Origin of the sequence: Kocuria coralli (genome assembly GCF_008831305.1) — a bacterium.
In the GTDB taxonomy this organism is placed as follows: domain Bacteria; phylum Actinomycetota; class Actinomycetes; order Actinomycetales; family Micrococcaceae; genus Kocuria; species Kocuria coralli.
The window spans coordinates 113,663-171,333 of the sequence record NZ_ML708611.1 but is presented as its reverse complement, the minus strand read 5'-3'; the positions used below and the strand labels follow the sequence as shown (position 1 = coordinate 171,333).

General features: G+C 70.1%; 50 protein-coding genes (2 of these 50 running past the window's edge). 31 read left to right on the top strand and 19 right to left on the bottom strand.

Features of this window, described 5'->3' with window-relative positions; all coding sequences use genetic code 11:
* The 4 genes in view from topA to proC are tightly spaced (at most 41 nt apart) and all read left to right on the top strand, a layout consistent with a single transcriptional unit that may run on beyond the window.
* On the top strand, positions 1 to 1,295 hold the final stretch of the coding sequence (gene topA, locus FCK90_RS02540) for a type I DNA topoisomerase (RefSeq protein ID WP_158032728.1). The gene continues 1,495 nt to the left of window position 1, outside the view; 1,295 of the gene's 2,790 nt are visible here — the last part of the coding sequence; its start codon lies off the left edge, out of view; the stop codon is at positions 1,293 to 1,295.
* 11 nt (positions 1,296 to 1,306) lie between these two features.
* Positions 1,307 to 2,287 (top strand): Ppx/GppA family phosphatase, encoded by a 981-nt coding sequence (locus FCK90_RS02535; RefSeq protein WP_158032727.1) that lies wholly within the window; start codon positions 1,307 to 1,309, stop codon positions 2,285 to 2,287.
* A gap of 1 nt (position 2,288) precedes the next feature.
* Positions 2,289 to 3,128, top strand: a complete 840-nt coding sequence (locus FCK90_RS02530) for a sugar phosphate isomerase/epimerase family protein (RefSeq protein ID WP_158032726.1) — start codon at positions 2,289 to 2,291, stop codon at positions 3,126 to 3,128.
* 41 nt (positions 3,129 to 3,169) lie between these two features.
* Complete coding sequence (gene proC / locus FCK90_RS02525; protein ID WP_158032725.1) at positions 3,170 to 4,015, top strand: pyrroline-5-carboxylate reductase; 846 nt, start codon at positions 3,170 to 3,172, stop codon at positions 4,013 to 4,015.
* Between the two features lie 12 nt (positions 4,016 to 4,027).
* Here the strand turns inward: proC and FCK90_RS02520 are convergent, their stop codons facing one another.
* Complete coding sequence (locus FCK90_RS02520) at positions 4,028 to 4,702, bottom strand: potassium channel family protein (RefSeq protein WP_281347436.1); 675 nt, start codon at positions 4,700 to 4,702, stop codon at positions 4,028 to 4,030.
* Positions 4,695 to 6,122, bottom strand: coding sequence for a TrkH family potassium uptake protein (locus FCK90_RS02515; protein ID WP_158032724.1), 1,428 nt, complete (start codon positions 6,120 to 6,122; stop codon positions 4,695 to 4,697). Before FCK90_RS02515 ends, FCK90_RS02520 begins: the two co-directional genes overlap by 8 nt.
* Before the next feature lie 255 nt (positions 6,123 to 6,377).
* Between FCK90_RS02515 and FCK90_RS02510 the strand changes: the two genes are divergently transcribed.
* The 11 genes from FCK90_RS02510 (at position 6,378) to ccsB (ending at position 16,415) form a co-directional block, all read left to right on the top strand.
* A complete protein-coding gene (locus tag FCK90_RS02510; protein WP_246179941.1) occupies positions 6,378 to 7,493 on the top strand; it encodes an acetoin utilization protein AcuC in 1,116 nt (371 codons plus the stop codon).
* 69 nt (positions 7,494 to 7,562) lie between these two features.
* The gene (locus tag FCK90_RS02505) at positions 7,563 to 8,039 is read left to right on the top strand and encodes an ArsR/SmtB family transcription factor (protein WP_158032722.1); all 477 of its coding nucleotides are present in this window, start codon (positions 7,563 to 7,565) and stop codon (positions 8,037 to 8,039) included.
* A gap of 102 nt (positions 8,040 to 8,141) precedes the next feature.
* Complete coding sequence (gdhA, locus tag FCK90_RS02500; protein WP_158032721.1) at positions 8,142 to 9,488, top strand: NADP-specific glutamate dehydrogenase; 1,347 nt, start codon at positions 8,142 to 8,144, stop codon at positions 9,486 to 9,488.
* A gap of 28 nt (positions 9,489 to 9,516) precedes the next feature.
* Entirely contained in the window at positions 9,517 to 10,470 is a 954-nt protein-coding gene (locus tag FCK90_RS02495; protein ID WP_220433254.1) for a FadR/GntR family transcriptional regulator, read from the top strand.
* A 193-nt stretch (positions 10,471 to 10,663) separates the two neighbouring features.
* Positions 10,664 to 10,762: a 30S ribosomal protein bS22 gene (locus FCK90_RS02490; RefSeq protein ID WP_005504750.1), complete on the top strand. Its 99-nt coding sequence runs from the start codon at positions 10,664 to 10,666 to the stop codon at positions 10,760 to 10,762.
* Between the two features lie 122 nt (positions 10,763 to 10,884).
* Entirely contained in the window at positions 10,885 to 11,196 is a 312-nt protein-coding gene (locus tag FCK90_RS02485) for a glutaredoxin family protein (RefSeq protein ID WP_158032720.1), read from the top strand.
* 79 nt (positions 11,197 to 11,275) lie between these two features.
* On the top strand, positions 11,276 to 11,965 hold the full coding sequence (locus FCK90_RS02480; RefSeq protein ID WP_158032719.1) for a histidine phosphatase family protein: 690 nt from the start codon (positions 11,276 to 11,278) through the stop codon (positions 11,963 to 11,965).
* A gap of 40 nt (positions 11,966 to 12,005) precedes the next feature.
* Positions 12,006 to 12,632 carry a TlpA family protein disulfide reductase gene (locus FCK90_RS02475; protein WP_158032718.1) on the top strand — a complete coding sequence of 209 codons (627 nt, stop codon included), beginning with the start codon at positions 12,006 to 12,008 and terminating at the stop codon, positions 12,630 to 12,632.
* The gene (locus FCK90_RS02470) at positions 12,629 to 13,390 is read left to right on the top strand and encodes a cytochrome c biogenesis CcdA family protein (protein WP_158032717.1); all 762 of its coding nucleotides are present in this window, start codon (positions 12,629 to 12,631) and stop codon (positions 13,388 to 13,390) included. The genes FCK90_RS02475 and FCK90_RS02470 overlap by 4 nt, the downstream gene beginning before the upstream one ends.
* An 88-nt stretch (positions 13,391 to 13,478) precedes the next feature.
* Positions 13,479 to 15,263: a cytochrome c biogenesis protein ResB gene (gene resB, locus FCK90_RS02465; protein ID WP_158032716.1), complete on the top strand. Its 1,785-nt coding sequence runs from the start codon at positions 13,479 to 13,481 to the stop codon at positions 15,261 to 15,263.
* Between the two features lie 48 nt (positions 15,264 to 15,311).
* Complete coding sequence (gene ccsB, locus FCK90_RS02460; protein ID WP_246179918.1) at positions 15,312 to 16,415, top strand: c-type cytochrome biogenesis protein CcsB; 1,104 nt, start codon at positions 15,312 to 15,314, stop codon at positions 16,413 to 16,415.
* 74 nt (positions 16,416 to 16,489) lie between these two features.
* Here the strand turns inward: ccsB and FCK90_RS02455 are convergent, their stop codons facing one another.
* Both FCK90_RS02455 and FCK90_RS02450 read right to left on the bottom strand, forming a co-directional pair.
* On the bottom strand, positions 16,490 to 16,963 hold the full coding sequence (locus FCK90_RS02455; protein WP_158032715.1) for a PLD nuclease N-terminal domain-containing protein: 474 nt from the start codon (positions 16,961 to 16,963) through the stop codon (positions 16,490 to 16,492).
* A gap of 16 nt (positions 16,964 to 16,979) precedes the next feature.
* Positions 16,980 to 17,942 carry a sulfite exporter TauE/SafE family protein gene (locus FCK90_RS02450; protein WP_158032714.1) on the bottom strand — a complete coding sequence of 321 codons (963 nt, stop codon included), beginning with the start codon at positions 17,940 to 17,942 and terminating at the stop codon, positions 16,980 to 16,982.
* Positions 17,943 to 18,166: 224 nt separating this feature from the next.
* Between FCK90_RS02450 and FCK90_RS02445 the strand changes: the two genes are divergently transcribed.
* Positions 18,167 to 18,658 carry an RrF2 family transcriptional regulator gene (locus tag FCK90_RS02445; RefSeq protein ID WP_158032713.1) on the top strand — a complete coding sequence of 164 codons (492 nt, stop codon included), beginning with the start codon at positions 18,167 to 18,169 and terminating at the stop codon, positions 18,656 to 18,658.
* Between the two features lie 62 nt (positions 18,659 to 18,720).
* Complete coding sequence (locus FCK90_RS02440) at positions 18,721 to 19,080, top strand: DUF4229 domain-containing protein (protein WP_181954164.1); 360 nt, start codon at positions 18,721 to 18,723, stop codon at positions 19,078 to 19,080.
* Positions 19,081 to 19,102: 22 nt separating this feature from the next.
* Here the strand turns inward: FCK90_RS02440 and FCK90_RS02435 are convergent, their stop codons facing one another.
* The 3 genes from FCK90_RS02435 to FCK90_RS02425 form a co-directional block, all read right to left on the bottom strand.
* The gene (locus tag FCK90_RS02435; RefSeq protein WP_158032712.1) at positions 19,103 to 19,984 is read right to left on the bottom strand and encodes a 1,4-dihydroxy-2-naphthoate polyprenyltransferase; all 882 of its coding nucleotides are present in this window, start codon (positions 19,982 to 19,984) and stop codon (positions 19,103 to 19,105) included.
* A gap of 131 nt (positions 19,985 to 20,115) precedes the next feature.
* Positions 20,116 to 21,345 (bottom strand): AMP-binding protein, encoded by a 1,230-nt coding sequence (locus tag FCK90_RS02430; RefSeq protein ID WP_246179916.1) that lies wholly within the window; start codon positions 21,343 to 21,345, stop codon positions 20,116 to 20,118.
* Between the two features lie 14 nt (positions 21,346 to 21,359).
* Entirely contained in the window at positions 21,360 to 22,358 is a 999-nt protein-coding gene (locus FCK90_RS02425) for a 1,4-dihydroxy-2-naphthoyl-CoA synthase (protein ID WP_158032711.1), read from the bottom strand.
* 93 nt (positions 22,359 to 22,451) lie between these two features.
* On the opposite strand from FCK90_RS02425, the gene hrpB reads away from it, so the two are divergent.
* From hrpB to FCK90_RS02410, 3 genes are all read left to right on the top strand, one after another.
* Positions 22,452 to 25,061 (top strand): ATP-dependent helicase HrpB, encoded by a 2,610-nt coding sequence (gene hrpB, locus FCK90_RS02420; protein WP_158032710.1) that lies wholly within the window; start codon positions 22,452 to 22,454, stop codon positions 25,059 to 25,061.
* Positions 25,062 to 25,448: 387 nt separating this feature from the next.
* Positions 25,449 to 26,429 carry an HpcH/HpaI aldolase/citrate lyase family protein gene (locus FCK90_RS02415; protein WP_158032709.1) on the top strand — a complete coding sequence of 327 codons (981 nt, stop codon included), beginning with the start codon at positions 25,449 to 25,451 and terminating at the stop codon, positions 26,427 to 26,429.
* Between the two features lie 175 nt (positions 26,430 to 26,604).
* A complete protein-coding gene (locus tag FCK90_RS02410) occupies positions 26,605 to 27,612 on the top strand; it encodes an L-lactate dehydrogenase (protein ID WP_158032708.1) in 1,008 nt (335 codons plus the stop codon).
* 116 nt (positions 27,613 to 27,728) lie between these two features.
* On the opposite strand, the gene putP is transcribed toward FCK90_RS02410, so the two are convergent.
* Both putP and gluQRS read right to left on the bottom strand, forming a co-directional pair.
* Positions 27,729 to 29,321, bottom strand: a complete 1,593-nt coding sequence (putP, locus tag FCK90_RS02405; RefSeq protein WP_158032707.1) for a sodium/proline symporter PutP — start codon at positions 29,319 to 29,321, stop codon at positions 27,729 to 27,731.
* Positions 29,322 to 29,475: 154 nt separating this feature from the next.
* On the bottom strand, positions 29,476 to 30,432 hold the full coding sequence (gene gluQRS / locus FCK90_RS02400; protein ID WP_158032706.1) for a tRNA glutamyl-Q(34) synthetase GluQRS: 957 nt from the start codon (positions 30,430 to 30,432) through the stop codon (positions 29,476 to 29,478).
* Positions 30,433 to 30,579: 147 nt separating this feature from the next.
* Between gluQRS and FCK90_RS02395 the strand changes: the two genes are divergently transcribed.
* On the top strand, positions 30,580 to 31,458 hold the full coding sequence (locus FCK90_RS02395; RefSeq protein ID WP_158032705.1) for an MBL fold metallo-hydrolase: 879 nt from the start codon (positions 30,580 to 30,582) through the stop codon (positions 31,456 to 31,458).
* On the opposite strand, the gene FCK90_RS02390 is transcribed toward FCK90_RS02395, so the two are convergent.
* On the bottom strand, positions 31,397 to 32,794 hold the full coding sequence (locus tag FCK90_RS02390; RefSeq protein WP_158032704.1) for a phosphatase PAP2 family protein: 1,398 nt from the start codon (positions 32,792 to 32,794) through the stop codon (positions 31,397 to 31,399). The two genes, FCK90_RS02395 and FCK90_RS02390, sit on opposite strands and share 62 nt — an antisense overlap.
* Before the next feature lie 266 nt (positions 32,795 to 33,060).
* Here FCK90_RS02390 and FCK90_RS02385 point away from each other — a divergent pair, with 266 nt between their 5' ends.
* The 3 genes from FCK90_RS02385 (at position 33,061) to menD (ending at position 38,531) form a co-directional block, all read left to right on the top strand.
* Positions 33,061 to 34,194 (top strand): o-succinylbenzoate synthase, encoded by a 1,134-nt coding sequence (locus FCK90_RS02385; RefSeq protein ID WP_158032703.1) that lies wholly within the window; start codon positions 33,061 to 33,063, stop codon positions 34,192 to 34,194.
* Between the two features lie 145 nt (positions 34,195 to 34,339).
* Positions 34,340 to 36,580: a PhoX family protein gene (locus tag FCK90_RS02380; RefSeq protein WP_158032702.1), complete on the top strand. Its 2,241-nt coding sequence runs from the start codon at positions 34,340 to 34,342 to the stop codon at positions 36,578 to 36,580.
* A gap of 94 nt (positions 36,581 to 36,674) precedes the next feature.
* Positions 36,675 to 38,531 (top strand): 2-succinyl-5-enolpyruvyl-6-hydroxy-3-cyclohexene-1-carboxylic-acid synthase, encoded by a 1,857-nt coding sequence (gene menD / locus FCK90_RS02375; protein WP_158032701.1) that lies wholly within the window; start codon positions 36,675 to 36,677, stop codon positions 38,529 to 38,531.
* A 168-nt stretch (positions 38,532 to 38,699) separates the two neighbouring features.
* On the opposite strand, the gene FCK90_RS02370 is transcribed toward menD, so the two are convergent.
* The 5 genes from FCK90_RS02370 to FCK90_RS02350 form a co-directional block, all read right to left on the bottom strand.
* On the bottom strand, positions 38,700 to 39,500 hold the full coding sequence (locus FCK90_RS02370; RefSeq protein WP_158032700.1) for an amino acid ABC transporter ATP-binding protein: 801 nt from the start codon (positions 39,498 to 39,500) through the stop codon (positions 38,700 to 38,702).
* A gap of 8 nt (positions 39,501 to 39,508) precedes the next feature.
* Positions 39,509 to 40,306, bottom strand: a complete 798-nt coding sequence (locus FCK90_RS02365) for an amino acid ABC transporter permease (RefSeq protein ID WP_158032699.1) — start codon at positions 40,304 to 40,306, stop codon at positions 39,509 to 39,511.
* A gap of 39 nt (positions 40,307 to 40,345) precedes the next feature.
* Entirely contained in the window at positions 40,346 to 41,140 is a 795-nt protein-coding gene (locus tag FCK90_RS02360; RefSeq protein WP_181954163.1) for an ABC transporter substrate-binding protein, read from the bottom strand.
* A complete protein-coding gene (locus FCK90_RS02355; protein ID WP_158032697.1) occupies positions 41,137 to 41,916 on the bottom strand; it encodes an ABC transporter substrate-binding protein in 780 nt (259 codons plus the stop codon). The genes FCK90_RS02360 and FCK90_RS02355 overlap by 4 nt, the downstream gene beginning before the upstream one ends.
* A gap of 201 nt (positions 41,917 to 42,117) precedes the next feature.
* Complete coding sequence (locus FCK90_RS02350; protein ID WP_158032696.1) at positions 42,118 to 43,587, bottom strand: isochorismate synthase; 1,470 nt, start codon at positions 43,585 to 43,587, stop codon at positions 42,118 to 42,120.
* A 54-nt stretch (positions 43,588 to 43,641) separates the two neighbouring features.
* Here FCK90_RS02350 and FCK90_RS02345 point away from each other — a divergent pair, with 54 nt between their 5' ends.
* From FCK90_RS02345 to FCK90_RS02325, 5 genes are all read left to right on the top strand, one after another.
* Complete coding sequence (locus FCK90_RS02345) at positions 43,642 to 44,373, top strand: demethylmenaquinone methyltransferase (RefSeq protein ID WP_158032695.1); 732 nt, start codon at positions 43,642 to 43,644, stop codon at positions 44,371 to 44,373.
* Positions 44,370 to 45,743, top strand: a complete 1,374-nt coding sequence (locus FCK90_RS02340; RefSeq protein WP_158032694.1) for a geranylgeranyl reductase family protein — start codon at positions 44,370 to 44,372, stop codon at positions 45,741 to 45,743. Before FCK90_RS02345 ends, FCK90_RS02340 begins: the two co-directional genes overlap by 4 nt.
* A gap of 91 nt (positions 45,744 to 45,834) precedes the next feature.
* The gene (locus FCK90_RS02335; protein WP_158032861.1) at positions 45,835 to 46,824 is read left to right on the top strand and encodes a polyprenyl synthetase family protein; all 990 of its coding nucleotides are present in this window, start codon (positions 45,835 to 45,837) and stop codon (positions 46,822 to 46,824) included.
* A gap of 197 nt (positions 46,825 to 47,021) precedes the next feature.
* Positions 47,022 to 48,686, top strand: a complete 1,665-nt coding sequence (locus FCK90_RS02330) for a sodium-dependent transporter (protein ID WP_158032693.1) — start codon at positions 47,022 to 47,024, stop codon at positions 48,684 to 48,686.
* Complete coding sequence (locus tag FCK90_RS02325; protein WP_158032692.1) at positions 48,683 to 48,796, top strand: methionine/alanine import family NSS transporter small subunit; 114 nt, start codon at positions 48,683 to 48,685, stop codon at positions 48,794 to 48,796. The genes FCK90_RS02330 and FCK90_RS02325 overlap by 4 nt, the downstream gene beginning before the upstream one ends.
* A 90-nt stretch (positions 48,797 to 48,886) precedes the next feature.
* Here FCK90_RS02325 and rarD read toward each other — a convergent pair whose 3' ends face one another.
* Both rarD and FCK90_RS02315 read right to left on the bottom strand, forming a co-directional pair.
* Entirely contained in the window at positions 48,887 to 49,813 is a 927-nt protein-coding gene (gene rarD / locus FCK90_RS02320) for an EamA family transporter RarD (RefSeq protein WP_158032691.1), read from the bottom strand.
* A 14-nt stretch (positions 49,814 to 49,827) separates the two neighbouring features.
* Positions 49,828 to 51,222, bottom strand: coding sequence for a DUF6882 domain-containing protein (locus tag FCK90_RS02315; RefSeq protein WP_158032690.1), 1,395 nt, complete (start codon positions 51,220 to 51,222; stop codon positions 49,828 to 49,830).
* 128 nt (positions 51,223 to 51,350) lie between these two features.
* Between FCK90_RS02315 and FCK90_RS02310 the strand changes: the two genes are divergently transcribed.
* Complete coding sequence (locus FCK90_RS02310) at positions 51,351 to 52,889, top strand: SseB family protein (RefSeq protein WP_158032689.1); 1,539 nt, start codon at positions 51,351 to 51,353, stop codon at positions 52,887 to 52,889.
* A 149-nt stretch (positions 52,890 to 53,038) separates the two neighbouring features.
* Here FCK90_RS02310 and FCK90_RS02305 read toward each other — a convergent pair whose 3' ends face one another.
* Together FCK90_RS02305 and FCK90_RS02300 are read right to left on the bottom strand one after the other, a co-directional pair.
* Positions 53,039 to 54,559, bottom strand: coding sequence for a catalase (locus tag FCK90_RS02305; RefSeq protein WP_158032688.1), 1,521 nt, complete (start codon positions 54,557 to 54,559; stop codon positions 53,039 to 53,041).
* A 33-nt stretch (positions 54,560 to 54,592) separates the two neighbouring features.
* Positions 54,593 to 55,072 (bottom strand): Fur family transcriptional regulator, encoded by a 480-nt coding sequence (locus FCK90_RS02300; RefSeq protein WP_158032687.1) that lies wholly within the window; start codon positions 55,070 to 55,072, stop codon positions 54,593 to 54,595.
* Positions 55,073 to 55,210: 138 nt separating this feature from the next.
* On the opposite strand from FCK90_RS02300, the gene FCK90_RS02295 reads away from it, so the two are divergent.
* Positions 55,211 to 57,671, top strand: partial view of a sigma-70 family RNA polymerase sigma factor gene (locus FCK90_RS02295; RefSeq protein WP_181954162.1) — the 5' portion only. 194 nt of this gene lie beyond the right edge of the window; 2,461 of the gene's 2,655 nt are visible here — the first part of the coding sequence; its start codon is at positions 55,211 to 55,213; the stop codon falls past the right edge of the window.

Sequence of the window (57,671 nt, the reverse complement as noted above, 5' to 3'; positions counted from 1 at the left end):
CCCCGGCCAGGTACACCGAGGCCTCCCTGGTGGCGGCGATGGACGAGATGGGCATCGGGCGCCCGTCCACCTACGCGGCGGTGATCTCCACGATCGTGGACCGCGGCTACGTCAAGGTCCGGGGCACCGCCCTGATCCCGTCCTGGACGGCCTTCTCCGTGGTGCGGCTCCTGGAGGAGCACTTCTCCGACTACGTCGACTACGACTTCACCGCGGAGATGGAGGAGGGCCTGGACCGGATCTCCCGTGGCGAGGAGGACCGGCAGCAGTGGCTGCGCCAGTTCTACTTCGGCGAGGACGGCGTGGACAACGGCCTCAAGCCGATCGTGGACGACCTGGGCGACATCGACGCCCGGGCGCTGAACTCGATCCGGCTCACCGACGAGGTCACGCTGCGCGTGGGCAAATACGGCCCGTACCTCGAAGCGGGCGGTTCGGTGGACCCGGAGACCGGTGAGGTCACCGACCCGGTGCGCGCCAACGTGCCGGAGGCGCTCGCCCCGGACGAGCTGACCCCCGAGAAGGTCGCGGAGCTCATGGAGATCGGCCGCGCCGACGGCCGGGAACTGGGCACGGACCCGGAGACCGGGCGCACCCTCGTGGTCAAGGACGGCCGCTACGGGCCGTACGTCTCGGAGGTGATCCCCGAGCCCACCCAGGAGGAGCTCGACGCCATCCCCACGGAGTACTACAAGAACGGCAATCCCAAGCCCAAGAAGATCGAACGGCCCAAGCCGCGCACGGCCTCCCTGCTCCAGTCCATGGACATGCAGGAGGTCTCCCTGGACGACGCCCTGAAGCTGCTGTCGCTCCCCCGAGAGGTCGGAGCCGACAAGGACGGCGAGATGATCACCGCCCAGAACGGGCGCTACGGTCCCTACCTGAAGAAGGGCTCCGACTCGCGTTCGCTGCAGTCGGAGGAGCAGATCTTCGGCATCACGCTCGAGGAGGCGCAGCGGATCTACGCCCTGCCCAAGCAGCGGGGCAGGGGAGCGGCCAAGCCGCCGTTGAAGGACCTCGGCACGGACCCGATCACCGAGCGCCCCATGATCATCAAGGAGGGCCGTTTCGGGGAGTACATCACCGACGGCGAGACCAACGTGACGGTCCCGCGCTCCGAGACGGTCGAGCAGATGACCCGGGAGCGGGCCAGCCAGCTGCTCTCGGAGAAACGGGCCAAGGGTCCGGCGCCGAAGAAGAGCGGGTCGCGGGCCTCCTCCTCGCGCACCGGCAGCGGCAAGCGCCAGAAGGCATCGACCCCCCGTAAACGCAGCACCGCGGGATCCAAGGCGTAGAGGACCGCGGTGTGAGGCTTGGAGTCCTGGACGTCGGGTCCAACACGGTGCACCTGCTGCTCCTGGATGTGTATCCGGGGTCGCAGCCGGTGCCGTACGCCTCGCACAAGACCGGTCTGCGCCTCGTGCGCTACCTGGACGCCCTGGGCAATATCACGGACGAGGGGCGCGACGCCCTGACCGCGTTCGTTCTCGAGGCCCGCGACTTCGCGGCGGACAACGACGCCGATGACCTGCTCGCCTTCGCCACTTCGGCGATCCGCGAGGCAGGCAACGGCGCCGCGGTCCTCGAGCACGTGCAGTCCCGGTCCGGGGTGACCCTGACCGAGATCTCCGGCGACCAGGAGGCGGCGGTGACCTTCCTCGCCGTGCGGCGCTGGTTCGGCTGGAGCGCCGGGCGCATCCTCGACCTGGACATCGGCGGCGGGTCCTTCGAGATGGCCGCCGGGGACAACGGGCTACCGGATGCCGCGGTCTCCGTTCCGCTGGGAGCGGCTCGGCTGACCAGGAGGTTCATCCACGGCGATGCCGCCCTGCCGTCGGAGACCAAACGGCTGCGCCAGCACGTCACCCGGTTGCTGGGCCCGGCGGTGGAGACCGTCAGGAGCGCCGGCGAGCCAGATCTGACGGTCGGGACCTCCAAGTCCTTCCGCTCCCTGGCCCGCATCTGCGGGGCCGCGCCCCGACAGGACGGCCCGTACGTCCCCCGCCCCATGCACCTGGAGGACCTGCGGCTGTGGACCCGCCGTATGGAGGCCATGACCGCCGCCGAACGCCGGGAACTGCCCGGAGTCAGCGAGAGCAGGGCCGCCCAGATGCTGGCGGCCGGCATCGTGGCCGAGACGGCGATGTCCATGCTGGCGGTGCAGACGCTGCAGATCTGCCCCTGGGCGTTGCGCGAAGGCGTGATCCTCCGCAAGCTGGACCGGCTGAACGTGGACCCGGAGGCGGTCCTGAACCGCCCCGCCGAGATCGTGGGAAGGGTGAGCTGAGATGCCCCAGGAAGACCTAGACCGGCCGTCCCCGCACGTGGCGCTGTCCACGAGCTGCCTGTTCCTGGCCGAGCCGCCGGATTCCTTCCGGGTGGCCTCGGAACTGGGCTTCGACTCGGTCGAGGTGCTGGTCACCCACCAGCGTATGACCCAGCTGACCCATCAGCTGCAGGACGCCTCGCAGAAGTACCAGGTTCCCATCTCCGCGATCCATGCGCCCACGCTGTTCTTCACCCAGCAGGTGTGGGGCCGGCCGTGGACCAAGATCCAGATGGCGGCGAAGATGGTGGAACAGGTGGGCGCCGAGGTCGTGGTCGCGCATCCGCCGTTCGCCTGGCAGTCGAAGTACGGCCGCTCGTTCGTGGAGGGCGTGCACACGCTCTCGGAGATGACGGGCGTGAAGATCGCCGTGGAGAACATGTACCCGTGGCGCGTGGGCGGCCGCGAGATGCAGATGTACCGGCCGCACTGGGACCCCCGCAGGTTCGACTACGACTGGGTCACCTGGGACTTCTCCCACGCCTCGATCGCGCAGGTCGACTCCCTGGAGGCGATCCGGGAGCTGCTGCCGCGGCTGGGCCACGTCCACCTCACGGACGGGCACGACGGCGGCACCTCGGACGAGCACCTGATCCCGGGGCAGGGAGAGCAGCCGGTGGCCGAATCCCTGCGCTATCTCGCGGAACACGACTGGCAGGGTGTGTTGGGGGTTGAGATCAACACCCGTTCGGCCAAGACTGACGATCAGCGCAATGCGATGCTGGCCGAGTCGCTGGACTTCGCCCGCACGCATTTCCGCCCCGGGCCGGCCGGGCCCGCAACCGACGACCACGCGTCATGACCTGCGGAGCATGACGCACGTATACGGAGGACACGACTTCTATGACTGAGACCACCGAGCCCGTGATCGCCTTCCTGGGCAGCGGTTCCATGAACGGCTCCATCCTCCGCGGCGTCCTGGCCTCGGGTGTATCTCCGGAGCGCATCCGCGCGACCACTCGGTCGGAGGGCTCCGGACGCGCCCTCGCCGAGGAGACGGGCGTGCAGGTCTACTCGTCCGAGACGGACGGGGAGGCCAACGCGCGGGCCGTCGACGGCGCCGACCTCGTGCTGCTGGGCGTGAAGCCCTACGCCATCCTCGAGATGTGCGACGAGGTCCGCGATGCCCTGGCCCCGGACACCCTCGTGGTCTCCGTCGCGGCGGGCATCACCCTGGCCGCCATGGCCGACCACCTCCCCGAGGGGCAGCCCATCGTGCGGGCCATGCCCAACACGCCGTCCTCGGCGGGACGCGGCGTGATCTCGGTGACCCCCGGACAGCACACCACCGAGGCCCAGCTCGCCTCCATCTCCGACGTCCTCTCCCAGGTGGGCACGGTCGTGACCGTTCCCGAAGAGCTGATCCGCGCGGTGACGGGTGTCTCCGGATCCGGGCCGGCCTACGTGTTCCTGCTGGCCGAGATGATGCAGAAGGCCGGCGAGAAGCTGGGTCTGGAACCCGAGGTCGCCCGCGTGCTGGCCAAGGAGACGGTCAGCGGCGCCGGCGTGCTGCTCTCTCCGGAGGACGCCGACGCCGAAGCCCTCAGGAAGGCCGTGACGAGCCCCAACGGGACCACCGAGCGGGCCATCAACACGTTCCTCGACGGCGGGATCGAGAAGCTGGTGGCCGACGCGGCCGGAGCCTCGGCCGCCCGCGGCGATGAGATGGAGCAGGAGTACTGCGGCTGACGGGCCGGGCCGCTACGGCCGGGCCGCGAACCGCTCGATGAGCTGCGTGTGGCCCGCCACGATGAGGGTCTCCCTGGAGGTCACCGTCGTGTCGGGCGTGGCGTAGCTGAACTCCTCGCCGGGCGCCTTCACGCCCACCACCGTGACGCCGTACTTGGCACGGATGTCCGACTCGGCGAGCGTGAAGCCCTGGGTCTCGCGGGGAGGGTGCATCTTGACGATCGCGAAGTCGTCGTCGAACTCCATGTAGTCCAGCAGGCGCCCGGACACCAGATGCGCCGTCCGCCGCCCCGCGTCCGCCTCCGGGAAGATCACCTGGTGCGCGCCGATGCGCGAGAGGATCTTCCCGTGGGACTTGCTGATCGCCTTGGCCCAGATGCGCTCGATGCCCAGGTCCACCAGGTTGGCGGTGATCAGCACGGACGATTCCACGGAGGTGCCGACGCCGACCACCGCATGCTGGAACTCCGCAGCGCCGAGCTGGCGGAGCGAGTCGATGTCCGTGGCCTCGGCCTCCACGATGTGGGTCATGTGCCCGGCCAGCTTCTGCACCAGGGCGGGGTCGCGCTCCACCCCCATGACCTCGCGGCCCTGCGAGATCAGCTGCAGGGCCGTGGCCGTCCCGAAACGGCCCATGCCGATGACCAGGACGGGGACGTCATGGGATCTGTTGTGACGGTCAGCCAATGATCGGCCTTTCCTCCGGATACTGATAGAGCCTCCGCCTGGACCTTAGCGCCAATGCGGTGGCGACGGTGGTGGTGCCGATACGACCCACGAACATGACCAGCACCAGGACGATCTTGCCGGCCACCCCCATCTCGGCGGAGAACCCCGTGGAGAGCCCGCACGTGGCGTAGGCGGAGATCACCTCGAAGAGCACGCGGTCCAGCGGCTGCCCGGAGATCGCGAGCAGGACCCCCGTGGACACCAGGACGATGGTGGCTCCCATCGCGATCACGGAGATCGCGATGCGCAGCACGGAGTCGGGCACGGTGCGGTAGAAGGCGATGACGTGCCGGTCGCCCCGGGCCTCCGCCAGGATCGCCAGGAAGACGACGGCCAGCGTGGTCACCTTGATGCCGCCGCCGGTCGAGGCCGGTGCCCCGCCGGCGAACATCAGGGCGTCGGTGAGCAGCATGGTCACGGGCTCGATGTCGTTCATGTCGACGATGTTGAACCCGCCCGAGCGCATCATGGTCGAGGCGAAGAACCCCTGGAAGATCTTGTGCCCGGCGGACTCGCCGTCGATGGTCGCGGAGTTGTTCCACTCGAAGGCGCTCCACAGCACCCACCCGATGATGAGCAGGACGAAGGTGGTGACCACCGTGAGCTTGGTGTTCAGGTTCCACCGCGAGAACTTCAGCCAGCCCATCTGCCGCAGGACCAGGATCACGGGGAAGCCCAGCGACCCCAGCAGCACGCCCAGGCACACCGGGAACAGGATCAGCCAGGAGTGCGCTGCCGTGTCGAAGTAGGGGACCAGGCCGTCCGAATGCGGGGTGAAGCCGCCGTTGTTGAAGGCGGAGATCGAGTAGAAGACCCCGTGCCACAGCGAGGTGGCCGGGGGCTCGCCGGCCACCAGGAACCCGATGGTCAGGATCACCGCCAGGGTGCCCTCGATGACCACGGACGTGATGGCCACCGTGCGCAGCAGCGAGCCCACCTCGCCCAGGCGCCCCACGTTGAGGGCCTCCTGGGTGATCAGCTTGGACCGCAGCCCCAGCTGCCGCCCGATGGCCATGGCCAGGATCGAGGTCATGGTCAGCGTTCCCAGACCGCCGAGCTGGATCGCGACCAGGATGATCACGTGCCCGGCCAGCGACCAGTGCTCGGCGGTGGGCACCACGGTCAGGCCCGTCACGGTGACCGCGGAGGTCGCGGTGAACAGGGCGTCGGTGAACGACGTCGAGCGGCCGTCCTGGGAGGAGAGCGGAAGCCACAGCAGCAGCGTGCACGCCGCGACGACGGCGGCGAAGACCAGGACGGCCAGCCGGGCGGGGGAGGACTGGGCCAGACGGTCGATCACGTCGCGGGTAGCACCGAGCGCCGCGCGCAGTCGCGTGCGGTCAACCGCAGGGGCCCGGGCCCCCAGTGTCTGCGGCACGTGGTCTCCTGTCGGGCGGCGGAGCAGCGTGCGGGGCGGGGCCCGCTGCGGCCTGGTGCGGGGAGGCTCGGGAGCCGGGCCCTGCCCGCGTGGTGTACGGGTGCCAGTATGACCCCGATCCGGGGCTCTGTGTCACCCGTGGCGCAGTGCGGATGGTTCAATAAGAGTGTGACCCAGCCAACAGTAGCCCCGCGCCCGACCAGGCTCTTCTGGAGCCCACAGCTGCTGCACTACGACTTCGGCTCGTACCACCCCATGCACCCGTCCAGGCTCGACGCCACCTGGAGGCTGGTCCAGGAGTACGGGCTGGACCGGCGCGATTCGGTCACCGTGGAGGTGCCCGAGGTGGCGGGGGACACCGACCTGAAGCTGGCCCACACCCCCGAATACGTCGCGGCGGTGCACGCCGTCAGCGAGGACCCCACGCTCTCCCGGCCCGAAAGCGGCCTGGGCACGGAGGACACCCCCGGCTATGCCGGTATCCACGAGGCCTCCGCGCGCCTGGCCGGGGGGTCGCTGCAGGGCGCGCAGGCCATCCTGGACGGCACGGCCGTGCGCGCCGTCAATTTCGGCGGGGGCATGCATCACGCCTTCGCGGACAAGGCCAGCGGGTTCTGCGTGTACAACGACTGCGCGGTGGCGATCCAGCACCTGCTGAACAACGGCGTGAAACGGGTGCTCTACCTGGACGTCGACGGCCATCACGGCGACGGCACCCAGTCGATCTTCTTCGACAACCCCGCCGTCATGACCATCTCGCTCCACGAGTCCGGGGCCACCCTGTTCCCCGGCACGGGCTTCGCCAACGAGATCGGCACGGGTGAGGCCACGGGCATGGCGGTGAACATCGCCATGCCGCCGACGGCAGAGGACGCCCAGTGGCTGCGCGCCTATCACGCGGTGGTCCCCGCCCTGGTCGAGCAGTTCCGTCCCGAGGTCATCGTCTCCCAGCACGGATGCGACTCCCACCTGTCCGACCCCCTGACCCACCTGCGCGTGAGCGTGGACGGCCAGCGGGAGATCATGCTGCACGTGGCCGAGATGGCCGACCGGTTCTGCGAGGGCCGGTGGATCGCCACCGGCGGCGGGGGATACGACTGCTACGACGTCGTGCCGCGCTCCTGGTCCCATCTCGTGGCCGTGGTCAGCGGCAAGCCCCTGCCCGTGACCACCCCCGTCCCCGAAACCTGGAGGGACTACGTCAAGGAGTACTACGGCGGGGAGCCCCACGAGTACATGGGGGACCGGGTGGATCTCTGGTGGCGTTCCTGGGAAGTGGGTTTCGACCCCGACGACGCCACCGACCGGGTCATCATGGCCACCCGGCGGGAGGTGTTCCCCCAGTGGGGCCTGGACCCCTGGTACGACTGAGGGGGCATCCGCTCCGCCGGGCCGCGCCGTAACCGCGGGATCGCCGCGGGAATCGCTATTGTCTGTCGAATGACCCAGGACGTCTTCTCGGTTCTCGCCGATCCCACCCGCCGGGCCATCCTGGATGCGCTGCACGGCGGGGAGTCCCCCGTCGGGGACCTGGTCGAGGCCGTGGGCGCCTCCCAGCCCACCGTGTCCAAGCACCTGCGCATCCTGCGCGAGGCCGGTCTGGTCGATCAGCGCGCCGAGGGGCAGAAGCGTTTCTACAGCGTGCGTCCCGAAGGCCTGGCTCCCGCCGCCCGGTGGCTGGCGGTCTTCTCGATCCCCGGCGACGCCGTGGCCGCCGCGGTGCCGCCGGGGATCGAGAAGACCGCGGACGGCCCGGCACCCGGAGAGCTGTCGGAGGAGCCGGTGAGGCCGGTGACCCGCTCCGTGGAACCCGAGGGGATGCCCCGTGTGCTGGACCCGCACGTGGTCCGCCAGGACGACGGAACCGGCGGCCGAGGGGGTTTCCTCCAGTCGGTCTTCCGGCGCCGTCGCAGGTAATCGCCTCCCGATGATGTTGCCGAAACCGCGGAGTCTGCCAAACTCTTCTCTTGGGTCTGAAGTTCTGGTTTCAGATTTTGGTCGATAGGAGAGGTGTTCAAGGTGGACGAAAAGCTGGGATCGGTTCGCGATGCGGTGGTCAAGCGCAATCCGGGCGAGAAAGAATTCATCCAGGCGGTCGACGAGGTCCTGGAGTCCCTGGGCCCCGTCATCACCCGCCACCCGGAGATGCTGGAAGCCTCGATCATCGAGCGCATCTGCGAGCCCGAGCGGCAGATCATCTTCCGAGTCCCCTGGGTGGACGACACGGGGAAGGTCCAGATCAACCGGGGGTTCCGCGTCGAGTTCAACTCCGCGCTGGGGCCCTACAAGGGCGGTCTCCGCTTCCACCCCTCGGTATACCTGGGCATCATCAAGTTCCTGGGCTTCGAGCAGATCTTCAAGAACTCGCTGACCGGCATGCCCATCGGCGGCGGCAAGGGCGGGTCGGACTTCAACCCCGCGGGCCGCTCCGACGGCGAGGTCATGCGTTTCTGCCAGTCGTTCATGACCGAGCTCTACCGGCACATCGGGGAGTACACCGACGTGCCCGCGGGCGACATCGGCGTCGGCGGCCGGGAGATCGGCTACCTCTTCGGGCAGTACAAGCGCATCACCAACCGCTACGAGTCCGGCGTGCTCACCGGCAAGGGCCTGACCTGGGGCGGGTCCCTGGTGCGGACGGAAGCCACCGGATACGGCACGGTGATGTTCACCCAGGACATGCTGGCCTCCCGCAACGACGGCCTGGAGGGCAAGACGGTGTCGGTCTCCGGCTCCGGCAACGTCGCCATCTACGCCACGGAACTGGCCCAGCGTCTCGGGGCCAACGTGGTCACGGCATCGGACTCCAGCGGATTCGTCCACGACCCGAAGGGCATCGACCTGGAGATGCTCAAGCAGATCAAGAACGTGGAGCGCGGGCGCATCAGCACCTACGTGGAACGCCGCGGCGGCTCCGCCAAGTTCGTCCCGGCTGGCAAGGGCTCCATCTGGGAGATCCCGGCCGACGTCGCGCTCCCGTGCGCCACCCAGAACGAACTGCACGGCCGCGATGCCAAGGCCCTGCTCGGCAACGGCGTGATCGCGGTCGCCGAAGGCGCGAACATGCCCACCACCGGTGAGGCCACCCGCCTGTTCCAGGACGGCGACGTCCTGTTCGCACCCGGCAAGGCGGCGAACGCGGGGGGCGTGGCGACCTCGGCGCTCGAGATGCAGCAGAACGCATCACGCGACTCGTGGACCTTCGACTACACCTACGATCGCCTGCGCGAGATCATGCGCGGCATCCACGACACGTGCGCCGAGAACGCCGAGGAGTACGGCCTGGCCGGAAACTACGTTGCTGGAGCAAATATCTCGGGCTTCATCAAGGTTGCCGATGCAATGCTGGCCCAAGGCGTCATCTGAAGCGGCCGATGGACGTAGGCTAAAGAGCATGGCCACGCATAGACGAGTCCTCCAGTGGTTGGAGAACGAACTGTTCGACGGGAACCTGGTACTGGGCCAGCAACTCCCGTCTGACAAGGACCTTGCCTCCGTTCTGGGCGTGAACCGAGGCACTATGCGCGAGGCCCTGAAGATCCTCGAGGCGCAGGGCGTCTTGCGGCTGTACGAAGGCAGCCGCAAGACCATCCTGCCCATGCTCGTCCGGGAGCCGGCGGCCTCGGCCGGGCCGGCGCTGCAGCTGCACATGGCCACGGCCGAGTACCCGTTGCGCGACATCGTCCAGACCCGGGTGCTCCTGGAGACCTGGGCGCTGGAGAGCGCGGACAACCGCAGCCACGCGATGGGGGAGCTGCGGACGCTGCTGCGGGAGATGGGCCGCGACGACATCTCGCTCAAGGAGTTCCACCATCTCTACGTGAGCTTCCACATCGCCCTGGTGAAGTCCTCCAACAACACCCTGGTCGCAGCACTGATGTCCGCGCTGCGGGACTCGATCTACGAGTACACGATGGCGCTCGTCGGCCACGTGCCGCTGTGGTCCAAGACCGTGGACCGCATCCGGGCGGAGCATCAGGCCATCTTCTCCGCCGTGCTGGCCGGTGACAACGGGCTCGCCTCCCGCCTGGTCGAGGAGCACATCGAGTACCAGTACGTCGAGGCGGGCGTCGACCCCGACCGCGGTCCCCGCGAGGAGAGCCAGGATCCCGGCGGGCTCACCGCCGGTCCGCTGGCTTCCGGGCGGGTGTGGTCCAACGGCAACGACGACGACCCCAACCCCACCTCCGAGCACACCCCCGTCAAGGAGGCCGTCGCCCTGCAGGTGGCGCGCAACTCGGGGCACGCCGCGGCGGGGCCGGGCGATCTCGCCGCGGAATCGGCGGACGAGGACGACGACATCCCCGAGGATTTCGGGCAGGACCAGGACGAGCGCCGTACCGGCTGACGCCCCGCCGTGGCCCGAATAACGCCGTTCGAACTGAAACGGGTAGACTTCCGAGGAACCATTTTTCTGGATGCGCCCTGGAGCGCTCCGGTTCTACCCGGTCCACCGCCGTCGCGGGCCCGCCCAGGGCTGCGATCTAGCACGTCACACTGCATGGCGGACCGGGACGTCGACATATAAGTGAGGATTGTCCATGGGCTCTGTCATCAAGAAGCGCCGCAAGCGCATGTCCAAGAAGAAGCACCGCAAGCTGCTTCGCAAGACCCGCCACCAGCGTCGTAACAAGAAGTGATCTTGGGCGCAGGCCGGATCCGGCCTGCGCATCCGGCGATGCCGGTGAGAGACCGCGGGCGGTGCACCTGATCCAGGGTGCACCGCCCGCGGTCTCATGTTCCGGGCACTACGATGCTCGCTATGACCTCCACCCCAGAACCCCCGCCCGTTCCCGTTCCCGCGGTCGAGGGCGTGGGCGCCGTCCCCGTGCAAGTGGTGACCACGCCGGGGTGCCATCTCTGCGAGGACGGGCTCGCCGTCGTCGAGCGGATCGCCGGCCGGTTCGGGGTGGCCTGGGAGGACCTCCCGCTGAGCCGGATCCCCGAAGGCCCCGAACGCGACCGCTGGTCCGTCGAGGTCCCGGTCCTGCTCATCGACGGCGTGCAGCGAGACTTCTGGCAGATCGACCCCAGGCGGCTCACGCGCCTGCTGCGGGAACGCGCTGCCGCCTGAGCCGGGCGCAGCGCGGGACCGCGCCGGAGCCGGCGGTCCCGATTCGAGCCGCGGGGGCAGGTCTGGGACAATGTGGTCCATGCCAACACACGCCGCGGCCTCCTCAGTGACCGTCCACCTGCTACGTCATGGCCAGGTGCACAACCCGGATCGCATCGTCTACGGACGCCTGCCCGAGTTCCATCTCTCGGACCTGGGCCATGCCATGGCCCGCGAGGCCGCCGGCGCGCTGGCGCAGCGCAGCGAGAACGGCTCCCGTCTGGTCTACCTGGCGTCCTCGCCACTGACCCGGACCCTGGAGACCGCCGCCCCCGTGGCGGAGGAGCTGGGGCTGCGGATCCACCCGGACGAGCGGCTGATCGAACCCAGCAACCATTTCGAGGGCCTCCACGTGGACCGCAGCCAGCTCGGCCGCGTGTCGCACTGGCCCTACATGCTCAACCCCCTGCGGCCCTCCTGGGGCGAGCCGTACCGCAGGCAGGCGGCCCGCATGGCGGAGGCCGTGCTCGATGCCGGGCGTCGCGCCGTCGAGGCCGGGGGAGACGGGGCGGAGGCCGTCCTGGTCTCCCACCAGCTGCCGATCTGGATGGCCCGGCGCTCCGCCGAGGGGAAGTTCCTGCCGCACGACCCGCGGTCCCGCCAGTGCAATCTGGCCTCCCTGACCTCCCTGGTCTTCGACGACATCCACGCGGGCCTGCGGCCGCGAGTGATCTACAGCGAGCCGGCCGCGCACCTCTATCCAGGGGTCAACCAGCTTCCCGGTTCATAATGCCGTGGTCCCGAATTCCAACCGTTCAGGTGATGTGACTGTGTCTCGCCCTTCCCGCTCGACGCCGGACGCCCCCAGGTTCTCCCGCCGGGCCGCCATCGCGACCTCCGCAGCGGGCCTGAGCGCGCTCGTGCTGGCCGCCTGCTCGCCGCAGGAAGAGGCGCTCGCGGAGCAGGCGAACGCCGGCGGGGACACGGGGTACATCGCCGGCGACGGATCGGTGACCGAGTACTCCGAGGCCGAGCGCAGCGAACCGGTCTCGTTCAGCGGCACGCTGTTCGACGGCACGACGGTGGACGCCGAGGGCCTGCGCGGCAAGCCCGCTCTCCTGAACTTCTGGTACGCGGGGTGCGCCCCCTGCCGCAAGGAGGCCCCCGACCTGGTGGAGATGGCTCACGAGCACGACGGCGACATCGCCTTCTACGGCGTGAACGTGCGCGACGAACGGGCCACCGCCGAAGCCTTCGAGCGTACCTTCGAGATCCCCTACCCCTCCTTCGAGGACCGCGACGGCGGCGTCCTCCTGGCGCTGTCCGAGTTCGTCCCCCCGCAGGCTGTTCCCACCACGATCATCCTGGACGCCGAAGGGCGGGTGGCGTCGCGGGTGCTGGGCATCGCCGAGCCCTCCATCCTCAAAGCCCTGCTGGATGACGTGGTGGATGCGTGACAGAGGGTCATCAGTTCGCCTCCCTGATCCTGGACGGCTCCCTGTGGGCCGCCTTCCCGGTGGCCCTGCTGGCGGGTCTGGTGTCCTTCGCGTCGCCGTGCGTGCTGCCGCTGGTCCCGGGTTACCTGGGTTATGTGACCGGACTGACCGGCGTCGACCTGGAGCAGCAGAGACGCGGGCGGATCTTCACCGGCGTGGCGCTGTTCATCGGCGGGTTCACCGTGGTGTTCGTGCTGATGTCCGTGGTGCTGGCCCGTCTCGGCGCACTGCCGTGGCTGCGCGGGCAGAGCTGGGTCATGATCGTGCTCGGCGCGCTCGTGGTGGTCATGGGCATCGTGTTCATGGGCGGCTTCGGGTTCCTGCAGAGGGAACGCCGGATCCACCGGAAACCCCCTCCGGGACTGTGGGGCGCGCCCCTTCTGGGCATCACGTTCGGCCTGGGATGGGCGCCGTGCATCGGCCCCGCCTTCGCCGCGGTCCAGATGCTCGCCTACAGCGGCGGGGCGTCGGTCGGCAAGGCCACCGTGCTGACCCTGGCCTACTGCATCGGCCTGGGGGTTCCGTTCCTGCTGATCGCGCTGGCCTTCCGCCGGGGCATGGGCGCACTGTCCTACCTGCGCAGGCACCGTCTCCTGCTGCAGCGGCTCGGCGGCGGCATGCTGATCCTGATCGGGCTGCTGCTGATGACCGGGGTGTGGACATCGTTCATCTCCTGGTTCCAGGCGGAACTGGTGCAAGACTTCGTGCCGGTGATCTGATGCGGACGATGAGACAACGCCGGGCCCGTGCGACCGGGCCGATCGGTACGACAGCGCCGGCGGCGCGGGTGATTCGAGGAACTCGGTGATGGCACGCAGGAGTGACGTGGGCCGGAAGGCAAAGGGCCAGAACGCGAAGGGCCAGCAGACGAAAGGCGAGACGACGGACAACGAGAAGACCAGAGGGCGGAAGGGCAGGCCGAAGACGTCGTCGGACGTGGCCGTCCCCGCCCTGGGGATCGTGGGCATGCTGCGCTGGGCGTGGTCGCAGCTGACGCGCATGAACACGGCGCTGTTCCTCCTCCTGCTGCTGGCGGTGGCCGCCGTGCCGGGGTCGATCTTCCCCCAGCGGGTGCAGGACGTCGGCGCGGTGAACGCCTATATCGAGGCCAACCCCACGACGGGACCGATCCTGGACACCCTCCAGTTCTTCGACGTGTTCTCCTCGGTCTGGTTCTCGGCGATCTACCTCCTGCTGTTCATCTCCCTCGTGGGCTGCGTGATCCCCCGGGCACGCAAGCACTGGCAGGCCTGGAGGGCCGAGCCGCCGCGGACCCCGGCGCGCCTTCAGCGCCTTCCCTCCTCCCGTTCCCTCGAGCTGGGCGGCCGCGACGGCGCGCCCGCACCGGAGGCCGACGTCGTCGTCGAACGGGCCGCGGCGATCCTCAGGAAGCGCCGCTACCGGGTGGACGTCCGGGACCTGGGCACGGCAGCGCCATCGGTGGGCGCCGAACGGGGCATGTGGAAGGAGGTCGGCAACATCGTCTTCCACCTCGCCATCGTGGGGATCCTGGTCTTCGTGGCCTACGGGTCGATGTTCGGGTTCAAAGGCCAGAAGATCCTGACCGTGGGGGACACCTTCGCCAACTCCCTCATCAGCTACGACTCCTTCACCCCCGGCTCCAATTTCAACGCCGACTGGCTGGAGCCGTTCACCATCCGCGTGGACGACTTCACGATCGACTACAACCGGGACACCGAGGATCCGGCCAGCTACGGCATGCCGCTGCACTTCGAGGCCGGGGTGACCATCACGGACGCCCCCGGGGACGAGCCCCGGGAGGAGACGCTGAGCGTGAACCACCCGATCGGCGTCGACAACGTGAGCGCCTACCTGATCGGCAACGGCTACGCGCCGGTGGTCCGCGTGACCGATGGGAACGGGGACGTCTCCTACGAAGGACCCGTGGTGACGGTGCCCGAGGACACCTCTTCGGCGGTCTCCTCCTTCACCTTGAAGGCCCCGGACGCCTCCCCGGAGCAGCTCGGGTTCTCCGGCACGTTCCTGCCCACCGCCTGGACGGACGAGGAGTCCGGCCAGCTGACGAATGCCGATCCCGACCTGGGCAACCCCGTCCTGGTGCTCTCGGCCTACAGCGGGGACCTGGGACTGGACGACGGCACGCCGCAGAACGTCTACGTCCTGGACGTCAGCGACCTGCGCGAACTGGCCTCCCCCATGACGGAGAACGGCCCCGTCATGCTGTCGGAGGACAATCCCCGAGTGGAGCTCCCGGACGGCCTGGGCAGCATCGAGTACCTGGACACCGTGCGGTACGTCGGCCTGGACATCCACTACGATCCGGGCACCCGCGGCGTGTTCGTCTCCTTCTGCCTGGCCTTCGTCGGCCTGATCATGTCCCTGTTCATCGTGCGCCGCCGTGCATGGGTCCGGGTCAACACCGTGGACGGGCCCGACGGGCCGCGCGTGGTCCTGCAGTACGGACTGCTCGCCCGCGGGGAGGATCCGCGCCTGACGGCGGAGAACGACGCCCTGGCCGAGCTGTTCACCGCCGAGTGGGAGGACATCGGTGTGCGCGACTCGACGGCCACCACCAGCCCCGCCGCGCGCTCCAAGGCCTCCGCCGAATGACCTCGAGCGCCAGGTCCCACACCGGCGCGGAAGTGAGAGAATGACCCCATGAACGTCAATACTGCCCTGGGCACGTGGTCTGAGCTGTTCATGCTCCTGGCTGCGCTGGTCTACATGTTCGTCTTCATCGCCTTCGCGTGGGACATGGCCTCCCACTCCAAGACGCTGCGCGAGGCCGAGAGGCAGGACCAGGGCACGGCCGGGGAGAAGGCCCTGGTGGGGGCCGCCACTGCCGCCAGTGCCCAGGGGGCTGCCGAAGAGCGGGGGAGCGTTGCGCGCGACGAGCGCAACGACTCCGGCTCCGGGTCCCGCGCTGGGTGGCGCTCCACCTCGGCCGAGGCGCTGGAGGGCCAGGTGGCGGGCGCCACGATGGCCTACTCTGACCAGGACCACCGCCGGCCGGCGGCCCGGGTGGCCGTGGTCCTCATGGTGCTGGCCTTCGCCATTCACCTCGCCGCCGTGGTCATGCGCGCGATCGCCGCGAACCGCGTGCCCTGGTCCAACATGTACGAGTTCTCCACCACGGGAGCCTTGCTCATCTCCGCGGTCTACCTGGTCATGCTGACCATCAAGGACCTGCGGTTCGTGGGAGTGCTGATCTCGGGCCTGGTCACGCTCATGCTCATCGCGGCAACGATCGCCTATCCCACTCCGGTATCCCCGTTGCAGCCGGCCCTGCAGTCCTACTGGCTGGTCATCCACGTCTCCATCGCGGTGGCCTCCATGGGGATCTTCGCGATCACGTTCGCCATGGCCATCCTGCAGCTGGTCCAGGACCGCAGGGAACGCCGGATCCTGGCGGGCGGTCCCAGCGGCTGGGCGTTCCTGAAGATCGTGCCCTCGGCCCAGAGCCTCGAGAACTTCTCCTACCGGCTCAACAGCGTGGGTTTCGTGTTCTGGACCTTCACCCTGGCAGCCGGTGCGATCTGGGCCAGGGACGCCTGGGGGCGCTACTGGGGCTGGGACCCCAAGGAGGTCTGGACCTTCGTGATCTGGGTGGTCTACGCCGCCTACCTGCACGCCCGTGCCACGCGCGGGTGGACGGGCCGGCGTTCGGCCTGGTTGTCGATCGTGGGCTTCATCTGCATCCTGTTCAACTACTTCGTGGTCAACACGGTGTTCGACGGACTGCATTCATACTCGGGGCTGTGACCCCCTCGAAGCCGATGTGCTGAGGGCCGGATCCATCGTGGATCCGGCCCTCAGCACATCGGCGGTTCTCCCGGTCAGCTGCCCGGCCTGCCGGGCTGGTCGTCGGGGTCCCGGGGCTGGTCGTCGTCGAAACGTTCGCCGTCGGGGTGGTCGTCGTCAGAGTTGTCAGGACGGTCCTCGCCGCCGCCCTCGTCCTGGGCCGCTGCCGGATCGATGCCGGCATCCTTCTGCTGGCGCTCCCACTCCTCGAGTTCCGCCTCGGCCTGCTCGGTACGACGCTTCTCGTCGATCTGGCGCAGGAAGTTGGGGTCGTCGTCGGGTCCCCTGCCGCGTGAGGGCTGGGACGACGCCGGGGCGTACCGGGGGCGGCCCAGGGTGAGCCACAGCACCCCGCCGATGACGGGCAGGAGGAGGATGACCGCTATCCACGGGCCGCGCTTGATGCCCCGGATGTCACGTGGATCAGAGCGCAGGCAGTCGAAGAACGAGTAGATGATCACGCCTACTGCTAGCGCCGCGGCGCCGATGATTGCGATTGCTCGGATCATGTATCAATCATATTGCTTAGGTAACCGGTGACTTGACAGTTGCCTCGTCTCGTTCATCAGCCGGCAGCGAAGACTGCCCGGAATCCCCGGTACCGGCGACGACCCGCCTCGTGTCCCGTTCCCTCCGGTGGGCGCGTGCGGCATGGACGACGGCGGCGATCCAGACCAGTGCGACGGCGATGTAGACGACGTTCGTCAGCTGCGCCGGCGCGTTCAGAGCGTCCGCCGAGAGCAGCGTGCGCAGGTTGGTCAGGACGATCAGGCCGCCGACGGCCGGGCCCAGGACCCGCGCGGGGATGACCTTGACCAGAGCCGCGGCGATGGGGGCCGCGATCACGCCGCCGATGAGGAGCGCCCCCACCCAGGCGAAGTTGATGCCCTGGCCGCCCAGGTGGATCAAGAACCCCAGCGAGGCCGCGACGGTCACCATGAACTCGGCGGTGTTGACCGAACCGACCACCTTGCGGGGTTCGAGCCGGCCGTCGGCGAGGAGCGCAGGGGTTCCCACCGGCCCCCATCCACCGCCTCCGGTGGCGTCGATGAAGCCCGCGAACAGACCCAGCGGGGAGAGGAACCTGGCGGGGATCTTCCGGCCCAGGCGTTCCTTCCGCAGGCCCTTGAAGGTGAAGCGCCACAGGATGTAGACGCCGAGGATCAGGAGAACGGTGCTCATCACCGGCCGTGCCACGGAGGCGTCCAGGTTCGACAGCACCGTCGCGCCGAGGAAGCCGCCGGCCGCTCCGGGGATGCCGATCTTGGCCACCACGCGCCAGTCGACGTTGCCGAAACGCCAGTGCGAGATGCCCGAGGCGAGGGTGGTGCCCACCTCGGCCAGGTGGACCGTCGCGGAGGCCGCGGCCGGGTTGGCCCCGATCATGAGCAGGAGCGTGGAGGTGGTGACTCCGTAGGCCATGCCCAGGCCACCATCTACGAGCTGTGCTGCAAGGCCGACGAGGGCTATCAAAATCAGAGTGCGCACGGGGCACCTCCTTCTGCGGATCTCCTGCTGCGGTCATGGCTGTTGCACGGGAATTCCCGTGATCGTGATGCCGGCCGGCGCGGCCCGGAGGCCGGTTCCCCGTTCTCGCGGTTCTTGCAGCGCGGACCGAATCCCGATAATTCCGACTGGTTCTGTCGGGTTTCAACGAGCAGGAGCCTCCCACCTCGCCCGGGGGGAGTCAAAGCTCATGAAACAATCGTCATATGGAGATCACAGCGCGGTCCGAATACGCCATTCGGGCTCTGCTCATGCTTGCCGAAGCCCATTCCGCCGGTACGGACGCCCTGCCCGTCGCCACGTTGGCCTACCGGCAGGAACTGCCGGCCAAGTTCCTGGAAGTGATCATGGGCCAGCTGCGGCGCGGCGGCCTGGTCACGAGCAAACGCGGTGCCTCAGGGGGGTACCGGCTGGCAGTTTCCCCCCGAGAGCTCAAGGTCGGCGCCGTGATCCGCACCGTGGACGGCCCGCTGGCCGGGGTGCGGGGGATACGCCCGTCGGATACCGCCTACAGCGGCCCGGCCGCGCACCTACCCGTCGTCTGGGTGGCGGTACGGGCGGCGCTGCGCCGCGTGCTGGACGAGGTCAGCATCGATGACATCCTCACGGGGGACTTCCCGCCCGAGGTGGCCCAGCTGGCCAAGGACCCGGAGGCGTGGCAGGACCGGTGGCCGTTGAAGGCCCCGGTGCAGGACTGACCCGCACTGAACCGCACCGGACCGTTTCGGGTGCGCCCAAGTGGCGGCACTAGACTGCTGGGGTGAACTTCCTGAAGTACTCCACGCTCCGCCTCGGCCTGCTCGTCTTGGCGTTCGTGCTGGGGTTGTGGCTGCGGCTCGGAATCCTCCTCTCCGGCCTCACCTCGATCATCATCGCGTTCGCCGTGTGCTACATCTTCTTCCCCAAGCTGCACATCGCCGCGAGCCAGGACCTGAACCGGCTGTTCTCCCGTACGCCGAGGATCCGCAGGGACTCCCTGGGGGACGAGGACGCCGAGATCGAGGACGCATATGCGGATTCGGCGGAGCGGGCCACCGGGGACGCCCCGCAGCACGAGGACGCCGTCCCGCCTCAGGATGACCGGCAGGACGGCCGGCGTCCGTCACGCGATCAGGACTGACCTCCGGCGCCGGGCATCCGCACTACAGCCACTGCCGCAGCAGCACGGCCAGCAGGAACAGGACCGACCACACCAGGTTCAGGATGCCGCAGAGCTTGAGCACCGGGATCAGCGCGGCGCGCTCGGTGCTGAACAGCACGGTGCGGCAGGCCTTGATCCCCAGCGGCAGGGCCAGGAGGACGATCAGCATCCACGGGTTGTGGGGCACCAGGAAGAGGTGCAGGGCGAACCCCAGGGCGATCTCGGCCGCGAAGACCACGCGCGCCCGGTTGTTGCCGAGCCGCACGGCCAGCGTCCGCTTGCCGACTTCGCGGTCGCCCGGGATGTCGCGGATGTTGTTGACCATCAGCAGGGCGCAGGCGAACACACCGGTCACGGTGGCGGCGATCCATGCCTCGAGGTTCAGCTCCCCGGCCTGGGTGATGGTGGTGCCGACGACCGCCACCAGGCCGAAGTAGACGAACACCGCCACGTCGCCCCAGCCGCGATAGCCGTAGGGGCGCTTGCCACCGGTGTACCCCCACGCCGCGAACACGGCGGAGATGCCGATCACGATGAACCACCACTGGCGGGACAGGATGATCAGGGCCAGGCCAGCGACCGCCGCGGCGACGAAGCAGGCCATGGCGGCCGCGAAGACCTGCCGGGGCGTCGCCGCTCTGGACCCGACCAGGCGGAGGGGGCCCACGCGTTCGTCGTCGGTGCCTTTGATGCCGTCGGAGTAGTCGTTGGCGTAGTTCACGCCCACCTGCAGGAACAGCGCCACCAGGAAGGCCAGGAGGGCATGGCCGACACGGGCGCCCCACATGGACTGGGCGGCGGCGGTGCCCGCGACGACCGGTGCCAGCGCCATGGGCAGCGTGCGCAGCCGGGCGCCTTCGATCCACTGGGCAGGTGTTGCCACTGGTGACCTTCCTGAGACGAGGGTGCGGACCGCGCCTTCGCCGACTGGCTCGGTGGATCCGCGGCCCCGGATGCGGTGCGGCGGGGAAGTGCGGCGCACCCAGAGGGACCGCGTTATTCTTTCACGTTTCCTCAGCCGGCACCGTGCACCGTGAACAGGGCGCGGATCCGGGCCGGGTCCGGCTTCCCGGTGGGCAGCAGGGGGAGGGCCTCCACGAGGCGCCAGTCCTTGGGGACGGCGGGACTCCCCAGCTCGTCCCGTACCCGCTGGGCCAGTCCGTCCGTGAAGGAGGCGGGATCGGGCGGCGGGGAGCCCGGTACGACGACGGCGGCGATGCGCTGACCCCATACCGGATCCTCCAGGCCGACCACCGCGGCGTCCTCGACCAGGGGGTCCTCCAGGAGGGTCAGGCGGAGGACCCCGCCCGAGACCTTGACGCCGCCGGTCACGAAGACGTCGTCGGCCCGCCCCGTCACCCGCAGGCGGGGCTGCCCTTCCTGCTCGGTGAGCTCGCCCAGGTCGTCGGTCCGGTACCACCGGGTGGCCGCTGCGGATTCTGCTGCCGCGGCCGGCTCCTGTGCGAAGACATGCCGGGCGGTCTGCTCCGGATCGTCCAGGTATCCGTCGGTCACCACGGGGCCGCCCAGCCAGATCCTGCCGGTCAGGGTGGCCCCGCTCGTCGGCGTATCGGGGCCGGCGGGTGGCTCATCCCCGATGTGCACCCGCACGCCGGGGAGGGCGACGCCGTCGTAGACGCAGCCACCGGCCGTCTCGGACATCCCGTAGGTGGTGATCACTCGGGCCCCCAGCTCCCGCGCCCGCTCCAGCAGGGCGGGGGAGACCGCCGAGCCGCCCAGGAGGATCGCGGTGAAGGACCGCAGGGCGCGGAGCACCTCGGGGTCGTCGGCGCCGGATACCAGCCGCTGCAGCTGCGTTGGAACCAGGGACACGTACCTGACGAGTCCCGTCAGGTGCTCGGCGGCCTCCGCGAATCCCGCGGCCGTGAAGTGGCCGGGGGCGGCCAGGACCGGCTCCGTGCCCGCCACGACCGAGCGCACGAGGACCTGGAGACCCGCCACGTAGTAGGCGGGCAGGCAGAGCAGCCACTGGCCGGGTCCGCCCGTGCGCCGGGCGGTGGCCGTCGCGGAGGCCATCAGAGCCTCCGTGCTGAGTACCGTGCGCTTGGGGCGGCCCGTGGAACCCGAGGTGGCCACGACCACGGCGGGCCCGGGGCGCCGCAGGACTCCGCGCAGGGAATCGAGCAGCCCGGCCACGCCGCCCACGGCGGTCACGGACTCAGGGCCGTCCAGGAGCAGGGTGCCATCGGGGAGGTCTTGCGTTCGGGGTGCTCGGCTGCTCACGGTCGGGAACGGGCTCAGAAGTAGTAGGGGAAAGCGGACCAGTCGGGTTCGCGTTTGCCGAGGAAGGCGTCACGGCCCTCGACCGCCTCGTCCGTCATGTAGCCCATCCGCGTGGCCTCACCGGCGAAGACCTGCTGGCCGACCATGCCGTCGTCGGGAAGGTTGAAGGCGTACTTGAGCATGCGGATGGCCTGGGGCGACTGGCGGCAGATCATCCGGGCCCATTCGATCCCCGTGGTCTCGAGATCCTCGTGGTCCACCACCGCGTTGACCGCGCCCATGCGGAACATCTCCTCGGCACCGTACTCCCGGGCCAGGAAGAAGATCTCCCGGGCGAATTTCTGCCCCACCTGACGGGCCAGGAGCGCCGAGCCGTAACCGGCGTCGAAGGACCCCACGGTGGCGTCCGTCTGCTTGAACCTCCCGTGCTGGCGGGAGGCCACGGTGAGGTCGCAGACGACGTGCAGGGAGTGACCGCCTCCGGCTGCCCACCCGCTGACCAGCGCGATGACGGGTTTCGGCATGGTGCGGATGAGACGCTGGACCTCCAGGATGTGCAGGCGGCCGGCCCGGGCGGGGTCGATGGTCTCCGCGGTGTCGCCGTCGGCGTAGTGGTAGCCGTCCCGGCCGCGGATGCGCTGATCGCCCCCCGAGCAGAAGGCCCACCCGCCGTCCTTGGCGGAAGGGCCGTTGCCGGTCAGCAGGACCGCCCCGACATCCGAGGACATCCGGGCGTGGTCCAGGGCGCGGTAGAGCTCGTCCACGGTCGACGGGCGGAAGGCGTTGCGGACCTCCGGCCGGTCGAATGCGATGCGTACCCACGGCAGGTCCCGTACGACCGAGCCGGAGGCATCACGTGCCACGGCCCGGTGGTACGTGAGGTCCTCGAGGCTCTCGAAGCCCTCGACCTCCCGCCATTGGGAGGGGTCGAAGGTTTCGGAGACGGCCGGGGGAAGGGCGCCGGGGGTGGACTCCCGGGGGTCGAATGCGTGATCGGTTTCTGCGTCAGTCACGGTTCCGATCCTACGTCCGTTCCGGTGCCCGTTCCCGTGCCCCGTCCCTGCGCCGGTTGCCGTGCCGGACGTGCGGACTGCCAGACTGGTGCCATGACCTCCTCCGCCTTCGACCTCGGCCTGATCGGCTCCGGCCTGCCCGTCGCCGGGGTGACCGGCGAGTTCGCGGCAGCCCTGGGGTCGGGTTCGGCGGTGGTCCAGGCGCCACCCGGGACGGGCAAGACCACCCTTCTGCCCCCGGCGGCGGCCAATGCCCTGGGGGAGGGGCGGGTACGCGCGGTGAACCCGGGCTCTCCCCGCCGGGTGGTGGTCACCCAGCCCCGCCGGGTGGCCGCCCGGGCCGCTGCGACCAGGCTGGCGCGGCTGACGGGAACAGCGGTGGGGGAGCTTGCGGGGTACACCGTCCGCGGCGAGCGATCGGTGACAGCCCGGACGCTCGTGGAGTTCGTGACCCCCGGGATCCTGCTCCGCCGGCTCCTGCAGGACCCCGAGCTGCCAGGAGTGGCGGCGGTGCTGCTCGACGAGGTCCATGAACGAGGGCTGGAGTCCGACCTCCTGGTGGGGATGCTCGCCGAGCTCCGCCAGCTGCGCGAAGACCTCGGGCTCGTGGCCATGTCGGCCACCCTCGACGCGGAGCGCTTCGCCCGGTTACTGCCGACGGATCGCGGAGAGCCGGCGCCCGTGATCAGCTGTCCTTCCGTCCTGCACCCGCTCGAGGTGGACTGGACGCCGTACACCGGCCACCGGATCGACGATCGCGGCGTTTCCGGTGGTTTCCTCGACCACGTGGCCGGCACCGCGGCCAGAGCCCACCGGGACGCATTGACCGCGGATCCCGGGGTCGACGCCCTGGTCTTCGTGCCCGGTGCATGGGAGGTGGCCCGCGTGGCCCAGCGCATCCGGGCGCGAACGGATGCCGCGGAGATCTTGGAATTACACGGACGCGTCGGCCCCCGGGACCAGGACCGCGCCGTATCCGGCCGTGGCCCGGGCGACCCGCCGCGCATCGTCGTCGCCACCTCCCTGGCCGAGTCCTCCCTGACGGTGCCCGGGGTGCGCCTGGTGGTCGACTCGGGGCTCTCCCGTGAACCGCGCCGGGACACCGTGCGGGGGATGTCCGGGCTGGTCACGGTCGCCGCCTCGCGCGCGTCGGCCGAACAGCGCGCGGGGCGCGCCGCGCGCCTGGGTCCGGGTCGGGTGATCCGCTGCTACGACGAACGCGCCTGGGCCGCCATGCCGGCCCAGTCCACCCCGGAGGCGGCCTCGGCCGACCTCACGCAGGCGGTCCTCACGCTCGCCGTGTGGGGCGCTCCCCGCGGTGAGGGCCTCTCTCTGCCCGATCCTCTCCCGGCCCCAGCGCTCGGGGAGGCCGTGACGGTGCTGCGCACCCTCGGCGCCGTCGACGACGACGGGCGAGCCACCCGGCTCGGTCACCGGCTCGCCGCCGTGCCCGCCGACCCCAGGCTGGCGCGCGGTCTCCTGGAAGGCGCTCCGCTCACCGGCGCCCGGCGGGCCGCCGAGGTGGTCGCGCTGCTCACGGGCGATCACCCCGTAGCCGGCGGGGATCTCGCCGCCGCGCTGACGCAGCTGCGCGGCGGTGGTGACTCCGGGGGCCGAACGGGCCGCCGGTCCCACGCCGGGGCCTGGCAGCAAGAGTCGCGCCGCCTCGAGCGCATCGCAGGGCAGGGCACCCCCGACACCGGAGCCGACGGGGCTCCCGCGGAGAGCGTCCGCGGATACGAACCGGGCGCGGTCGTGGCCCTGGCCCGCCCGGAATGGATCGCCCGCAAGGACGGAGGGACCTATCTGCTCGCCGGCGGCACCCGCGCCGGTCTGCCGGCCGGATCGTCGCTGGCCCATCACGAGTGGCTGGCCGTGGCCGAGGTCTCCCGGGCCGCGGGGAAGGCCGCCGGAGGGACCGGAGCCACGATCCGGATGGCCGCACCCCTGGACCGCGCCGCGGCGGAGATCACGGGAGCCACGATGCTGCGGGAGGGCGACGAGGTCCATTTCGGCAACGGCCGGCTCACCGCCCGGCGGGTGCGGGCCCTGGGGGCGATCACGCTCACGAGCACCCCGGTCAAGGCCGAGCCGCAGCGGGCCGCCGAGGCCGTCCGTGAAGCGCTGCGACGAGACGGCCTCGGGATGCTCCCCTGGGGGGAGGGAAGCCTCCAGCTGCGCGCTCGCCTGTCGGCCCTCCACCGGAGCATGGGCGATCCGTGGCCCGCCGTGGACGACGACGCTCTCCTGGGCCGGCTGGACGAGTGGCTGGGGCCGGAGATCTCCGCCGTGGCCCGAGGCGGGCGAATCCAGGAGACCCCGCTCGAGCCCGCCCTGCGCAGGCTCCTGCCCTGGCCCGAGGCCGCCCGCCTGGACGAACTGGCACCCTCGCGGCTGCCCGTGCCGTCGGGAGCCACCGCTCGTGTCCTCTGGGATCGCGAGCAGCCCGTGGTCCGGGTCAAGCTGCAGGAGTGCTTCGGCCTGGCCGAATCCCCCCGGCTCCTGGGCGGCCGGGTCCCGGTGGTCTTCCACCTGCTCTCACCCGCGGGCCGGGAGCTCGCCATCACCTCCGACCTGGCCTCCTTCTGGGCGGGTCCCTATGCACAGGTCCGCGCTGAGATGCGGGGCAAGTACCCCAAGCACCCCTGGCCGGAAGATCCCTGGAGCACCCCGGCCACCGCCCGCACCAAGGCGAGGATGTAGGCGGGAATGCGGCCCGGGGCGCAGTAGCCGGGCTCCGGATGTGGCGCGGGCCACGGCCGTGCGATAGTGTCGTGCCCATCGTTTGCAGGCCCCGTGGTGAGCGCCCACATCAAACAGGCACTCACGGAAGCGTTGGACGACGCGCAAGACCCGCTCGCACACTCGCGAGACATGCGGTTTCACGGGGTGCGGCGGCCACCCCCGTCTGGGTCTCCCACTCCGGAGACCGGACCGCGCACGCCCCCCATACCTCTCCGGCTTCTCCTCCTGGCTGCGTGTCAGCGGTCGGTGCCCGCGTGCGCCGACCCGGCTCCGTTCCCGGGGGAGACGGCCGAGCGCCCCTCGGGCTCACGGACTCGAGCCCCTCCAGGAAAGAGAACGAAAACCATGACTGCAACTGCCCCGGAAACCCTCACCCGCACCGCTCTCCGTCCCGGTGAGCACCAGGACTCCCCGCAGCCGGCCGGAAGCGCCGCTGCCGCCACGGGCATCGGACCCGAGCTCGCCCGGTCCTGGCTGCTCGTCAACGGCGCCCAGCCGGAGCGGTTCGCCCCGGCCGCGGCGAGCGCGGCGGACGTCGTCGTCTACGACATCGAGGACTCCGTGGCCCCCGCCGGGAAGGCCGAGGCCAGGCGCGCGGTGACCGAATGGCTGTCCAGCCTGGACGAGGGAGGGCATCGCCGCCGGGGATGGGTTCGCATCAACGGTTTCGGTACTCCCTGGTGGGCCGAGGACCTGGCCGCACTGGCCGGGGTCCCCGGGCTCGACGGCGTCATGCTGGCCATGGTCGAGAGCCCCGAGCACGTGACCCGGACCGCGGAGGCCCTTCAGGACGTGCGCATCGTCGCGCTCGTGGAGACCGCCCGAGGAGTCCAGGCGCTGCCCGCCATCGCGGCGGCGCGGTCCACCTACCGCCTGGGATTCGGACTGGGCGATTTCCGCCGTGACACCGGCTTCGGCGACGACCCCCTGACCCTGGCCTACGCCCGTTCGCAGTTCACCATCGCCTCGCGCGCCGCGAACCTGCCGGGGCCCATCGATGGCCCCTCCGTAGGGGCCATGGGGGCCAAGCTGGCCGAGGCGGCGGCGGTGACGGCGGAGTTCGGCATGACCGGCAAGCTGTGCCTGATGCCGGAACAGGCCGCCGCCGTGAACGAGGGCCTGGCGCCGTCGCTGCAGGAGATGACCTGGGCCAGTGAGTTCCTGACCGAATTCGAGGCCGCGGGCGGGGAGATCCGCAACGGCTCGGATCTGCCCAGGCTCGCGCGGGCCAACAAAGTGCTCGGCCTGGCCCAGGCCTTCGGGCTCAGCGTGCCCGACGGGTACGACATCCACTTCGAGGCCCCGAGCGAGACGTACCACTGCTGAACCCAGGTAAAGCAACGTGAAGCCAAGCAATCGGGCTGAAAAATGACGGCAACGGGCGGCAATTCATTGTCGCCCGTTGCGTTGTTGTTGGAAACTGGACTCCGTAAGGCGCCGAAGCCTTGCAGCGTCGGAGACACGAAGACCGGCGACCACTACCCACCCAGAAGGGGTCCTGATGACCGAGTCGAAAACCGCAGCCACCTCCCCGTCTTCCTGGTCGAGCGGAACCGCGGGCGACCGCCGTTCCAAGATCGGCATCGTCGGCGCTGGTGCCGTGGGCTCGTCGCTCGCGTACTTCTGCCAGATCCGCGGCATCGCCCGTGAGATCGCGATCTACGACGTCGCCTCGGAGAAGGTCCACGCCGAGGCGGCAGATCTGTCCCACGGCGCGATGTTCTCCCCTTCCACCGTGGTCAGCGGTTCCGACGACGTCTCGGTGCTGGCCGGGGCCGATATCGTCGTCATCACGGCCGGCGCCAAGCAGAAGCCCGGGCAGCCGCGTCTGGAGCTCGCCGAGGCCAACGTGAACATCCTGCGGGCCATGACGCCCAAGCTGCTCGAGGTGGCCCCGGACGCCGTCTACGTCCTGGTCACCAACCCGTGCGATGTCCTGACCAGCGTCTTCCGCGAGCTCTCGGGCCTGCCCAAGGAACGCGTGATGTCCTCCGGCACCGTCCTGGACACCTCCCGGCTGAGGCTGCGCCTGTCCGAGGAGGCCGGGGTCTCGCCGACCTCCGTGCACGCCATGATCGTCGGTGAGCACGGGGACACCGAGTTCCCGCTGTGGTCGATCGCCAACATCGGCTCCGTCCCCCTGCTCGAGTGGCGCAACGGGACCGGCGAGCTGGCCTTCCCGGAGGACGTCCGCGACACGATCGCCGACGAGGTCATGCACGCCGCCTACAGCGTGATCGCGGGCAAGGGGGCCACCAACTACGCCATCGGCATGGCGGGCGGCTCGATCTGCCAGGCCATCCTCTCCGACCAGCACGCCGTCATGCCGGTTTCGACCATCCTGGAGGACTACCAGGGGGTCAGCGGCGTGGCGCTGTCTGTTCCCTCCGTCGTGGGCCGGGCGGGCGTGCTCCATCAGCTCCCGGTCCCCATGTCCGACGGCGAGGTCCAGCAGCTGCACAAGTCGGCGGACGCTCTGAGGTCCTCGCTGTCCACCCTGGGCTTCTGAGGGCCGGGGCTTCGGGCAGGGCTTCCCGCCGGGGCTGATCAGCGGCCGAATGCGACGAGAACGGGGCGACCGGTAAAACCGGTCGCCCCGTTCTCGTCGGTGTCAGGGACTGACGGCTATGCCCTGGCGGAGGTCTCCGCAGCCTCGCCGTCCGCGGTCTCCTCCGTGGGGAGGCCTTCGCGGGACAGCGCCACGGCCTCGTCGAAGCGCTGCTCCACGCCGGGGTCGGCCCTGTAGGTCAGCAGCGACACGACGATGGCGACCACCAGCGCGGCGATGAAGCCCGGGATGATCTCGTACAGATCGGCCCAGGGCGTGTGCGGCCAGGCGAAGACCACGATCGCGCCCGTGGCCATGGACGCGGTCGCTCCGATGCCCGTGAGCTTGCGCCAGTACAGCGACAGCAGCACGATCGGGCCGAACGCGGCACCGAAGCCCGCCCAGGCGAAGCCGACGAGAGCCAGGATCGACTCCGCCGGGTCCAGGGCCATGACCATCGCGATCACGGCGACGATCAGAACGCCCAGACGGCTGACCCAGAGGGAGGCCTTGGCCGAGAGCGGCTTGCGCCGGAACAGCAGCGCCAGGTCCTCGACCATGGCGGAGGTGGTCACGACCAGCTGGGAGGACACGGTGGACATGATGGCCGCGAGCACGGCGGCCAGCACCAGGCCCGCCAGGAAGGACGGGAACAGTCCGATGGCGGCGTCCAGGAACACGGTCTCGGCCGTCTCCGTATTGGTCAGGGCCAGGCGGCCGGAGTCCACCAGGGGAACCGCGAACAGCGCGGTCAGGATCGCGCCGATGACGCACAACGCCATCCAGATGACGCCCACCCGGCGGCCGGCCACCGCGTCCTCATGGGAGCGCAGCGCCATGAAACGCACCAGGATGTGCGGCTGGCCGAAGTAGCCGAGACCCCAGGCGAACAGCGAGATCACGCCGATCAGGCCGCCCGCCGCGCCGAAGTCGAACAGGTTCCAGGCGCCCGGGTGCACGTCGTCGACCCGCGACACGATCTGGGAGGGATCGCCGACCATGAAGAGGACGACGACGGGGACCATCAGCAGGGACAGGAACATCAGGGTGCCCTGGAAGAAGTCCGTGTAGCTGGCCCCCAGGAAGCCGCCCACCAGGGTGTAGACGATGGTCACGCCCGCGATGACGATCATGCCGATCAGGTAGGTCTCGTTGACGCTCCAGCCGAAGCTCTGCTCGAGGGCGCCTCCCAGGGCGGAGGAAGCGAAGTTGCCGCCGGCCACCATGCCCGAGGAGATGTAGAACGTGAAGAAGGCCAGGATGACCAGTCCGGCCACGATGCGGAGCATGCGCCCGCCGCGGACCAGCCGGTTGCCCAGGAACGACGGCAGGGTGATCGCGTTGTCGTACTTCTCGGTGAACATCCGCAGCCGCGGGGCCACGACCTTCCAGTTCACCCAGGCACCCAGGGTCAGGCCGATCGCGATCCAGGCCTGAACCATTCCGCCCAGGTACAGGGCGCCGGGCAGGCCCATGAGCAGCCAGCCGGACATGTCCGAGGCGCCGGCGGACAATGCCGCGACGGTCGGAGGAAGGTTCCGCCCGCCGATCATGTAGTCGTCCTTGTCGCGGGTGCGGGTCGAGGCCCAGAACCCCACCCCCAGCATCGCGGCGAAATACAGGCCGATGGCGGCCAGCATCCACCAGAAGCCCGAATCGAAGTCAACCATCTGAATCCTTTCCTAGACGGCACCGGCCCTGGGGGACTGCGGGGTGGCGCCGAACGGTGGTACAGCCGTCTCCACGGGGTGTGCGGCTGCTTGCTTCAGGAGTGTTCCATCCCCATCGGTTACTTGCTTACGTCAACGCGCTCAGGCATGGCTGTCATCGCGCGGTCGTGGCACCCGCCGAGCCTGGCGAGTGCACGGGCGGTCGGAAGACCCACGGGCCTCCAGTCAAGTGGACCCGGTCGATTCCGGCCAGCACCTCGGCAGCGGAACGCACCGTGTCCCCGAGGCCCAGCGACCGGCCGATCCAGCCCATGACCTCGGGTAACGAGCATCCCGCCGCATACAAGTCCTCTAGGGTTACAGCTCCATCGCGCTTTGCCAAACGCCGCCCGTCGTCGTTGACAACCAGCGGCACGTGGATGTAGTCCACGGGCGGCAGATCCAGGAGCCGCGCCAGATAGCTCTGCCGGGGGGCCGAGGTCAGCAGGTCATCACCACGAACCACCTGGTCAACGCCCTGAAACGCATCGTCGAGCACCACGGCGAGGTTGTAGGCCGGGCGGCCGTCGTTGCGGAGCAGGACCATGTCGTCCACGAGGGCTGTCACATTTCCAAACACTCGATCACGGATCGTCGCGGGGCTCCCGTCCGTGCGCAGCCTGACGGCGGGCGGCCGGTGGCGGCGGCGTTCTCGCCGCTGCGCCTCGGTCAGGTCCCGGCAGGTCCCGGGGTAGGCTCCCGGCGCCCCGTGCGGGGCACCGCCGGCCGCGGCGATCTCCGCCTGTACCTCACGACGCGTGCAGTAACACTCGTAGGTCAGGCCCCTGGCCGTCAGTTCGGCGACGGCAGCGCGGTGGTGATCCTCGCGCTGCGACTGCTGCAGGACGGGGGGATCCCAGTCGATGCCGATGGAGGCGAGGTCCCTCAGCTGGCGCTGCTGGGCTCCCTCGGCGACGCGGTCGAGGTCCTCGGCCCGCAGGACGAAACGTTTCGCCTCCGAACGAGCGAAGGCCCAGGCCAGGATCGCTGTCCTGAGGTTGCCGATGTGCAGGTCGCCGGACGGGGAAGGGGCGTACCTGCCCGCGCCGGGCTGATCCGTGGTCCCGTTCATGGCGAACACAGTACGTCAGACCGGTCCTGCCGCCCGAAGACCCCGGTTCGGGCCGCTCGTTCCTCGCACGGATGCGCGGTATTCGCCCGGTCATGAATCGGGTCACCAAAGTCGCAGCGGGCCCGCTCAGGGCTTTACGCTGAAGCAGTGATCACCATTAATGAGGTCGGACAGGATGTCCACGTCATCACCACGGAGAACTGGAGGCTGAACTCCGGCCTGGTGGTGGGGCACAGCCGTGCCCTGGTGATCGACACCGGCGCAGGACCGCGGCAGGGCAGGGCCATCCTGGAGGCCGTGCGCAAGGTGACGGACCTGCCGCTGGTGGTCCTCAACACCCACGCGCATTTCGATCACTACATGGGCAATGCGGTGTTCCAGAGGGCGGGCGTCACCGACTTCTGGTCGCATCGGGTGGCCGCGCAGGCCATGACCGAGTACGGCGACTACCAGCGTTCGTTCGTGGGGGTCCTGGAGCCCGAGATGGGCGAGGGCTCCGGGCTGGACACCCGGATCGTGGTGCCGGCCCGCCACCTTCCCGGCTCGGGGCGGCGCCCCGCCCTGACCCGCATCGACTTGGGAGAGCGCCAGGCCCTCGTGTTCTCCCTGGGACGTGGTCACACCGACAACGACGTCCTGGTGGGGGTGGACGACGTCGTCTTCGCGGGCGACGTCGTCGAGCAGGGGGCGGACCCCTCCTTCGAGGACTCCTTCCCGGAGGAATGGGTCTCCGGTCTGGAGCAGCTCGCCGACCTGGACAGGTACAGCGTGGTGGTTCCCGGACACGGCCTGCCCGTCGACCACGACGAGGTCCGCGGCATGGCCGCCACCATGGCCACCGCGATCGAGCGGATCCGGGTCACCAAGGCCGAGCAGCCTCTGAACCAGGTGCCCGTGCAGATCACGGCGTCGATGTTCCGGCTCCCTTACGGTCCCGGGGCGTCGCGGATCCTGCTGGACCGGCTCACGCAGCTCGATGCCGAGGGCGCAACGCTCGCACACTCTGGTGGGCGCACAGAAGGCTGACCCCGAGGATCGCCGCCGCTCCGGTGGCCAGGGCGAGCCCGTTCATCGCCACGGTCTGCATGGCCGCGAGGCCGGCCCCCGCCGCCAGCAGCAGCAGGATGCCCAGCACCAGGGAGCCGATCGCCCGGTTGGGGCGCCAGCGCTCCGGCCGGATCAGGCAGCGCAAGAGCAGTGCGCCCAGCACCGCCCAGCAGGTGACGACCAGAACGGACACGATGGCGTCCATGGGGCGGTGCCAGCCGTTCAGCACGGTGGAGATCCCGGCCAGCGAGGTGGTCAGGGCGCCCAGGAACGCCACGTAACCCCGCCAGCGCGCCGGGGCGACCATCACGGCGATGACCGCCGCTGTGGCGGCCGCGGCCGTGTGGCCGGAGGGCAGCGAGTTCATGGGGGACTCCTGGATCCCGTACGGGGCCTTGGTCAGGATCGCGCGCTTGAGCAACTGCACGCTGACCACGGCGCCGAGCCCGCTCCCGGCGGCGACCAGAAGAGGAACCCACCGGTTCGCGGCCAGCGCGAAGATCAGGCTGAGAACACCCCAGAACGCGCATACCGCGACCGGGATCAGGTCGATCAGCGGAACCCAGCTCGATGGCAACTGCGCGAGTGCTCGCTCGCCCTCCTGGATGGCGAGCTCGTCCGCCCACTGCCCGCCCACGGTGCGCAGGGCGTAGTAGGCGACGCCGGCCGCCAGGGCCAGCAGGATCGCGGCGCGCAGCACCTGCCCCACGAAGATCCCGAAGGTGACGTCCCGGCCGGGCGCGTCCGGGGCGGCGCCGTGCGGCGCCGTCGCGTACTGGCCGGGGTGCTGGCCCGGCTGGAGGGGGTACTGGGCCGGTTGCTGCGCGGGAGGCTGCGCCGGATAGCCGCCGGCAGGATGCGGTGCGCCCTGGCCCTGCCCGCCGTAGTACCCGTTCGAGGGGTAGGGGGCCTGCTGATGCGCCGGCGCGCTCATGCCGGTGTACCCGCCGTCCGGGTACTGCTGTCCTCTCGCCTGGTCCGCCCGCCCTGCGGTCGCCGGCTGCTGCGGGGAAGCCGGCTGCGTAGAGGCCGCGTCGTCCCTGCGGGGTGCGCTCCGGTCCGTCCACGGGGGAGTCTCGATCGGGGCCGTGAGCGGATCCGGCGAGAGGTCGTAACGGTTCTGCCGGGTCTGCCCGGAGACGGCGGGCATGGGGCGAGTGGCCGAAGAGTCGGCTGAGGCGCTGATGGTCTCACCGGCAGCGTCCGCAGTGCTGATGGCCTCCGTGGGAGTCTCGCCGTCGCCGGTGCCGTGACCCGCGCCCGATCGACGCCGAGCGTTGTCGTCGGGCCCGTTCTCCGCGGGGATGAAAGTCACTGGGGTCCTCCGGTATGGATCGGCCGCGCCGGCACAGGACGGGTGCCGCGCGGCTGCGGTGCGGATGGAAGTCGTGGAATGGAAGTCGTGGAAACGGGAGCCGAGCCACCCGGCTCCACAGCATATGCGCTCCAGTGTGGCAGGTAAGCCTCCGTACCAGCTGGTACTCGCACGGCAATGGCAGGGGATTCCTGATGGTTCGCTGGGTGAGCGCTGTGGGCTGGTGGCCCGCCGGGAGGGGCGGTCGCCGACGTAGAGTGAAAGCCATGACTGAGCCGGCGCAGCGGGACCCAGAGCCGATCGAATCCACCCGTCCGATCCCCCGGGAGAACGGACGGCCGGGACCCGCACCCGACGGGGAGATCCCCGCGCTGGACCTCGAGCAGCTCCTGGAGAAGGCGATCGTCGTCGATCTCCCGCTGACCGTGCGCTTCAGGGGGGTGACCCGCCGGGAGGCGGTGCTGCTTCCCGGGCCGCGGGGATGGGGGGAGTTCGCCCCCTTCCTCGAATACGACGACGCCGAGGCCGCCGCCTGGTGGCGGGCCTGCCTGGAGGCGGCGTACCTGGGTTTCCCGGCACCCTTGCGCAGCGAGATCCCCGTCAACGCCACCGTGCCCGCCGTCGCTCCCGAACGGGTGCCCGCCGTGCTGGGCGGCTACGGAGAGGACATCGTCGCGGTGAAGGTGAAGGTGGCCGAACGGGGACAGGGCGTGGAGGAGGACGAGGCCCGCGTGGCCGCCGTGCGGGCGGCCCTCCCGGAGGCGCGCATCCGGGTGGACGCCAACCAGGGCTGGACCGTGGACCAGGCGGTGTCAGCGCTGCGCAGGCTCTCGCGGTACGACCTCGAGTACGCCGAGCAGCCGGCCCCGGGCGTGGACGGGCTCTACGCCGTGCGGGAGGCCCTGCACCGCGACGGGGTGACCGTGCCGATCGCGGCGGACGAGTCGGTCCGCAAGGCCGAGGACCCGCTGGCGGTGGCGCGAGCCGGAGCGGCGGATCTCATCGTGGTCAAGGTCGCCCCGCTGGGCGGGGTCCGGCGCGCGCTGTCCGTCGTCGAGCAGGCCGGGCTTCCCGCGGTGGTCAGCTCCGCCCTGGACACCTCCGTGGGGCTCAGCGCGGGCGTGGCGCTCGCGGCGAGCCTGCCGGAGCTGCCATATGCCTGCGGGCTGGGCACCGGCGCCCTCCTGGCGCGCGACGTCACGGAGGCCCCCTTGAAACCGGAACACGGAAAACTGCCCGTCCGGGACTATGGTCCCGGTTCCCTGGAAGTCAGAGGGCTGGTCGTGGATGATGCTCGCCGGACATGGTGGCTGGACCGCGTCCGCCGTGTTCATGCCCTCCTGGAACCCGGCCCGGGCTCCGGCCCAGAGCCCGGACAGCAGCCCCTCGAGTGGAGGTAGATCCGGGGACCTGCCCCTGACCAGCGTGTTTGGTCCTCTTCCGTTCACTTGCCGTTGTCCTGGAATGTGCTCTCAGCTCATCGGGGGCCGGTTGCATGGCGTCGTTGTCTGAATGCGCGGTGCCAGGCCGCGCGGAGAGGGACGAATGAACCGGTTCTTTTTGCCCATGCTGGGTCACACCAACGGAAAGCGCAGCCCGCTCACCTGTGCGCTCAAGTGCGGTTCCCAGTGCACCAAGCCCGTATGCAACACCTCGGCGAACGGCACCTTCCGGGAGGTCGCCTCTTCCGCGCTGTCGCGCCGGGCGGCCCTCGGCCTGGGGGCCGCCGCTGCCGTGACCGTCGGCGTCGCCGTCACCGGCAGCCGCACGGAAGCCCGCGCCACCTTCGGCTACTGGGGATGCAACGGAGCCGCCCTGGACTTCGATCCCATCGATCCCGTGGCGGCGACCGTGGATGACCTCAACGTCGCCGAGGGCTACGACTGGTCCCCGATCATCCGCTGGGGCGACCCCTTGTTCGACGACTCCCCGGAGTTCGACCCCCACGACCAGACCGCCGAGGCCCAGCTCAAGCAGTTCGGGTTCAACAACGATTACCTCGACATCCTGCCCGATGAGGGCGGCACCACCGGAGTGCTCGTGTGCAATCACGAGTACACCAACGAGAACACCATGTTCCCCGAGGAGCAGATCGAGGATCTGCAGCGCACTGCGAGCGTGGGGATCGCAGCGCATGGGATGGCCGTCGTCGAGATCGTCCGCGAGGCTCCCGGGAAACCGTGGACCTATGTCCGCGGTGGCTGGCGCAATCGCCGTATCACCGCCGACACCCCGTTCCGCGTCGACGGGCCCGCAGCAGGCTCCGACCTGCTCAAGACCGCGGCCGATCCCGAGGGCCTGACCGTGCTGGGCACGCAGAACAACTGCTCCGGCGGCGTGACCCCCTGGGGCACCATCCTCTCCGGCGAGGAGAACATCCAGAACGTCCTCTCCGGCCCGGACACCCCGGAGAACCAGCGCTACGGCATTCCCGCCGAGCCGCCGAGCCGCCGCTGGGATCTGGTGGATCCTCGCTGGGACGGCAACAACGAGGGCTACGCCAACGAGGTCAACCGTTTCGGCTACATCGTGGAGATCGACCCCTCGGACCCCGCCTCCACCCCGGTCAAGCACACCTCGATGGGCCGGTTCAAGCACGAGGGGGCCAACGTCCACATCGCCCCAGACGGCACCGTGGTGGCCTACTCCGGTGACGACGAGCGCTTCGACTATCTCTACAAGTTCGTCTCCGCGGAGAAGTACATCGAGGGCGACCGCGCCCACAACATGGGCCTGCTCTCCTCCGGGGACCTCTACGTGGCGAAGTTCACCGGCAATACCGAGACAGAGATCGACGGCTCGGGGCGCTTGCCCTCCGACGGCGCCTTCGACGGGAAGGGCGAGTGGCTGCCCCTGGTGGTCGGCGGGGAATCCAGGATCGAGGGCATGGCCGTGGACGAGGTCCTGGTCTACACCCGTCTGGCGGCCGACAAGGCAGGGGCTACGAAGATGGACCGCCCCGAGGACGTGGAGCCCAATCCGCACACCGGGAAGGTCTACGTGGCCTGCACCAACAACACCCAGCGCGGTGAGCCGGACAAGGCAGCGGCCGATGAGGCCAACCCGCGCACCAACAACCGTGACGGCCACGTCATCGAGATCACCGAGGACGATCCGAACTCAGCCGGCACGACCTTCCAGTGGGACATCCTCCTCGTCTGCGGTGACCCCGCCAAGGATTCCACGGCCTACTTCTCGGGATTCCCCGCCGACCAGGTCTCACCGATCTCCTGCCCCGACAACCTGGCCTTCGACTCGGAGGGCAACCTGTGGATCTCCACCGACGGTGCCCCTGGCACCATCGGCTACAACGACGGCCTATTCCGCGTGGACCTGACCGGGGAGCAGCGCGGCCGCACGACGCAGTTCCTCTCCGTCCCGCAGGACGCCGAGACCTGCGGCCCGGTGATCCACGACAAGGAGCAGATGGTCTACGTCGCGGTCCAGCATCCGGGGGAGGACGGGACTTTCGCCCAGCCCCGGTCCTACTTCCCCGACTATGTCCTGCCCACTCGTCAGGGCGAGGGCCAGTTCGCGTTCGCCCGCCCGTCGGTGGTGCAGGTCTTCTCCCTGGCCGGCGGCGAGCCTCCTTTCGTGGAGGAGGACGAGCACGAGAGCGGTTCCGGGGACGGCGACGGCCATGGCCACGGTCATGGTCACGGAGGCGGCCGGGGCAGGGCCGGCAACGGCAAGCGCGGACCCAGGCGCCACGGCTACCGGGGCAAGTCCTCCGAGGAGCTGCGGCGCAAGGCGCGCCAGGCGCCGCGGTCCTATTCCGACGGCTGAGCACGACGGCGGCAGCCCCGGGGCGTGATCGGGACCTGCTGCCGGGCGATCCGGTGTGGCCGGGAACGCCTGAGGCGGTCAGTAGGGTGAGACGGTGACCAACGAATCCCTGCTGACCGCCTCGCTCGTCCTCGACCACCTGGTGGCCGGCGGTGCCCGCGAGTTCTTCTTCGCACCCGGGTCCCGGTCGGCCCCCTTCGCCTATACCGCAGCGGGCCGCGACGGCACCGATCTGCGGGCGCACGTGCGGCTGGACGAGCGTTCGGCGGCCTTCCACGCCCTGGGGGCGGCGCGTGCGACGGGGACGCCGTCCGCGGTGATCACGACGTCGGGCACCGCCGTCGGGAACCTCCTGCCCGCTGTCCTGGAGGCCGATCACGCAGAGGTTCCCCTGGTGCTCCTGACGGCGGACCGGCCCCCCGAACTGCGCGGCACCGGGGCGAACCAGACCACACGACAGCCCGGCGTGTTCGGGGACCACGTGCGGGCCGCCGTGGACGTCGTGGTACCGCGTGGGCTGACCGGCGCCGCCCTCGGCGCGGACGTGGCGGAGGCCCTGGCCCCCGCGTTGTCCGCGCTGCGCGGTGACGACGGCGTTCCCCCGGGGCCGGTCCACATCAACGTGGCGCTCCGCGAGCCCCTTCAGCCGGCCCTCGACGACCTTCCGGTCTCTTCCGCGGGCGCCGGCCGGACCGACACGGGCAGAGCAGACACCGGCAGAGCAGACACCGGCAGAACAGGCACCGACGGGAACGGCGCAGCCGGTTCCGCCGCCGGCCCCGGATGGGTGCCCAGCCCGCTCGACCCGGTGCACGCCGTGGACCTCGGGCCCGGCGAGGCGGCGGAGCTGGCAGCGGCGGCCGGTTGCCTGCCGCAACACCGCACCGTGATCCTGGCGGGGGACGGTGCTGGACCCGCGGCCGCCGAGATGGCCACCGCACTGGGGCTTCCGCTGCTGGCCGAACCCTCTTCGGGCGCCAGGGGAGGGGAGACCGCGGTGGGCCCCTACCGGCTCCTGCTGGACTCTGCCACGGGGAGATCCATCGAACGGGTCCTATTGATCGGGCGCCCCACGCTGTCCCGTCCCGTGGGCAGGCTGCTCGCGCGCACGGACCTGCGGACGGCGGCCTGGCAGCCGGCCCCCGTGGCCTGGTACGAGGACGGCCGGAGGCAGGAGACCGTGCTGCGGTCTCTCGGCGAGGTCCTCGATTTCACGGGTCGCGGGGCTCCCGAATGGCTGGCGGCCTGGCGCGGCCTCGGAGCACAGGCGCAACGGGGCGTCGACGACGAGCTGGACCATCTCATCCGGACCGCCCCCGGGTTCCTGCCGGGCCCGGCGGTGGCGCGTGAGGTGTGGCGAGCATGCGGGCGGGACGGAGCCGCCCTGGTGGCAGGCTCCTCCAACCCGATCCGCGACCTCGACCTGTCGGCGGAGCCGGGGAGCGAAGGTGCGGGGAACGTCCGGGTGATCGCCAACCGCGGGCTGGCCGGGATCGACGGCACCGTCGCGACCGCGGCCGGCGTCTCGCTGGCCACGGAGGCGTGCGTGCGGGTGCTGCTGGGGGACCTGACCTTCCTGCACGACGCCGGTTCCCTCCTGCATCTGAAGGGCGAGGGGATCCCGGATGCGCAGCTCGTGGTCCTGGACGACCGGGGCGGCGGGATCTTCGCCACGCTCGAGCACGGCGAGCTCGCGGAGGAACCGCGCTGGGCCGGCACGGTCGAGCGCTTCTTCGGCACCGAGCCGGAGGCCGATATCGCCGGACTGTGCCGCGCCTACGGCGTGCCCGTCGTGGAGGTCGCCGATCTGCCCGGATTGCGGGAGGCCCTGTCCCGTCCGATCCGGGGAACGTCCGTCGTCGTCGTCGCGGCCCGGCGGGAGGGACTGCGCGACCTGCACGCCCGCATCACCCGGCGGGTGGACGCGCTGGGCACAGGGTCCGCCGGCTGAGGCGTGCAGCGTCCAGGTCCACCGCCGAGTGCAGGTCCACTGTCGAGTGGTGGGCCGAGTGGTCTCATCGTTGGCCCGGCCGCGCCGAAAAGACGATCTGCTCGCCCATCAGACTTGATGGGCGAGCAGATCGTCTTTTCGGCGGGGATGGGCGATCGGATCGGCCGATCAGTCCTCAGGAGCGTCCACCTGGGTCGGGTTCAGGACGCGGGACAAGAAGGCCTGGGTGCGCTTGTGCTGCGGCGCCCCGACCACCTCGCGGGCGGGCCCTTCCTCGACCACCACGCCGCCGTCCATGAACACCACCCGGTCGGCGACGTCGCGGGCGAAGGCCATCTCATGGGTCACGACCAGCATGGTCATGCCCTCCTTCGCCAGGTCGCGCATGATCGCCAGGACGTCGCCCACGGTCTCGGGGTCCAGGGCGGAGGTCGGCTCGTCGAACAGCATGAGCTCCGGGTCCATGGACAGGGCCCTGGCGATGGCCACGCGCTGCTGCTGGCCGCCCGACAGCTGGGCGGGGGCGTTCTCGGCCTTCTCCGCCAGGCCCACGCGCTCCAGGTTGAGCATGGCGGTCTTCCTGGCCTCGGCCTCCGAACGGCCCAGCACCTTGCGCTGCGCGACGGTGAGGTTGCCCAGCACCGACATGTTCGGGAAGAGGTTGAACTGCTGGAAGACCATGCCCACCCGGCGGCGAACGGCGTCGATGTCGACCTCGGGATCCGTGACCTCGACGTCCCCGATCCGGATCACGCCCTGCTGCGGGGTCTCCAGGAGGTTGACGCAGCGCAGGAGGGTGGACTTCCCCGAGCCCGAGGGCCCGATCAGGCACACGACCTCCCCGGGCCCGACCTCGAGGGAGATGCCCTTGAGCACGTCCAGGGAACCGTAGGACTTGTGCAGCCCGTCGATCGAGACCGAGGCGGGATGAGATGCGGTGGCACCGGGGACGGATGCTGTGTTGTTCACGGGTCCTCCTAGTGACGGGCCGAGCGGGCGTCGGCGCGCTGCTCGAAGTAACGGGCCAGCAAGCCCAGCGGAACGGTGATGACCAGGTAGCACACGCCGGCCAGTACCAGGGGCGTCAATCCCGCACCGCTTCCGGAGATGGCCTCGCGGCCGAACTTGGTCAGCTCGTACTGGGAGACGGTCATGCCCAGCAGGTAGACCAGGGACGAATCCTTGGCGAGCAGGATGACCTCGTTGGTCAGCGGCGGCAGGACGATGCGCAGCGCCTGGGGGATGACGATCGTGATCATGGCCCTGCTGTGGCTCATCCCCAGCGAGCGGGCGGCCTCGTACTGGCCCTTGGGCACGGCCTGCAGGCCGGCGCGCAACGACTCCGCGATGTAGGCGGCCGAGACCAGGCCCAGGGCCAGCATGACCGTGACCAGGTTGTTGAACCTGACCTGGAAGGCCAGCGGCACGCCGAAACCGAGGGCCAGGAACACCAGGAGTGCGGGCACGCCGCGGAACAGCTCGATGTAGAGCGTGGCGATCCACCTGTAGGGCGCCACCGACGACAGCCGCATGAGCGCCAGCAGAATGCCCCCGGACATGCCGGCCACGAAGCCGAGCGCCGTGTAGATCAAGGTGTTCTTCAGGGCCACCGTGATGATCTCGGGGAACTGCTGTGCCATCACGGACGGGTTGAGGGCGCGTGATATCAGGGTGTTCCAGTCCGCGATGAACACCAGGGCGATCACGATCACCACCAGGAGCCCGTACTGGACCCCCCGGGAGACCTTGGCCCTTTCGCGGGCGGTCATAGCCATATGGGATGGTTTCCTTCTCTTAGCCGGGACTCTGGCCGGTCACTGGTGGGCGACCGGGACCCAGGTCTCGGTGATCTCCTCCAGGGTGCCGTCTTCCTTGACCCGCTCGATCGTGGCGTTGACGGCGTCGAGCATGGCGGTATCGCCCTTGCGCACGCCCACGCCGAACTGGTCGTCGGCCTGGACTTCCTCGACCACCACGAAATCCGGGTAGTCCTCGGAGTGCTGGGCGATCGGCACCAGGTCGTCCAGCACCGCGTCCACCCCGCCGCTCTCGAGGTCCTGGAACATCAGGACGTCCTCGAACTGCACCGAGTTCAGCCCGAGCTCCTTCGCCTTGGCGTCGCCCGTGGTCTGCTGCATCACGCCCACGCGGGCATCGGAGTCGAGCGCATCCTGGACGGAGCCGATGTCCGAACCGTCCTTGACGACCAGGCCGAGCTGATTGTCGAAGTAGGGCTCCGAGAAGTCCATCACCGAGCGGCGTTCGTCGGTCATCGTCAGCGCGGAGGTCACGATGTCGCACTGCCGGGTGTCCAGGGCGGCCCCCGAGACCATGGTCTCGAAGGTCAGCGCCACGTGATGGACCTCGAGATCGTTGTCCTTCGCGATCTCGGCGGCCAGGTCCATGTCCAGTCCCACCATCTCGCCGTCCTGCTCGAACTCGAACGGCGGGTAGTTGGACTCGGAGCACACCGTCAGCTGGCCCTCGGTGATGGTCTGCAGGCCGCCGTCGCCGTTGTCGTTCTCGGCGGTCGACGTGCAGCCGGTCAGGAGCAGCACGCCCGCTGCGGTAGCGCCCGTGAGGAGACGGGTCTTACGGTCGAGGATCACAGGCCCATCCACTCCTCGCGCATGCGGTCCATGGTGCCGTCGCCCTCGATGCGGTCGATGGTCGAGTTCACGGCGTCGACCATCTCGGTGTTCTCGGAGCCCACGGCCACGCCGAGCTGCTCGCCGTTGGACTCCTGGTCGGCCAGCACCACGTCCGGGTTGCCGGCCGCGCGGGTGCCCAGGACGGACACGTTGCCGATCACGGCCTCCACGCCGCCGGTCTCCAGCTTCTGCAGCATGAGCTCCACGTCCTCCTGCTGCTCGAAGTTCAGGCCGTTCTCCTCGGCGTAGGTCTGGCCCGTGGTGGCCTGCTGCACGGCGACGCGGGCATCCCCGATGTCCTCGAAGGACTGGATGTCCGAGCCCGCCGGAACCAGCAGGCCCAGCTCGTCGTCGAAGTACGACTCGGAGAAGGCCATCTGCGACTCCCGGGCCTCCGTGATGGTGATGCCGGAGATCGCGACGTCGCACTTGTTCGTGGAGAGGTCGGCGCCGGACTCGATGCCCTCGAAGCCGGTCTGGATCACGGTCTTCTCGACGTCGAGGTCGGCGGCGATCTCGTCGGCGAGATCCATGTCGAAACCGACCACCTCGCCGTCGCGCTCGAACTCGAAGGGCGTGTACGGCGTGTTGGTGCACACCGTCAGAGCGCCGTCGCTGATCAACGGGACGCCCGACTCGCTCTGGGCCTCACCGGTGGTGGAGGTGCAGCCGGAGAGGAGCAGCGCGCCGGCGCCGGCGGCCGCGAGCAGGGTGGTTGAGTGGCGGGTTCTCATGGAATACCTCGACGTCGTGTGGTGTAGGGCTGGGACATGCCCCGGACGAAGCCGCCCGGATGTGCAGGCGGCCTGAAAGGCATCGTCGCGCCGTTCGCCCCGGGCGAGGACCGCCGGGGAAGCCGGTGCAACGATCGCTTCATGGTACGCGTCCCGAGATGACCCGGAGGTTACCGGCGCGCGCGAGGACCTTCGCCCGTCCTAAGAACCGCCGGCGGACCCATCGGCGGCGACGCCGAGCGCTCCCAGCACCGGCCGCAGTTTCGCCCGGGTCTCGGCGAGCTCCTCCTCGGGCACGGAGGCGCCGACGACGCCGCAGCCCGCGTAGACCTGCGCCAGTGCCGGCGTGCGCTGCACGCCGCCCCGCAGAGCGATGCCGAAGTCCCCGTTGTGGCGGGAGTCAAGCCATCCCACCGGTCCGGCGTAGAGCCCGCGGTCCATCCCCTCGAGCTGGGTGATCGCCTCCGCCGCGGCGTGCGTCGGGGTCCCGCACACGGCCGCCGTCGGATGCACGGCCTCGACGAGTTCGAGGGCCGATGGGACGGTGCCGTCGGCCCCGGGGGTCAGCTCCGCGGCGACGTCGGAGGCCAGATGCCACACGTTGGGCAGCTCCAGCACGAACGGGTCCGCCGAGGAGCGCACCTCACGGGTGTAGGCGGCCACGGACTGCAGCAGGGAGGCGATGGCGAACTCGTGCTCGGCCCGCTGCTTGGGGTCCTCGAGCAGCTTCCGCCTGGCCCAGAGCGTGCCGTCCTGATCCCCCGGGGCGGCGGCCCTGTCCAGGGTCCCGGCCAGCACCCGCGCATGCAGCGTGCCGTCGAGCACCCGCACGAGCCGTTCGGGGGTGGCGCCGAACAGGCGGCCGGCGGACGGGCCGCGGTCGGGGTCGACGTTGACGCAGTAGGTCCAGCACGTGTCGTAGTCGCGGGCCAGCGCCCGCAGCGCACGGGGGATGTCCAGGGGCCGGTCCCGGCCGTGGACGCTCACCGCCCGGGCGAGGACGAGCTTCTGCAGGTGGCCTTCGCGGATCAGCTCCACACCGTCGGAGACGGCCGAGCACCACGAACGCGCGGCTGCCTCGTCCTCGGCCTGACGGGGAGCCGAGCCGGCCGGGAGCTCGTCCACGTGGCCCGCCGGGAAGACCCGGGGCACGAGGCGCCGCCAGGCGTCGGCGACGTCGGCCGGCTCGAGGCGGTTGCGCTCGGAGACCAGCGTGACCCAGGCGCCGTCGTGATCGTGGCCGACCACCAGCTCGGGCAGCACGAGCCCGGAGGATGCGCTCGAGGCCCGGGCGAAGGTGAAGGCGCCGAAAGCCACGGGTCCCGTGGCGGAGCGGGCGAGCGGATCGGCGATCTCCAGCTGCCCGAGCAGCCCGTCCCACCATGCGCGCGCCGCCGTGAAGCGGCCCTCGCCGGTGACGACCACGTTGGCCGCGCGGCCGAAGCCCACCAGGCCCAGGCCGCCGATGGTCCAGGTGCTGGTGCGCTCGCCGTCGAGGATCCGGCGCAGGTCGGGCTGCGCGGCGAAATCGGCCGGGACCGGGCTGCCGGGGAGCGCGGCGAGCTCGGAGAGCTCCACGGTCAGGCTCGAGCGCAGAGCGTGCCCTCGGACGGGAGGGCCGCCCGCGGGGCTGGGATCGTGGTCGGGCTCACGGGGATCGGCGGTGGACATCCCGGTCAGTCTAGACCGCGGAATGCGGCCGCGGATCAATGCCACAATGGCAGGGTGAATCGTGCAGACCTGAACAAGCGCAGAGACGCCGTGACCGCGATGTTCGACCAGGTGGCTCCGCGTTATGACCTGACCAACGACATCCTCTCGCTGGGCCAGACCCGCGGGTGGCGCAAGGCCGTGACCGAAGCCGTGGGCGCGGTCCCCGACGAAATGGTCCTGGACCTGGCCGCCGGGACCGGCAAGTCCTCGGAGCCGTACGCCGACGCCGGGGTGCAGGTGGTCGCGGCCGACCTCTCGCTGGGCATGCTGCGGGTGGGCCGTTCACGCCGGCCCGACATCGAGTTCGTGCAGGCGGACGCCACCAGGCTCCCGTTCGCCGACGACTCGTTCGACGCGGTCACGATCTCCTACGGACTGCGCAACGTCGAGGGCTACCACCGTGCGCTGCACGAGATGTTCCGAGTCACCAAGCCCGGGGGACGGCTGGTGATCGCCGAGTTCTCGACCCCCACGAACAAGCTCTTCCGCAAGGTCTACAGCGAGTACCTGATCAAGGCCCTCCCCGAGATGGCCAAGAAGGTCTCCTCGAACCCGGAGGCCTACGACTACCTCGCCGAGTCGATCGCCGCGTGGCCGGACCAGGACGGACTGGCCGGGGACATCGCCGCGGCGGGGTGGGAGGACGTGCAGTACCGCAACCTCTCGGGCGGGATCGTCGCCATCCACCGTGCGGTCAAGGGGCGGACCCCCGCGTACGGGGCACCCCAGCTCAAGCTCGCGTGAAGGTCCTGATCGCCGGCGGCGGGCCGTCCGGAGCCACCGCCGCCTATTGGCTCGCCTCCCAGGGGGTGGAGGTCACGGTCCTGGAGAAGACCTCCTACCCGCGGGAGAAGGTCTGCGGCGACGGCCTGACCCCCCGCGCGGTCCGCGAGATGCAGCTCATGGGCCTGCCGCACGGGCCGGAGCACGGGTACCGGTCCAACAAGGGCCTGCGCATCCGGGCGAGGGGCCGCGCCATCGAGGTTCCGTGGCCCAGCCTCACCGACTTCCCCGCCTACGGGCTGGTGCGCTCCCGGGTCGGGTTCGACCAGCATCTCGCCGAGCACGCGCGTGCCCAGGGGGCGCAGGTCCTCGAGCGCCGCTCGGTGACCGAGACGGTCCGCGACGGCGACGGCCGGGTCCGCGGCCTGAGCGCCGCCGTACTGGACGAACGGGGCCGCCGGACCGGTGAGACGGAGCGGCACCTGGCGGACCTGGTGCTGGCCTGCGACGGCGTCTCCTCCCGGACCGCCGTGTCCGCCGGGCTGCACCGGAGGCGCGACCGCCCCATGGGGGTCGCCGTCCGCACCTACTACGAGACGCCCCGCAGCGATCTCGACTGGATGGAAGGGTGGCTGGAGCTCACCGACGGCACCGACCCCCAGGGCCGGCTGCTGCCGGGCTACGGCTGGGTGTTCGGGGTCGGCGACGGAACGGCCAACGTCGGCCTGGGCATCCTGGACACCTCCCCGGCCTTCGGCAAGCTCGACTACAAGAAGGTCCTGGCCGACTGGGCCGCCTCCATGCCGGAGGAATGGACCTTCGACCCCGAGCACCAGCGGGGCCGGGTGCTCTCCGCAGCCCTGCCGATGGCCTTCAACCGGACTCCCCACTGGATCCCCGGCATGATGCTGCTGGGCGACTCGGCCGGGCTGGTCTCGGCCTTCAACGGCGAGGGGATCTCCAATGCCATGGAATCGGCCCGCTACGCCGCGGAACACATCCTCGAGGCCATAGGGGCCAACGGTCCCGCGCAGCGGGAGGCCGTGCTGGCGCGCTATCCCCAGCGCCTGGCCGCGGAATGGGGCGCTCATTTCACCCAGGGACGCCTGCTGGCGGAGGCCATCGGACATCCGCGGATCATGAAGGCGGCCCTTGCCACGGGGATGTCCGTGCCGCCGCTCATGCGATTCGTGGTGCAGACGATGGCCGAGCTGACGGACCGCCCCCCGCGCAGCTGGCAGGATCACGCCGTCGCCGTCCTGGACGCCTTGACACCGCCCACCTCCAACAGGGCTGCGCCCCGGAAACCGGGCCACCGGGCAGCTGGGACGGAGCCGGGAGCCGGGGCGAAAGCGACTGCAGAAACCAGTAGAGTGAACCACCGTGACTGAATCCTCTCCGGCCCCGCAGCGGCCCGACGACCCCCGCCCCGAGGAGGGCGGGCCCGTCGGCGACGACACGGAGACCCTGCTGCCCGTGGGCATGGAGGCCATCGCGCAGGACCCCCAGCTCGGGGGCCGGCTGCTCACCGCCATGGACGAGGTCGAGCAACGGCTGGGCCTCCAGGTCGCAAGCTCCGATCCGCTGATCGCGGTCACCGCCTCCCATCTGCTCAGGGCCGGGGGCAAGCGGATCCGCCCCCTGCTGACCCTGCTGGCCGCCGAGATCGGGGGAGGCATCAACGACGAGGTGATCAACGCCTCCGTCGTCGTCGAGCTGACCCATCTCGCCTCGCTCTACCACGACGACGTCATGGACTCCGCCCCCGTCCGCCGGGGCGTGGAGACGGCGCACACCGTCTGGGGCAACAACGTGGCGATCCTGACGGGGGACCTGATCTTCGCCCGGGCTTCCACGCTCGTGTCCAGCCTGTCGGGACGCGCCTACCAGATCCAGGCGCAGGCCTTCGAGCGGCTCGTCGTGGGCCAGCTCCAGGAGACCTCAGGACCCCCGGAGGGTATGGACCCGCTGGAGCACTACATCCAGGTGCTCTCGGGCAAGACCGGTTCCCTGATCGCCGCCTGCGGGACGTACGGTTCCATGCTTGCCGGAGCCTCCGCGCAGGTTCAGGAGATCATGGAGTCATACGGCGAAAAGATCGGAGTGGCCTTCCAGCTCGCCGATGACGTGATCGACATCACCTCGACCTCCGGCGAGACGGGCAAGACCCCGGGCACCGACCTCCGAGAGGGCATCCCGACCCTGCCCGTGCTGATGCTGCGCAGGATGGCCGCCGACGGCGACGCCTCGGCGCAGGAGGTGCTCACGCTGGTCGACGGCGACCTGAGCACGGACGAGGCCCTCGCCCAGGCCGTTGCGGCCCTTGCCGGCCATGCGGCGATCGAGGGCTCCTGGTCCGTGGCGGAGGCATGGGTGGCCGATGCGGAGGCCACCCTGGAGCCGTTGCCGGAGAGCACGGCCAAGCAGGCCCTGCACAGTTTCGCGCGCGGCATGGTGCACCGCTCCGCGTGAGCACGGGTAACCTGAACGCTCAAGCCGTCCATCCGGCCACCCTCACCGGAGACCACGGAACCAACCGGAACTGAGCCGTACAGACTTCCGAAGGCTGGCGGCGCCTGAGCACCACGAGGTGGACAGTGTCCTCACCGAAGTCCGCACCTCCCGCTGCCGGTCAGCGCGAGGTCTTTTCGAACCGAACAGTCTTCATCATGGCCGCCATGGGGTCGGCCATCGGCCTGGGCAATATCTGGCGTTTCCCGTACATCGCGTACGAGAACGGCGGCGGCGCCTTCATGATCCCCTATCTGGTGGCCTTGCTCTCCGCCGGCCTCCCCCTGCTGATGCTCGACTACGCGGTGGGTCACCGGTACCGGGCCTCGGCGCCCTTGTCCTACCGTCGCCTGCACCCCAAAGCCGAGTTCCTCGGCTGGTGGCAGCTGTGCATCTGCTTCGTGATCGCCGCCTACTACGGCGTGATCATCGCCTGGGCGGGCTCCTACACGATCTTCTCCGTGACGGAGGCCTGGGGGGACGACGCCGAGGGCTTCTTCATGGGCCAGTACCTCCAGGTGGCCGACCACGTCGCGCCGGGCTTCGACTTCGTCCCGCAGGTCCTGGTGGGGCTGGCCCTGGTGTGGGTGGTCCTGCTCGTCGTCATGGCACTGGGCGTGCAGCGCGGCATCGGGCGCTTCAACGTGATCTTCATACCGCTGCTGCTCGTCATGTTCGCGGCCATGGTGATCATCGCCCTCACCCTGGACGGCGCTGCCAGCGGTCTGGACGCGCTGTTCACCCCGGACTGGTCAGCGCTCTCCGACAGCACCGTGTGGATGGCTGCCTACGGGCAGATCTTCTTCTCCCTGTCCGTGGGCTTCGGCATCATGGTCACCTACGCCTCCTATCTCAAGCGCAAGTCGGATCTGACCAGTACGGCGCTGGTGGTCGGATTCGCCAACTCGAGCTTCGAGATCCTCGCGGGCATCGGTGTCTTCGCCGCCCTGGGCTTCATGGCCACGGCCTCCGGCGTGGGCGTCGGCGACGTGGTCTCCAGCGGCATCGGCCTGGCGTTCATCGCCTTCCCGACGATCGTCTCCGAGGCCCCGCTGGGCGGGCTGCTGGGGGTCCTGTTCTTCGGCGCCCTGACCTTCGCGGGCTTCACGTCCCTGATCTCGATCGTCGAGGTGATCATCGCCGGCATCCAGGACAAGCTGGGCCTGGGCCGCCTGGCGGGGACCCTGACCGTCGTCATCCCGCTGGCGGCAGCCTCCCTCCTGCTGTTCCCGACGACCACCGGGCTGAACCTCCTGGACATCACCGACGCCTTCGTCAACAACTTCGGTATCGTCGCCGCCTCCCTGGTGGCCGTGATCCTGCTGTCCTCCGGGCTCTCCGCCCTCCCGGGCCTGCGCGACCACCTCAACGCGGTCTCCGCGTTCAAGGTGGGCAGGACGTGGATGATCTTCATCGGCGGCGTGGCGGTGGTCGTGCTGGGCTACACGATCATCGGCCAGATGACCACGGTGCTGGCCGAAGGGTACGGCGGTTTCCCGACCTGGTACGTCATGACCTTCGGATGGGGCATGGCCATCGCCCTGGTGGTCATCTCCGTGATCGTCTCCCGGATCCCCTGGTCCAAGAGGTCCCGCGGCGCTCAGCCTTCGCCGGCCCTTCCCGTACTGGACCCGGGGGTCGACCAGAAGTACCTCAAGGGCGGATTGATCCCCACCCTGACCAGCTCGGCGGTGGTCGACGGCACGCCGTGGAGCGACCGCGACTCCGACAAGGAAGCCGCCGCCGAGCCGTGGGCCGGAGCGGAGCCCACCGAGACCGGCCCCGCCGAGCCCGCAGCGACCCGAGAGGAAGGCACCCGATGAGCACCGAGGCAATCATCATGTTGGTCGTGGCCGGCGTGACGGTCTGGGGCGGCCTGGGCGCAGCGATCCTGAACCTGCGCCGTTCACCGGACGAGGGCGGCGACGAGTAGCGCAGGCACCGCCATCCTCGCGGTTCACCCCGGTCTCCTGCCGGGCATCCGATGCCGGATGCCCGGCAGGAGACCGGGGTTCGCCGTCTTCTAGGAGAGGCGTTCGCGCCGTCGCCGGGGGCCGCGGGAGGCATCGACCAGCAGCACGACGACGGCGACCCAGACGATCCCGAAACCCAGCCAGCGGTCCAGGGGCATGGCCTCGTGGAAGATCACGACCGCGATCACGAACTGCAGGATCGGCGCGATGTACTGCAGCATCCCCACGGTGCTCAGGGGGATCCTGGCGGCTGCCAGACCGAAGAGCAGCAGGGGGACCACGGTGACGGCGCCCGTGGCGGCCAGCAGCGCCGTATGCAGCGCGCCGTGCCCGCCCAGCGTCAGGCCGCCGTCCGCAGCGAGCCAGGCGCACAGCACGGCCGCGACGGGCGTGATCGCGAGGGTCTCGAGGGTCAGCGAGACCAGCGCCGGCCAATCGGCACCCAGCATGGACTTCGTCAGCCCGTAGATCCCGAAGCTGAAGGCCAGCCCCAGGGAGAGCCACGGCACCTGACCGTAGAACACGGACATCACCACCACGGCCGCCAGGCCCAGGCCCACAGCCGCCCACTGGAGCCGGCGCAGCCTCTCCCGCAGCACCACGACGCCCAGGGCGATCGCGACGATGGGATTGATGAAGTACCCGAGGGAGGCCTCCAGGGTGTGCCCCGTCGTCGTGGCGATCGTGTAGAGAAGCCAGTTGCAGCCGATGAGCACCCCGGACAGCAGGAAGAGCCCCAGGGCCTTCGGCTGGGTGAATGCGGCCACGAAGCGCCCGAACTGGCCGGAAAGCACCAGGAGGACCAGGCACAGGGCCAGCGAGAAGAGCACCCGCAGGGCGACGATCTCCCAGGCTCCGGCGGGAGCGAGCGCCACGAAGTACAGGGGCAGCAGCCCCCATAACCCGTAGGCGCTCACGCCGAAGAGCACGCCCCGGCGGCTCTCCTCGGAGTCCCGGGCCAGGTATGGTCCGGTCATGTACTACGGTCCGGTCACACGCCGAAGAAACGGCTGAAGAAGCCCTTCTTGCGCGGCCGCTCGTCCTGCTCGCGCGGCTCGTCCTCGGCGGGTGCGGGCTCCGCCTCGTCCTCCGCGCGTTCGACGGGCTCCACGGCCTCCTCGCCCACGGGACGGGCGACGGCAGGCTCCTCGACACGGGGCTGCACGACCTCCGGCTGAACCTCGGCGGCCTCGCCGTCGGACCCGGGCTCCTCGTCCGCGGCAATGGTCTCGGGCGACTCCGCAGCGGGCGCCTCCCGGTCCGCGGTCTCGTCGGAGAAGCCGTCCGTCCCCTCGAGGACCTCCGACGGCTCGGTGTCCGGCTGGGCGTTGCGGTCCTCCGCCACGCCCTCGGCGTCGCGTTCCTCGGCCAGGGAGGGCACGGTCGTGGTGGTGACCTCGCCCGGGGCGACGTCGCGGCGCGGCTCCTGGTCGTACGGCAGGTCCTCGCCGGCCTCGGCGGAACCGGGGACGGGCGCCTCGAGATCCTCGCGGGAGAGCTCCGCGGGCAGCGGCTCCTGGGAATCGTCCACGGGAGACCCGGAGGAGACGGCGGCCGCCGTCGCCTCGCGACGCGCGGATTCCTCCTCCGCCCGTGCGGTGGTGTCCCGGACGGCCTGCTCGTCGGCGATCCGGCGGGCGTCGGCGCGGTCGGCCCCGAGCGCCTCCCGGCGGGTCCGCGCATCCTGCTCGAGGCGGGTGAGATCGGCTTCGGAGACGGCCGATTCCGCGGGCTCGACACCCGAGATCTGATGGTCCTCGAACCAGAAGCGCATGGCGCCGTCGCGGGTGGTGACGACGCACGTGGCGTCCGTGTCCCATTCGATGTGGAGACCGCGCAGGCGGGCGTAGGAGTCCAGGGCGCGGTTGTGGTCCACCGCCGTGCCGGTCTGCAGCGCCTCGGCGATGACCTGCATCATGGCCCCCACGGAGATCGGCGCGAGCTCCAGCTCGGGGCCCTCCAGAAGCAGCCAGGCGGTGACCTGCTTGCCCACGCGGGCGGGGTAGTGCGCCCAGACCCCGGTGAGGGCCTTCGAAGCCAGTGTCAGCTGGCGGGCCAGACCGTCCCGGGTGGGCAGCTCGTCGGTGATCAGCTCGGGGACGTCGGCGCGCGCCCCGGACTCACGGGACTGGACCGCGGCGGCGACCACCTCGGAGGGGAAGTGGCCGAGCTCCTGCCACGACCACACCCAGGAACCGCGCTGCTCGGAGTCCGTGCCCAGCAGGTGGGGGGTCAGGACGACGGGCGGATCGGACTGCAGGGTGAAGGAGGGCACGGAGAAATCCACGTCCCACTCGACGCCCTGGCTCAACTCGGCCAGCCGGGCCTGATGCTCGGTCGAAATGAAGATCGAGTCGTCGATCAGTTCCTGCAGAGAAGTCGTCATGACCACAGGCTAGCAACGGGCGGGGCCGGGAGCATTCGACGCCGCAAGCCTGAAGGAGATTGTGAGCGGAACATCATCCGGATCCGTGCCCGAGTGTGGGCCGCGGGCTCTGCCGATATGGTGGGGACATGACGACGCAGGAGGAACGGGAACCCGGGCTGAGCCCCCTGGAGCGGGCGGGAACGCACGTCGCGGCCAGGCTCAGCGACGAGCACCTCGCCGAGGCGCTGCGGGACGAGCTCCGCTCCGTCGGCAACTGGATCCTGGGGGTGCTCAACGCGCAACCCGGCTGGGACCTCATGAAGGTGGACCTCAAACCCCAGGGAGGGCGCACGTGGCTGCGCATCACGGAGCACCGCGCGGACCGCGCCGTGCCCGGCACCGTGGGCCCGATCAAGCCCGGCAGCCCGATCCTGCGCCGGATCAACCGGCTGCAGTCCCTGTCCTACCGTCCCGGCCGCGGCACCTGGCTGTCCACCACGATCACGGTCAGCGCCGAGGGCTGGCCCGAGCCCTCCTACTCGTTCACGGCCTCGCATAATTTCGACGATCGCCCGCCCGTGCTGGGGGAGGAGGGCCCGTACCAGGTGGGGGATGCCCTCGAGCATTTGGAGGTCTTCCCCCGTACGGAGGCCCGCGTGCCCGAATGGCTGGCGGAGATGGCCGGCGAGGCGGATCTGCCCGTTCACGTCCTGCCCCCCGACGCGGAGGACGAGGCGGCCCCGGCGGGCACGGTCAACCCCCGGTTGCGCGAAGCCGTCGCGGGGTTCTCGGCCTCCCCCTCGGAGGAAGCCATGATCGAGGTCCTGCGCCAATGCACCGCGGGCAACCTGATCGTGGACGCCAGCGGTTCCGACCTGGTCCGCGGCACCGACGGCCAGATCACTCCCGACTCGACGATACGGCTGCAGAGCTTCGCCGAATCCGACGGCACCCGGTCCCTCGCCGCCTACACGGCCGAGACGGAGGCGAGGGCGATGTTCGAGCGTTCCGGTCAGGAGGGCGAGGCGGTGCTGCTGCGCCGACCCGCCGTCGCCGTCCTCGAGCTCGTGGCGGCCGACGAGCAGTACGACCATCTCGTGCTGGACGCCGGCGGCGCCTCATGCCGGATACCGCGGCGCCAGATCGAGTGGCTGCTGTCCTCGCCGCGCAACGACGTCGCCAAGAACGGGCTGGTGCTGGGCAGCGTCCCCCAGGTGCTCTCCGGCATGGTCGGGGCCGACAGCTCCCTGCTCCTGGGGGTCCGCGCCCTGCCGGAGGCCTCCGGGCCGCAGGACGTCGAGCCGGTCTGGGCCAGGCCAGAGGAAGGGCAGGAGGCGGACACGCTGCTGCTGTTCACCTCCGCAGCCGAGGTCGCCGCCCTGGATCCCACGCTGGAGATCCGCGCCGCCGCGGCCAGGGACGTCCTGCGCTACGCGCTCGGAACGGGCGCCGCTCACGTCTGCCTGAATGCCCGCCCGCCCGTGGCCTCGTTCAGCATGGAGGACATCCGTGAGGTGCTGCTGTCCGTGGAGGACGGCGCGGACGAAGGACCGGCGGGCAGCGGCGGCCAGGGGCAGGGCCTCGGGGACCCCTCCGATCCGCTGAACGATCCGCTGAACCTGAGCGATGGCTCCCCGGGGGCCGCCGACCCCGCGACGATCGACCCCGGGGATTTCTCCCGCTAGATCCGGGCTCCCGGACCCGGACCCGGACCCAGTCAGGCTCGAAGACCGAAAGACCGGCGCCCGGTCACGACACTGTCGTGACCGGGCGCCGGTCTTCAGGACGGTCCTCCGCGATCAGCCCGTAGGCCGACCCCCTGAGGGAGCCCGGCTCAGACGTACTTGGCGTCCGCGCCGGCGTTCGCGGCGTAGGCGTCGCGGACGCGCTGGCCCAGCTCGCTGTGCACGTTCTCCCAGTACTGGAAGGCGCGCTCCAGGATGACGTCGTCGTTCACGTCGCCCAGGTGGCCCGCGATGTTCTCGACCAGCACCTGCTGCTGCTCGGCGTTCATCACCTCGGAGTAGAGGATGCCCGGCTGACCGAAGTCGTCGTCGGCCGAGTGCAGGGTCGCGGCGGCGCGCACCATCTCGCCGTCGGTCTCCCAGCGCATCTCGTCGGCGGGCTTGACGCCCTGACCCGCCACCGGACCGCCGGCGGTGTTCGGTGCGTACACCGGCTGGTTCGGGGCCTTGAAGGTGTAGCGCATGGGGCCGTCCTGCGCGTAGCTGTTCTGCTCCGCGTAGTGCGGGTAGTTCACGGGCAGGTCGGCGAAGTTCGCGCCGATGCGGTGACGGTGCGTGTCCGGGTAGGAGAACACCCGGGTCATCAGCATCTTGTCCGGGGAGATCTCGTGGCCCGGAACGGTGTTGCCCGGCGAGAAGGCGGCCTGCTCGATCTGCGCGAAGTAGTTCAGCGGGTTCTGGTTCAGGGTGAACCGGCCGACCTTGATGCGCGGGTAGTCGCTCTTCGGCACGGTCTTGGTCACGTCGAAGATGTTGTACTTGTAGGTCTTGGCGTCCTCGTAGGGGATCACCTGGACCTCGACGGACCACGACGGGTACTCGCCGCGCTCGATGGCGTCGTACAGGTCGCGGCGGTGGGCATCGGCGTCCTGGCCGGCGATCTCGGCGGCCTCCTCGCCCGTGAGCCCCTCGACGCCCTGCTCGGAGATGAAGTGGTACTTCACCCAGAACCGCTCGCCGTCGGCGTTGACCCACTGGAACGTGTGCGAACCGTAGCCGTTCATGTGACGCCAGGTCTTCGGGATGCCGCGCTCGCCCATCAGGTAGGTCACCTGGTGAGCGGACTCCGGGGACTGGGTCCAGAAGTCCCACTGCATGGTGTTGTCACGGAGCCCGGAGCCGGGCAGGCGCTTCTGGGAGTGGATGAAGTCCGGGAACTTGATGCCGTCGCGGATGAAGAACACCGGGGTGTTGTTGCCCACGATGTCCAGGTTGCCCTCGGTCGTGTACAGCTTCATGGCGAAACCACGCGGATCGCGCCAGGTGTCGGGAGAGCCCTGCTCGCCGGCGACGGTGGAGAACCGCAGCAGCATCGGGGTCTTGGTACCCGGCTGGAACGCGGCCGCCCGGGTGTACTGCGAGACGTCCTCGGTGACCTCGAACTCGCCGAAAGCGCCGCCGCCCTTGGCGTGGACGACGCGCTCGGGGACGCGCTCACGGTCGAAGGCGGCAAGCTTCTCGACGACGTAGGAATCGTGCAGGGCGATGACCCCGTCCGGGCCGCCGCTGGTCAGCGAATGGGCGTCCGACTGGACCGGCTTGCCCAGCTGGTCGGTGGTGAAATCGCCGGTGGGACGCAACCCGACATCGTGAACGTTCTTGTCCGACATGATGATCCTCCTGGTCAGGAATCGAAGTAGGAACTACAGGCGTGATTCAGGATCGGCCCGCGACTGGCAGGCACTGCACAGACCCCGGTACACGACCTCGGCGGACAGCAGCTGCATACCGTGGTCGTGGGACGGCGTCAGGCAGGGGGCATGGCCGACCGCGCAGTCGACGTCGTCCACCCGGCCGCAACGTACGCAGTACGCGTGGTGGTGGTTGTCGCCGGTGCGGGTCTCGTACAGCGCCGGAGAGGCCGGTGGCTCGAACTTCCGCACCAGGTCCAGGTTCGTCAGGTCCGCCAGGACGACGTACACGGACTGCGTGGAGATCGAGGGAAGCTGCTCGCGCACCTGCGCCGCGATCTCGTCTGCCGAGGAGTGCGGGCGCCGGTCGGTGGCCTGCAGCACTGCCAGTCGCTGTTTCGTCACACGACGGCCGAGGGAACGGAGCCTGGCGCCCCACTCCTCGGAGGCCACGAGTTCGTGGCTCGGTGTCGTCGTGACTGATCGCTGCATGCAAACCACCCTACTCAATATTCTGAATTTCTCACAATAAGGATGGGCGAAGCGCCGGTCGCGAGTGTCCGAGATGACATCAACGCTGGTCAGAGAGTCTTGGTCCCGCAGGGCCCGCGGCGTAGACTCTTTCGAAATGTGCCCGAAGAAACCTCATCGGGTATCCGCGCACAGCGCGGAGCACAGCCCGAGCAGGCTACGAGGAGATCGAACCGAGGAGACCCCACCATCGTCCCGCAGCGCCCTGAAGACTCAGCTTCCCACCGCGAACCGGATGCCGCCGAAGTCGTGAACGACGGCGGCGATCAGTCCATCCGACCTTCGGGAGCCGGGAGCGCGGGCCAGGGGGATGCCGGCAGCGGCTCCACCGACGGCGGCAGCATCGCAGCCGAGGCCGGCCACGCTGATGCCGAGCAGGCCGTAGGGGACGAACAGCTGCTCGAGGCCGTGCGAGCCGGGGACGAGTCCTCATACGGGGTGCTGTACGAGCGTCATCGTTCGACCGCCCTGAACGTGGCGCGGATGCATACCCGTAACTTCCAGGACGCCGAAGACCTGATCTCGGAGGCCTTCGCGCGGGTCCTCCAGATCATCCGCAAGGGCGGCGGACCCCGGAAGTTCCTGCGCAGCTACCTGGTCACCACCATCGGACGCCTGGCAGTGGACCAGGGGGTGGCCTCCGGCAAGGTCCAGCCGGTCGGTGAAGAGGAGCAGCTGGACAGGCCGGAGGAGTTCGACGACGTCGTCGTCAAGCAGTGCGAGGCGGTTTCCGCCGCCAATGCCTATACCTCCCTGCCGGAGCGCTGGCAGGCCGTGCTCTGGCACACCGAAGTGGAGGGCATGAAGCCCCGTGCCGTGGCGGGGGCGCTCGGGATGACGCCCAACGCCGTCTCGGCCCTGACCAAGCGCGCACGCGAAGGGCTGCAGGCCGCCTATCTGCAGGCCCAGGTCTCGAGCGCGGCCACGGAGCACTGCCCAGAAGTCGCCCATCAGCTGGGCGCCTTCGTCAAGGGAAGTCTCGGGTCGCGTGCCCGTCGTCAGGTGCAACAGCATCTGGACACCTGCCCGCGGTGCACGGCGGAATATCTGCAGCTGCTGGACTTGGGCGTCGGTATGCGCACCTGGATCCTGCCCGCTCTGGCGGCCCTGTCGCTGTGGGGCACGGAGTCCAAGGTCCTGGCGGCGCTCACGGTCTCAGGCACCGGAGCCGGGGTCGCGGGGACCACCAGGCTGCCGGCCCCCGACGCCCCAGCAGGAGGCGAAGGCGCGGCACCCGAGGGGGCCGAGGCTGTCGCCGAGGGCGCTGGATCCGCTGGACCGCAGGCCGAGGCCGTCGTCGTGCCGGGTGCCCAGACAGCGGGCTCGGGGGCAGCGGGTTCCACTGCAGCCGGTTCGGGAGCAGTCGGTGCAGCCGGGGCGAGTGCGCCCGTCGGCGTGGCCGCCGGCGGCGCCGGCCTGGGCCTGAAAATCGCCGTCGGAGCGGTGGCTGCGTCCGCCGCGGTCGCCCTGGTGGGGGTCGGCGTGAACACCCTGGTGCAGGAGGACGGCGCCAACAACGCGACCACCCTCGGCGGGCTCCCCTTCCCCGCCAGCGGGGACGTCACCGTCGAGGCGGAGCCGGCGGACGACGGCGCCGGTGAGCAGACGAGCGAACAGACCGGCGGGAACCAGGTGCAGGCGCCCCAGCCCGGTGGAGAGACGTCGAGGGGTGATTCCGGCTCGATCGCCGAGGCCATGCGCTCCATCGCCGCGGACGAATCCTTCGGTACCGGAATGACGACCTTCGATCGAAGCGACCGTCCCTTCGGCCAGGAGAATCCGGCGGGCTCGACCGCACAGGATGCAGCGGAGTACTTCCGGGCCGGTCCCGCTCAGCAGGGGGGATCCGGTCAGGGCGGCGCGGAGTACTCCATGCCCGGGACCTCGGGCCCGTCGTGGAACTCCGGCGTCGGAGATCCCGCCCCGGTGATCCCCTCCACGGACCCGAACGCACCGGGAAACCCCACGACCGGACCGGTCGCGCCCGCCGAACCGGCCCCGACCACTCCGCCGAGCGTACCCGGCACCGGTGCGGGCACGGGCGGGACCACTCCCGACGGAGGCGGCGCTCCCAGCACGCCCGCTCCGGGCGAGGACACCGGCGCAGGGGGCGACCCCGTGACCTCACCGGGTGATGACGCCCCGGCGGCTGAGCCCGAGAGCCCCTCGGCCGAGGACTCCGATACCGGTACGCCCCAGGCCTTCTTCCGGATCCAGCAACCCGCGTCGGATCCCGTGACCGGCTCGGAGAGCGGATCCGCCGCTGAATCGGAATCCAGCGAACCCGCTGCTGAGGACCCGCCTGCTGAGGACCCGCCTGCGGAAGAGCCCGCCGGCGAATCCGTGAACGAATCCGCGACCCAGGCGGAGCCGGCCCCCGAACCGACGGCGGAGTCCGCGCCGACGGCCGACCCCGAAGCGGCACCCGTCGACCCCGAACCGCAGCCGGCGCCGACCGTCGCCCCCCAGCCCGAACCGGCGCCCGAGCCCGAGTCGGAAGCGACGACCGAGCCCGAGGCGGTGCTCGAACCGGCGCCTGAGCCGGAGGCGACGGCCGTCC

Bases quoted from the DNA above. Each gene is read 5' to 3' on its own strand.
- FCK90_RS02530 (WP_158032726.1), top strand. From the start codon at position 2,289: ATGCCCCAGGAAGACCTAGACCGGCCGTCCCCGCACGTGGCGCTGTCC.
- proC (WP_158032725.1), top strand. From the start codon at position 3,170: ATGACTGAGACCACCGAGCCCGTGATCGCCTTCCTGGGCAGCGGTTCC.
- FCK90_RS02510 (WP_246179941.1), top strand. From the start codon at position 6,378: ATGCACCCGTCCAGGCTCGACGCCACCTGGAGGCTGGTCCAGGAGTAC.
- FCK90_RS02505 (WP_158032722.1), top strand. From the start codon at position 7,563: ATGACCCAGGACGTCTTCTCGGTTCTCGCCGATCCCACCCGCCGGGCC.
- FCK90_RS02495 (WP_220433254.1), top strand. From the start codon at position 9,517: ATGGCCACGCATAGACGAGTCCTCCAGTGGTTGGAGAACGAACTGTTC.
- FCK90_RS02490 (WP_005504750.1), top strand. From the start codon at position 10,664: ATGGGCTCTGTCATCAAGAAGCGCCGCAAGCGCATGTCCAAGAAGAAG.
- FCK90_RS02485 (WP_158032720.1), top strand. From the start codon at position 10,885: ATGACCTCCACCCCAGAACCCCCGCCCGTTCCCGTTCCCGCGGTCGAG.
- FCK90_RS02480 (WP_158032719.1), top strand. From the start codon at position 11,276: ATGCCAACACACGCCGCGGCCTCCTCAGTGACCGTCCACCTGCTACGT.
- resB (WP_158032716.1), top strand. From the start codon at position 13,479: ATGGCACGCAGGAGTGACGTGGGCCGGAAGGCAAAGGGCCAGAACGCG.
- ccsB (WP_246179918.1), top strand. From the start codon at position 15,312: ATGAACGTCAATACTGCCCTGGGCACGTGGTCTGAGCTGTTCATGCTC.
- FCK90_RS02455 (WP_158032715.1), bottom strand. From the start codon at position 16,963: ATGATCCGAGCAATCGCAATCATCGGCGCCGCGGCGCTAGCAGTAGGC.
- FCK90_RS02445 (WP_158032713.1), top strand. From the start codon at position 18,167: ATGGAGATCACAGCGCGGTCCGAATACGCCATTCGGGCTCTGCTCATG.
- hrpB (WP_158032710.1), top strand. From the start codon at position 22,452: ATGACCTCCTCCGCCTTCGACCTCGGCCTGATCGGCTCCGGCCTGCCC.
- FCK90_RS02415 (WP_158032709.1), top strand. From the start codon at position 25,449: ATGACTGCAACTGCCCCGGAAACCCTCACCCGCACCGCTCTCCGTCCC.
- FCK90_RS02410 (WP_158032708.1), top strand. From the start codon at position 26,605: ATGACCGAGTCGAAAACCGCAGCCACCTCCCCGTCTTCCTGGTCGAGC.
- putP (WP_158032707.1), bottom strand. From the start codon at position 29,321: ATGGTTGACTTCGATTCGGGCTTCTGGTGGATGCTGGCCGCCATCGGC.
- gluQRS (WP_158032706.1), bottom strand. From the start codon at position 30,432: ATGAACGGGACCACGGATCAGCCCGGCGCGGGCAGGTACGCCCCTTCC.
- FCK90_RS02385 (WP_158032703.1), top strand. From the start codon at position 33,061: ATGACTGAGCCGGCGCAGCGGGACCCAGAGCCGATCGAATCCACCCGT.
- FCK90_RS02380 (WP_158032702.1), top strand. From the start codon at position 34,340: ATGAACCGGTTCTTTTTGCCCATGCTGGGTCACACCAACGGAAAGCGC.
- FCK90_RS02365 (WP_158032699.1), bottom strand. From the start codon at position 40,306: ATGGCTATGACCGCCCGCGAAAGGGCCAAGGTCTCCCGGGGGGTCCAG.
- FCK90_RS02355 (WP_158032697.1), bottom strand. From the start codon at position 41,916: ATGAGAACCCGCCACTCAACCACCCTGCTCGCGGCCGCCGGCGCCGGC.
- FCK90_RS02350 (WP_158032696.1), bottom strand. From the start codon at position 43,587: ATGTCCACCGCCGATCCCCGTGAGCCCGACCACGATCCCAGCCCCGCG.
- FCK90_RS02335 (WP_158032861.1), top strand. From the start codon at position 45,835: ATGGAGGCCATCGCGCAGGACCCCCAGCTCGGGGGCCGGCTGCTCACC.
- FCK90_RS02330 (WP_158032693.1), top strand. From the start codon at position 47,022: ATGGCCGCCATGGGGTCGGCCATCGGCCTGGGCAATATCTGGCGTTTC.
- FCK90_RS02325 (WP_158032692.1), top strand. From the start codon at position 48,683: ATGAGCACCGAGGCAATCATCATGTTGGTCGTGGCCGGCGTGACGGTC.
- rarD (WP_158032691.1), bottom strand. From the start codon at position 49,813: ATGACCGGACCATACCTGGCCCGGGACTCCGAGGAGAGCCGCCGGGGC.
- FCK90_RS02315 (WP_158032690.1), bottom strand. From the start codon at position 51,222: ATGACGACTTCTCTGCAGGAACTGATCGACGACTCGATCTTCATTTCG.
- FCK90_RS02310 (WP_158032689.1), top strand. From the start codon at position 51,351: ATGACGACGCAGGAGGAACGGGAACCCGGGCTGAGCCCCCTGGAGCGG.
- FCK90_RS02305 (WP_158032688.1), bottom strand. From the start codon at position 54,559: ATGTCGGACAAGAACGTTCACGATGTCGGGTTGCGTCCCACCGGCGAT.
- FCK90_RS02300 (WP_158032687.1), bottom strand. From the start codon at position 55,072: ATGCAGCGATCAGTCACGACGACACCGAGCCACGAACTCGTGGCCTCC.